Origin of the sequence: Stenotrophomonas sp. GD03877 (genome assembly GCF_029840555.1) — a bacterium.
Taxonomy (GTDB): Bacteria; Pseudomonadota; Gammaproteobacteria; order Xanthomonadales; family Xanthomonadaceae; genus Stenotrophomonas; species Stenotrophomonas geniculata.
On record NZ_JAOCCT010000010.1, the window covers coordinates 57,093 to 114,763 of the forward strand.

A 57,671-nucleotide genomic window follows, 5' to 3' on the forward strand; every position below is an offset into this window, starting at 1 on the left:
ATGCCGAACATGGACGGCATCGCGCTGATTCGCGAACTGCGCCAGCTGCCGGACTACAAGTTCACCCCGCTGCTGATGCTGACCACCGAATCGGCCGCCGACAAGAAGTCCGAAGGCAAGGCCGCCGGCGCCACCGGCTGGCTGGTCAAGCCGTTCAATCCCGAACAGCTGGTCGCCACCGTGCAGAAAGTGCTGGGCTGATCGCCCGCCACCGCTCCCCCTCTTCGCTTCCGGACCACCACTGCCATGAGCATGGACCTGCAACGCTTCCACGCCACCTTCTTCGAGGAGAGCCGCGAAGGCCTCGACGCGATGGAGGCTGGCCTGCTGGCCCTGGAATCGGGGCAGCAGGACGCGGAGATCATCAATTCGGTGTTCCGCGCCGCCCACTCGATCAAGGGCGGCGCCGGCACCTTCGGCTTCGATACGATCGCCGGCCTGACCCACGTGCTGGAAACGCTGCTCGATGAACTGCGTGCCGGCAAGCGGGCGCTGGAAGGCCACGCGGTCGACGCCATGCTGTCCTCGGTGGACGTGCTGCGCGCCCTGCTTCGCGAAGCCGAACACGGCCAGGCTGCCGATCCGGCTGCAGTCGCTGCGGTGAAGGCGCGCCTGGAAGCGGTCCTTTCCGGCCAGGCCGCACCGAGCGCCCCCGCTGCCGTCGCGGCCAAGGTGGACGATACGCCGGAAGCCTGGCAGATCGGCTTCACCCCGGCACCGTCGCTGTTCATGAGCGGCAACGACCCGCTGCGCATCATCCGCGAGCTGGAACACCTCGGCTCGCTGCAGGTGGCCGCGCGCATGGAACGCCTGCCGGGGTTCGCCCAGCTCGACCCGCTCGAGGCCCACCTGGCGTGGGACCTGGGTCTGGTCGGCAAGGTGCCGCGCAGCAAGATCGAAGACACCTTCGCCTGGGTGCTGGACGACTGCGAACTGGACATCCGTCCGGCCGCACCGCCGAGCCTGGCTACACAGGCGCCCGTTGCAACCGCCCCTTCCACACCGGCTGCCGCCGCACCAGCGGCGCCCGCTGCGCCCGCCACCAGCGGCGGCGCCAGCCAGGAAGCCGAAACCTCGATCCGAGTCAGCGTCGACAAGGTCGATGCGCTGATCAACCTGGTCGGCGAACTGGTCATCACCCAGGCTATGCTCAAGCAGGTCTCGCACGCACTGGACCCGGTCCACGCCGAGAGCCTGTTCGCCGGCCTGGACCAGCTGGAACGCAACACCCGCGACCTGCAGGAAGCCGTGATCGGCGTGCGCATGCTGCCGGTCGACGCGGTGTTCCGCCGCTTCCCGCGCCTGGTCCGCGACCTGTCCAGCCGCCTCGGCAAGCAGGTCCGCCTGCGCACCGTCGGCGAAGGCACGGAACTGGACAAGGGCCTGATCGAAAAGATCGCCGACCCGCTGGTACATCTGGTGCGCAACTCGATCGACCATGGCCTGGAAATGCCCGACGTGCGTCGTGGCGCAGGCAAGGACGAGACCGGCACGATCACCCTGGCCGCCTCGCATCAGGGCGGCCACATCGTCATCGAAGTCAGCGACGACGGTCGCGGCCTCGACCGCGCCAAGATCCTGGCCAAGGCCCACGAACGCGGCCTGGCCGTGCCGGACAACCCGACCGATTCGCAGGTCTGGGACCTGATCTTCCAGCCTGGCTTCTCCACCGCCGATGCAGTCACCGACCTGTCCGGCCGCGGCGTCGGCATGGACGTGGTCCGCCGCAACATCCAGGCGCTGGGTGGCGAGGTGCAGATCGAAAGCAGCCTTGGTGCTGGTACGCGCACGCTGATCCGCCTGCCGCTGACCCTGGCCATCCTCGATGGCATGACCGTGGCCGTGGCCGGCGAAACCCTGATCCTGCCGCTGGCCTATGTGCTGGAAGCATTGCAGCCGCAGCCCGAGGACATCCGCAGCATGGCCGGCGAAGGCCGCGTACTGCGCGTGCGTGGCGAGTACCTGCCGATCCTGTCGCTGAGCGAGTACTACGGCTACGGCAACCGTGCGCCTGGCAGTGAATCGCTGGTGGTGGTGGTCGAAGGCGATGGCCAGAAGATCGCATTGGAAGTGGACGAGCTGGTCGGTCAGCAACAGGTGGTGGTGAAGAACATCGAGAACAACTACCGCCGCATCGGCGGGGTGTCCGGTGCCACCATCCTCGGCGACGGCCGCGTGGCCCTGATCGTCGACATCGGCGGGCTGGTGCGCTCGCTGCGGATGCCGCAGGCCGCCTGATTCACACCGCATGCGTGTATTGGACCGCCGCCCTTCGGGGCGGCGGTTTTTGTTTGCGTGCTCCCTGCCAAGGGGTCAGATCCCTTTCCTGCGGACAGGGATCTGACCCCGACCCACTGCGCTCCGCATTCCGTGAACTCCGTCGACGCGATGGTTTCGGGCGCAGCCACGTCACCCAAGCGCAAGCCCCGCCACTGCAGCACTTTCGCGTCGTCTTCCCTACGCAACCGAATGTGATCTGCGTCCATAAAGTCCGCCCGCAGCACGCCGCTATCTCGCTTTGACGGCCGTCACCGAACCCCACCGGGCACCCCCGTTCGCTCTGCAACCACCCCCAGCCGACGCACCGACGTCGGCGCCCTGCCCACCTGGAGCACCCTGCATGAAGTGGTTCCAAGATCTGCCCATCGCCCGCAAGCTGGCCGTGGGGTTCACCCTCACCACGTTGATGACCCTGGTCCTCGGCGCCTTCGCCCTGGTCCGCCTGAGCGAGGCCAACAGTCAGTTGGGCGAGATGGCCAGCAACGATATTCCGTCGGTCCAGCATCTGGGCGAAGCACGCTCGCAGCTGGGCGAGTTCCGCACCTACGAACTGGCCCTGCTGAGCATGCTCGATCAGCCGGAGAAGGTCATCGACTACAACAAGCGCATGGACGACACCGCCAAGGCCGTGCATGACGAGCTGGCCGCGTACTCGGCGCTGCCGGCACTGGACAAGGAGCGCGAACTCTATCGCGCGGCCAACGTGCAGCTGGAACGCTATTTCGCCGCCAACAAGGCGATGCGCGAGGCCGTGGCCGCCGGCGATGGTGCCTTGGCACAACAGATCTCCGACGAACAGTCGCGCCCGGCCCGTCGTGACCTGTTCGCCGCGATGAAGACCCTCGGCAGCCACATCGCCGGCCTGATGGACGGCAAGATCGCCGCTGCCAATGCCACCCACCGCACCAGCATGATTGCCATCATCGGCTGCATCGTGCTGCTGTCGCTGGTGGCCGCTACGCTGGCCGTGGTCATCTCGCGCGCCGTCACTGGCCCGCTGGGCAAGGCCGTGCATGCCATCCAGGCGGTTGCCCGCGGCGACCTCAGCGTCAGCACCCAGGCCACCAGCAAGGACGAAGCCGGCAAGATGCTGGCCGCCACGGCCGAGATGACCGCGATGCTTCGCCGTTTCAGCGAACAGACCCAGCTGATGGCAGAGATGCACGCTGGCCCGGACATCAGCCACCGCATCCCGGAAGACTTCCCGGGCGTCTATGGCCAGCTGGCCGGCGGCATCAATACCGTGATCTTCGAGCACCTGGACGCAATCCGCGACGCCATCGACGTGCTCAACCAGTACGCCACAGGCAACCTCACCCCGGACGCACGCCGCCTGCCCGGCAGCCGCGCGATCCTGCACGAGTCGATGGATGCGGCCAAGGCCAGCCTGCTGGCCATCAACACGCAGATCCAGCAGCTGGCCTCGGCCGCCGCCGCCGGCGACTTCAGCCAGCGCGGGGATGCGCAGCGTTTCGATCACGACTTCCGCGTGATGATCGAGCAGCTCAACAGCATGATGCAGGTGGCCGACGGCAACCTCGGCCAGCTCTCGCAGCTGCTGCAGTCGATCGCCGCCGGCGACCTGACCGCACGCATGGACGGCCAGTTCAACGGCGTGTTCGCGCGCATGCGTGACGACGCCAACACCACCGTTGCACAGCTGACCCAGATCGTCGGCCAGATCCAGGCCAGTGCTTCCAGCATCACCCTGGCCGCCGGTGAGATTGCTTCGGGCAACAGCGACCTGTCGCGCCGTACCGAGCAGCAGGCCGCCAACCTGGAAGAAACCGCTGCCTCGATGGAGGAACTGACCTCCACCGTGCGCCAGAACGCCGAGCACGCCCGCCAGGCCAACCAGCTCGCGATCGGTGCGCATGGCGTCGCCTCGCAGGGTGGCGAGGTGGTCGGCCAGGTGGTCACCACCATGTCGGCCATCGAAGCCTCGTCGAAGAAGATCGCCGAGATCATCTCGGTCATCGACGGCATCGCCTTCCAGACCAACATCCTGGCATTGAACGCCGCCGTCGAAGCCGCCCGTGCCGGTGAGCAGGGCCGAGGCTTCGCCGTGGTCGCCAGCGAAGTGCGTACCCTCGCCCAGCGCTCGGCCGCCGCCGCCAAGGAGATCAAGGGCCTGATCGATGATTCGGTCGGCAAGGTCGCCGAAGGCTCCAGCCTTGTCCATCAGGCCGGCAGCACCATGGGCGAGATCGTCGCCTCGGTGCAGCGCGTGACCGACATCATGGCCGAGATCTCTGCGGCTTCGCAGGAGCAGTCGGCCGGCATCGAGCAGGTCAACCAGACCGTGGTGCAGATGGACGAGACGACCCAGCAGAACGCCGCACTGGTGGAGGAAGCCACCGCCGCCGCGCGCGCGATGGAAGACCAGGCCGTGCAGCTGGGTGAAGCCGTGGCCCGCTTCCGGTTGGCATCACAGGGCACGACGGCCATCCCGGCACGCCCGCTGGCGGCACCGGTACCGCGCCAGGTTGCAGCCGCCGCACCGGCCGCAAAGCCGGCCCCGGCGCGTACGCTGCGCACCGCGACAGCCCAGCCGGCGCTGGCCGCAGACGGCGACTGGCAGGAGTTCTGATGTACCTGGGGCCGGATCCCTTTCCTTCGGGAAGGGGATCCGACCCCGGACGCATGGAAAGTGATGCAATTCTCACTTCATAATCCGGCACAGTGGCCGATATCCCCATCGAGCCTCGCGCCAACGCGTGCTGGCGCCCGCCCCTGACCGTAGATTCCATGTCCGACGGCAACGACACTGCAGTGCATGATGTCCACGCGGCTGATGCCGCTGACGAACGTTTCCTGGTCCGTAATCCGCGCCAGCTGCGGCAGCTGCTGCGATCGCTGATCGACCAGCGATCACTGATCAATGCGCATATCGACGGCCGCGACCGCTCGTTCCCGACCGCGCTGCTTGAGCTCGACGAGGACGAAGACACCCTGCTGCTCGACGGCAGCCCGCAGGAGGCGTCCAACCGCGCCGCCGAACAGGCCGATCATCTGCTGTGCTTCGCCCAGCTCGAACGCGTGCTGGTGCGGTTCCGCCTGCAGGCACTGCAGCGTGTGGACAACGACGGCCACGTCGCCTTCCGCGCCCCGCTGCCGGACGAGCTGGTCCATCTGCAACGACGTGAGATGTACCGGCTGGAGACGCCCGTCACCGATTCGCCCCAGCTGCTGATCCCCGCCGGCGAGAGCCGCGCCGAAGCGCTGTCGATGCGGGTGGTGGACATCAGTGGTGGCGGCCTGGCGGTGGCCGTGCCTACCGACTGCGCGGTGTTCAGCCTGCAGAAGCGCTACCCGGCGGTGCTGTCGCTGCCCGACGGCCCGGACCTGGAGATCGAGCTGGTCGTCTGCAACCTGCTGCCGCAGCGCCAACCCAACGGCATCGAGATCAAGCGCGTGGGCATGCGCTTCGACATCCTGCCGCGTGGCGCCGACAGCGCCATCCAACGCTACATCTTCCGCATCGACCGCCAGCGCAAGGCGCGCCGCAACGGCGAGCTGTAAGGCCCGTCCAACCGGTAGTGCCGGCCGCTGGCCGGCAACCTCGCGACAACGCGGGGGCCCACACCTAAAGTCCCCCGACGAGGGGCCGATATCGAGCCTGACACCGGGACTTCCGGCAGAACCAGGACCCCTCGATGAACGACAAGACCAGCTCCACCGCCAGCGCCGGTGGCGAATTCCTCAGCTTCACCCTCGGTGCCGAGCACTACGGCGTGGACATCCTCAAGGTGCAGGAAATCCGCGGCTACGACGCCGTCACCCGCGTGCCGGATGCGCCGGACTACATCAAGGGCGTGATCAACCTGCGCGGCACCATCGTCCCGGTCATCGACCTGCGCCTGAAGCTGCGCCTGGACGATGCCCGCTACGACGCCTTCACCGTGATGATCGTGCTGAACGTCGACGACCGCGTGGTCGGCATCGTGGTCGACAGCGTCTCGGACGTGATCCCGCTGTCGGCAGAGCAGATCCGTCCGACCCCGGAATTCGGCGCCGCCGTCGATACCCGCTTCATCTCCGGCATCGGCACGCAGGACGACCGCATGCTGATCCTGCTCGACATCGAGACCCTGCTGGACAGCGCCGACATGGGCCAGGCCAACGTCGTTGAAGACGCCGCCGCCTGATCAAGCGGACCTGCTTCACGTTCTGGTCACACAACCCTTCAGTTCCCTCCGGCAGTGCCGATAGGGGGACAGAAGCCGGTCGCGCAGGAGCGCGCAGAACCGGAACGACCATCACCATCCCCGGAGATACACCTCGATGAAGTCCCTGCTTGCGTTCGTTTCGGCCGCTGTCCTGGCCACCACCGCTTCCGCCGCGTTCGCCCAGTCGGCCGACATGATCCCGCCGGAACTGGCCCCGCGCTCGGTCGGCAAGGACGGCATGGTCTGCGGCAAGGTTGAAAAGGCCCGCTACGCAGAAGGTTCCGAAGGCCAGCCGACCTTCCTGTACATGGGCGGCGCCTTCCCGCGCCACACCTTCTCGGCCCGCATCGCCGGCGAGAACCGCGGCAAGTTCTCCTTCCCGCTGGAAACCCTGGAAGGCAAGACCGTCTGCGTGATCGGCAAGATCCAGCGCGACGCCTCGCGCGCGGAAATCGAAGTCAGCTCGCCGGCCGGTCTGAAGCTGGCCAACATCAAGTAATCCGCTGTCCGTCGAACCACGCCGGACCTGGTACCGGCGTGGTTTCTGCTGCAACCGGGCCCGATGCCCGGACGCGTCTGCCTTAGGAGATCGCAACGCCCATGCCGTGGATCAACAACCTCAAACTGATGCCGAAGCTGCTGCTGACCTTCGGCGTCCTCCTGCTGGTGATGTTGCTGCAGGGCATCGTCGCCTATCGCGGCCTGCATTCGCTGAACAATGTCACCACCGAGCTGGCGGGTTCTCGCATGGAGAGCATCCGCATGGCCGGCGAGATGCGCGGCATGCTGGGTGAATACCGCAACGCCGCCTACCAGCAGCTGATCCGCGCCAGCGACGACGTCAAGGCGGATGCACGCAAGCAGACCGTCGAGCTGCGCGAGAGCATGGACAAGTCGATCAAGGGCTATCCGACCCTGGTCGACAACCCGCAGCAGAAGAAGCTGTTCGACACCTTCGCCAAGGAATGGAAGGACGCCCTGGCCTCCTATGACAGCGTCACCGAGATGCTGGAACTGGACCTGCCGGACGACGCCATCGATACCTTCGTCGGCGAGACCCGCACCAAGCACCGCAAGGCTGCCTCGGCGCTGGAAGCCCTCATCGCCGAAGACAACCGCCTCGCCCGCGCCTCGCGCGAAGAGGCTGAATCCACCTATTCCGCCTCGGCCGTGCTGACCGTGATCGCCCTGCTGGGCGGCGCTGCGCTCGGCCTGGTGCTGGTCTGGTTGTTCGCCCGCGCCCTGGTCGGCAGCGTGCGCGGCGCCGTGTCGGTTGCCAACGACGTGGCCGGCGGCAAGCTCGATGGCCACATCGACGTCAGCCGCCAGGATGAAGTGGGCGAACTGATGCAGGCCATGCAGCGCATGCAGCGCGACCTGCGCGAGCGCATCGAAACCGACCAGGCCGTGGCGCGCGAGAACCTGCGCATCCGCACGGCGCTGGATTACAGCTCGACCGGCGTGTACCTGACCGACACCAGCAACACCATCGTCTACAGCAACCGCGCCCTGCAGCAGACCCTGAGCCAGTACCAGGACGAAGTGCGCCGCGACCTGCCGGACTTCGACGCCCAGGCCTCGCTGATCGGCAAGCCGGTCACCGTGCTTGAACACCGCGGTGAAATGGACCAGACCCTGCTGGGTAACCTGAAGGCACACGGCGTCGCCCGTCGCCCGATGCAGTACGGCGATGCCCAGTTCGCCCAGGTGGTCTCGACCATCCGCAATGAAGGCGGCGACACCGTCGGCTACGTGGTGGAATGGCGCGACCGTACCCAGGAAGCGCAGGTGGAAGCCGAAGTGGCGCGCGTGATCGCCCAGGCAGCCGCCGGCGACCTGTCCGGCCGCATCGATTCCAGCGACAAGGAAGGCTTCTTCCTGCAGCTGGCCCAGCAGATCAACGGCCTGCTGGACGCCAATGCCGGCAGCATCGAACAGATCTCCGGCCTGCTCGCCGCGCTGTCGCAGGGTGACCTGACCGTGCGCATGCATGGCGACTACCAGGGCGTGTTCGCCCGCATGCGCGACGACGCCAACGCCACGGCCGCGCAGCTGAGCGAGATCGTCACCCGCATCAAGCAGTCCAGCCGTGCGATCAGCTCGGCCGCCGGCGAAATCGCCTCGGGCAACAGCGACCTGTCGCGCCGTACCGAACAGCAGGCTGCCAACCTGGAAGAAACCGCTGCCTCGATGGAGGAACTGACCTCCACCGTGCGCCAGAACGCCGAACACGCCCGCCAGGCCAACCAGCTCGCGATCGGCGCGCATGGCGTCGCCTCGCAGGGCGGTGAAGTGGTCGGCCAGGTGGTCACCACCATGTCGGCGATCGAAGCCTCGTCGAAGAAGATCGCCGAGATCATCTCGGTCATCGACGGCATCGCGTTCCAGACCAACATCCTGGCACTGAACGCCGCCGTGGAAGCCGCACGTGCCGGTGAACAGGGACGTGGTTTCGCCGTGGTCGCCAGCGAGGTGCGCACCCTCGCCCAGCGCTCGGCCGCTGCCGCCAAGGAGATCAAGGGCCTGATCGACGACTCCGTTGGCAAGGTCAACGACGGCTCGGCCCTGGTACACAAGGCCGGCGCCACCATGGGCGAGATCGTCGCCTCGGTACAGCGCGTGACCGACATCATGGCCGAGATCTCTGCGGCTTCGCAGGAACAGAGCGCCGGCATCGAGCAGGTCAACCAGACCGTGGTGCAGATGGACGAGACCACCCAGCAGAACGCCGCGCTGGTGGAGGAAGCCACCGCCGCCGCACGTGCAATGGAAGAACAGGCCGGCCATCTCAGCGAGGCTGTGTCGATCTTCGTGGTCGACGAAGCCGAGGTCGTCGCCGCCCCGCGCGTCGCCGCTGCCCCGGCCCCGCGCGCCACGGCGCCGGTCGCTCCGGCACCGACCGCACCGCCGGCCCGCCGCACGGCGGGTGGTCGCCCGATGGCCACCGAACTGGCCGACGGAGACTGGCAGGAATTCTGATGCCTGCCTGACCTGACGGACGAAGACGCCCCGGCCCTGCGCTGGGGCGTTTGCGTTTACGGGGTATCTGGATATCCAGCCAACGGCGAAGCCCCTCGTGGTGGTCGCGGAGAGTGCTTGGCTACTGAGGGCTGGCCGGGAGGGTGGGTTGCGCAGGGGGCGCCGTAAACCCGTCCCTGGGGGCTTGGCCGCGGCATCCATGCCGCGGACACCCCTGCGCAACCCACCCTCCCGGCCACAGACATTTTCCGTGCGCGTCCACCCCGGATTGAAGAAAGAAGAGCAAGAGCAACAGCCGTATTGCTTCCGGGGTCAGATCCGTTTTCCGCAGGAAAACGGATCTGACCCCTCTTTCCACCTGGAAACCCAACGCTCTTGCCGTCCGACACCGAAATGCCGGGAGGGCTGGGCCGGGGTGGGCAGGCAGGACCGTTGGCGCCATGGATGGCGCCATCGAGCCCCATGGACGGGTTTATGGCGTGTCCTGCCTGCCCACCCCGACCCGGCCAACCCGTAGCAACCCATCGCCATGACCTGCCGTTGCCGTTGCCGTTGCCGTTGCTTCAAAAGCCTGCCGCAGGCAGCGCCGCAGCCGCCGCTGCAAGGAAACCTGAATACGTTCGGACACTGCGCCTCAATCCCCCGCCCCATCGGCCGATAACGGGGTTGTCACGGCTTGTCCCGCCGCTGACCGGCTCGGCGCCGCCCGCCCGCTTCGACCTGGTCCTGCTCGATGAATCTCCTGCATCGCTGGCAACACTACTTCAGCAACCTCTCCGTCCGGCGCAAGCTCAACCTGCTGACGCTGCTCATCGCGCTCGGCGTGATCGCGCTCTCGGTGATCGCCGCCCGCATGCAGTACCTCGACCTGACCGAGACCCGCAAGACCGCGCTGAAGACCCAGGTCGAACTCAGCTACGGCATCCTTCAGCATTACCACCGGCTGGCCGGCACCGGCGAACTCAGCGAGGACGCCGCGAAGAGCGCCGCATTGCAGGCGCTGGAAGTGATGCGCGCCGATAACGATGCCTACTACTTCAACATCTACGACACCGGATACCGCCTGCTCATGCACCCGTTCCGCAAGGAGCTGGTGGGCAAGGACATGAAGGACTTCCGCACCGACGACGGCGTGCGGATCTACTACGACCAGGTCGAAGCAGCCAGGGCCGGTGGCGGCTTCGTCAACTACCGCTGGGCCAAGCCGGGCAGCAAGGGCGAGGTCGAGAAGGTGGCCTACGCCGGCCTGTTCGCGCCGTGGAACTGGGTGGTCAGCAGTGGCGTCTACATGGACGACGTGCAGAAGCAGGCGCTGGTGTTCACGGCCATCATGGCCGTCTCCGGTGGCGTGCTGGTGCTGATCGTGCTGGCCCTGAGCTGGCTCATCGGCAACCGCATCGCCGTGCCGCTGAAGCAGGCAACGGCCGTCGCCGAGGGTATCGCCCGCGGCAAGCTGGACAGCCACATTGGCCCGCAGCCGCATGACGAAACCGGCCGCCTGCTGGACGCCATGTCCGGCATGCAGCAGCAGCTGCACGCAGTAATCAGCGGACAGCGCGAAATGGCGCGCCGCCACGACGGCGGCGAACTGAGCTACCGCATCGACGCCAGTGCCTTCCCCGGCGAGTACGGGCTGATGGTGCAGGAAACCAACGCCCTGGTAGGCGGCCACGTGCAGACCCTGCACGACGTGCTGGACGTGGTGCAACAATACGCGGTCGGTGATCTCAGCCGCGACATCGCGCGCTACCCCGGCGAGAAGGCCGCAATGACCACCACCGTCGACACGGTCAAGGCCAACCTCGGCCGCATCAACGCCGAGATCAAGCAGCTGGCCAGTGCCGCCGCCGCCGGCGACTTCAGCCGCCGTGGCGACGCGCAGCGTTTCGATCACGATTTCCGCCTGATGCTGGAAAACCTCAACGCGATGATGGCGGTCAGCGATGACAACCTCGGCAAGCTCTCGCAGCTGCTGTCGGCCATCGCCGAAGGCGACCTGACCGCGCGCATGCACGGCGACTACCAGGGCGTGTTCGCACGCATGCGTGACGACGCCAACACCACCGTCGCCCAGCTGACCCAGATCGTCGGCCAGATCCAGGCCAGTGCTTCCAGCATCACCCTGGCCGCCGGTGAGATTGCATCGGGCAACAGCGATCTGTCGCGCCGTACCGAGCAGCAGGCTGCGAACCTGGAAGAAACCGCCGCGTCGATGGAGGAGCTGACCTCCACCGTGCGCCAGAACGCCGAACATGCCCGCCAGGCCAATCAGCTGGCGATCGGCGCGCAGGGTGTTGCCTCTCAAGGCGGCAGCGTGGTTGGCCAGGTGGTCAACACCATGTCGGCCATCGAAGCCTCGTCGAAGAAGATCGCCGAAATCATCTCGGTCATCGACGGCATCGCGTTCCAGACCAACATCCTGGCGCTGAACGCTGCAGTGGAAGCCGCGCGTGCCGGTGAACAGGGTCGTGGTTTCGCCGTGGTCGCCAGCGAAGTGCGCACCCTCGCCCAGCGCTCGGCCGCTGCCGCCAAGGAGATCAAGGGCCTGATCGACGACTCCGTCGGTAAGGTCAACGACGGCTCGGCACTGGTACACAAGGCCGGCGCGACCATGGGCGAGATCGTCGCCTCGGTGCAGCGCGTGACCGACATCATGGCCGAGATCTCCGCCGCCTCGCAGGAACAGAGTGCCGGCATCGAGCAGGTCAACCAGACCGTGGTGCAGATGGACGAGACGACCCAGCAGAACGCCGCGCTGGTGGAGGAAGCCACCGCTGCCGCACGCGCGATGGAAGAACAGGCTGGCCAGCTGGCCGACGCCGTGGCGATCTTCCGCCTGGACAACCAGGTTTCCGCCGCAATGAAGGCGGTGGCCGCGCGTGTCGAGCCGGTCCGTGTTGCCGCCGCCGTGGCGCGCCCGCAGCCGGTTCCAGCGCCGGCACCGGTCCGCCGCGCCGGCAGCAACGCCAGCACCTTCGTGGCCAGCGACAGCGACTGGCAGGAATTCTGAGACCCACCCGCGGCGGCTTCGGCCGCCGCCTCTGCCGATGGACACGTCCCCCGTGCAAAGTCCTACTCCCATCGTCACCGGCCCGCGCGAATTCGAGTTCGCCGACCGTGATTTCCGCCGCGTCTGCGACTTGATCTACCAGCGCGTGGGCATCGCCCTTGCCCCGGCAAAGCGCGACATGGTCTATGGCCGCCTGTCGCGCCGCTTGCGCACGCTGGGCATGCGCAGCTTCCAGCAGTACCTGGACCATCTGGAGCAGGAAGACGGCGACGAGTGGCAGGCGTTCACCAACGCGCTGACCACCAACCTGACCTCGTTCTTCCGTGAGCCGCACCACTTCGACAAGCTGCGCGAGGAACTTCAGCAGCGCTCCAGCCGCACGCCGCTGCTGCTGTGGTCATGCGCGGCGTCCACCGGTGAAGAACCCTATTCGATGGCGATCACCGCCTGTGAGGCCTTCGGTACGCTGAAGCCGCCGGTGCGCATCGTCGCGACCGATGTTGATACCCAGGTACTGGCCACCGCCGGCCGTGGCGTCTACAACATCGACCGGGTCACCAATCTCGACCCGGATCTGCGCCGGCGCTACTTCCAGCGCGGCAGCGGCCCCAACGAGGGCCAGTGCCGCGTGCTGCCGGCACTACGCGAGCTGATCGAGTTCCGCCCATTGAATCTGCTCGCCCCGCGCTACGACGTCGGCGGACCATTCGACGCGCTGTTCTGCCGCAATGTGATGATCTATTTCGACAAGCCGACCCAGCGCGCAATCCTCGGCCGCCTGGTGCAGCACCTGGCCGATGACGGCCTGCTTTACACCGGACACTCGGAGAACTACCTGCACGCCGCCGACCTGATCCAGCCCTGCGGCCGTACGCTGTATCGCCGTGCGGCAAAGGCCGGCGCATGAACGCCTCGCTGCGTACCGACGATGTGATGCGCTACCAGGATGCGCGCTTCCAGACCATCGCCGCCAAGCTGCTGCCGACCCAGTACCTGGTGGTGGACGACACCACCGCGCTGACCACCACGCTGGGTTCCTGCGTGGCCGCGTGCCTGCGCGACCCGGTACTGAAGATCGGCGGCATGAACCACTTCCTGCTGCCCGAGGGCAATGCCGGCGACGGTGCTCCCGCACGCTACGGCAGCTACGCGATGGAACTGCTGATCAACGACATGCTCAAGCGTGGCGCGCATCGCAAGCGCATCGAAGCGAAGGTGTTCGGCGGCGCCAACGTGCTCAAGGGCTTCACCAGCAACCCGGTCGGCACCCGCAACGCCGAGTTCGTACGCCAGTACCTGCAGGCCGAGCATATTCCGATCATCGCCGAGGACCTGTGCGGCATCCATCCGCGCAAGATCTGGTTCTTCGCCGATACAGGCCGCGTGGTGGTGCAGCGCCTGCCGCATGCCCACGAAGCCGAGGTGGCCGCGACCGAATCGGCGGTGCGTGCACGCCTGTCCAAGGCTCCGGTCACCGGCGGCGTGGAGCTGTTCGAATGACCTTGACCGGCAACGCCCCCTGCCGGGTCCTGATCGTCGACGACTCCGCCGTCGTGCGCCAGATGCTTACCGAAATCCTGTCCAGCGACCCGGCCATCGACGTGGTCGGTACCGCCGCCGACCCGCTGCTGGCGCGCGAGAAGATCAAGCGCCTGGCCCCGGACGTGATCACCCTGGACGTGGAAATGCCGCGCATGGACGGGCTGGCGTTCCTGGAAAACCTGATGCGCCTGCACCCGTTGCCGGTGGTGATGATCTCCTCGCTGACCGAACGCGGCGCCGACACCACGCTGCAGGCGCTGGCACTGGGCGCGGTGGACTTCGTCTCCAAGCCCAAACTGGACGTCGCACGCGGCCTGCAGGGCTACGCCGACGAGATCATCGCCAAGGTCAAGATGGCGGCGCGCTCGCGGGTGCGCCCGCTGGTACGCGCTGCCGCACCGAAGCTCCTGCTAGAAGCCGCGCCTGCGATGCGCCCCGCCGCGCCTCAGTTCCGCACCACCGACCGGTTGATCGCGATTGGTTCCTCCGCCGGTGGCACCGAAGCGCTGCGCGTGGTGCTGGAAGGCATGCCGGCGGACGCACCCGCCGTGGTGATGACCCAGCACCTGCCCGCCAGCTTCAGCAGCGCCTTCGCCGAACGCCTGGACCGGCACTCGGCGATGGCCGTGCGCGAGGCCAGCGACGGCGAAGCGGTGCTGCCCGGCCACGCCTACCTCCCGCCCGGCGGCAAGCACCTGCGCATCATCCGCGACGGTGCACGCTGGCGCTGCCGCGTCGACGATGGTCCGGCGGTGAACCGGCACAAGCCCGCGGTGGATGTACTGTTCCGCTCGGTCGCGCAGAACGCCGGTAGCAACGCCATCGGTGCCATCCTCACCGGCATGGGCGATGACGGAGCACGCGGCCTGCTGGAGATGCGCCAGGCCGGCGCCCCGACGCTGGTGCAGGACGAAGCCACCAGCGTGGTCTGGGGCATGCCTGGTGCCGCCTTCAAGCTCGGCGCCGCCGAGGAACAGGTACCGCTGGAACGCATTGCCGAACGCCTGCTCGCCCTCGCCCGCAACTGACACAAAGCAGATCCACGCCATGCGTGGATGCCCTCTGTAGAGTCGAGCCACGCTCGACTCATCGCGCATCGCGCGAACAGCAGCCAAGCACGGACTCGGCGCTACAGGCCATCAGGCAGCAAAAAAAGGCGCAGGCTTTCACCGGGGTTCTTCGTTTCAACGCGCTACCCGCATGTGTGCTTTGATAGCGGTATTGCACAAGGAATGCTGCACATGATCAAAGGCATATGGAAGGCCGCCCTGGCGGCCGTACTGCTTTCATTGCCACTGGCACCCGCCAGCGCCAGTGGCGATCTGTTCTACTTCGAGGCCAAGCAGGGTGATGTGTTCTTCATGCTGATGCTGGTAGGTCGCGAAGACCCCGGCGCGGTAAGCGTCAGCTGGAAAGGCGCGTCGATCCCGACGTACCCCAACGTGCATCGCCGCTACTACATCGAATTCAACCGTGCAAAGCGCCAGGCCTACGTGCGTCCACTTGACCGTGATGGACTGCCCTGGTTCGAGATGGATGTCTCCGGTAAGCGCGGCAACGTGCTGATCGGCGGCCGTCGGTTGCAGGGCAACGCAGACTGGACCGTGCAATAGCGGATGCAGCAGACAAAAACCCCCGGCTTTCACCGGGGGTTCTTCGTTTCAACGGGAGGCCGGCCAGCGGCCGGCACTACCGCATCAGGCAGCGACCGTCTTGGCCACGTCCTGGTATTCCTCGATCTGGTCGAAGTTCATGTAGCGGTAGATCTCCGCGCCGCTCTGGGCGATCACGCCCACATCGGCCATGTACTCTTCCTTGGTCGGAATGCGGCCCAGACGCGAGCAGATCGCGGCCAGTTCGGCCGAACCCAGGTACACGTTGGTGTTGCGGCCCAGGCGGTTCGGGAAGTTGCGGGTCGAGGTCGACATCGCGGTGGAGCCTTCGCGGATCTGCGCCTGGTTGCCCATGCACAGCGAGCAGCCCGGCATTTCCATGCGAGCGCCGGTAGCGCCGAAGGTGCCGTACACGCCTTCCTTGGTCAGCTCCGAGGCATCCATCTTGGTCGGCGGGGCCACCCACAGGCGGGTCGGCAGGTCACGCTTGCCTTCCAGCAGCTTGGCAGCGGCACGGAAGTGACCGATGTTGGTCATGCACGAACCGATGAACACTTCGTCGATCTTGGCACCGGCCACTTCGGACAGGGTCTTCACGTCGTCCGGGTCGTTCGGGCAGGCCACGATCGGCTCGTGGATGTCGGCCAGGTCGATCTCGATGACGGCGGCGTACTCGGCGTCGGCATCCGGCTCCAGCAGCTGCGGGTTGGCCAGCCACGCTTCCATCTTTTCGATACGACGCTGCAGCGAACGCGGATCCTGGTAGCCCTCGGCGATCATCCACTTCAGCAGCGTGATGTTGCTGGTGAGGTACTCGATGATCGGTTCCTTGTTCAGGCGCACCGAGCAACCGGCCGCCGAACGCTCGGCCGAGGCATCGGACAGTTCGAACGCCTGCTCGACCTTCAGCTCCGGCAGGCCTTCGATTTCCAGGATACGGCCGGAGAAGATGTTCTTCTTGCCAGCCTTGGCCACGGTCAGCAGGCCCGACTTGATCGCGTACAGCGGAATCGCGTTGACCAGGTCACGCAGGGTCACGCCCGGCTGCATCTTGCCCTTGAAGCGCACCAGCACCGACTCCGGCATATCCAGCGGCATCACGCCGGTGGCCGCGGCGAAGGCGACCAGGCCCGAACCGGCCGGGAACGAAATGCCCACCGGGAAACGGGTATGCGAGTCACCACCGGTACCGACGGTGTCCGGCAGCAGCATGCGGTTGAGCCAGCTGTGGATCACGCCGTCGCCCGGGCGCAGCGAGACGCCGCCACGGGTGGAGATGAACTCCGGCAGGGTGTGGTGGGTCTTCACGTCCACCGGCTTCGGATAGGCGGCGGTGTGGCAGAACGACTGCATCACCAGGTCGGCCGAGAAGCCCAGGCAGGCCAGGTCCTTCAGCTCGTCGCGGGTCATCGGGCCGGTGGTGTCCTGCGAGCCGACCGAGGTCATCTTCGGTTCGCAGTAGGTGCCCGGGCGCATGCCCTGGCCTTCCGGCAGGCCACAGGCGCGGCCGACCATCTTCTGCGCCAGCGAGAAGCCCTTGCCGGTGTCGACCGGCTGCACCGGCAGGCGGAACAGGTCGGTCGGAGCCAGGCCCAGCGCTTCGCGCGCCTTGCCGGTCAGGCCACGGCCGATGATCAGCGGAATGCGGCCACCGGCACGCACTTCGTCGAACAGCACGTCGGACTTGACCTGGAACTCGGCGATCACTTCACCGTTCTTCAGCGCCTTGCCTTCGTACGGACGCAGCTCGACCACATCGCCGTGCTCCATCTTCGACACATCCAGCTCGATCGGCAGTGCGCCGGCATCTTCCATGGTGTTGTAGAAGATCGGGGCGATCTTCGAACCCAGGCAGACGCCACCGGCACGCTTGTTCGGAATGAACGGAATGTCATCACCGGTCCACCACAGCACGCTGTTGGTGGCCGACTTGCGCGAGGAACCGGTGCCGACCACGTCGCCGACGTAGGCGACCAGGTGACCCTTGTCCTTCAGGTCCAGGATCTGCTGGATCGGGCCGCGCTTGCCGTCCTCTTCCGGGGTGAACGGCGCGTCGTCGCGCTTGTTCTTCAGCATCGCCAGGGCGTGCATCGGGATGTCCGGGCGGGTGGTCGCGTCCGGCGCCGGCGACAGGTCGTCGGTATTGGTTTCGCCCGGCACCTTGAACACGGTGACGGTCAGGCTCTGCGGCACTTCCGGGTTGCTGGTGAACCACTCAGCATCAGCCCAGCTCTGCAGCACGGCCTGGGCGTTGGCGTTGCCGGCCTTGGCCTTTTCCTGCACATCGTGGAAGGCGTCGAACACCAGCAGGGTCTTCTTCAGCGCGTCGGCGGCGATGGCACCGACGCTGGCATCGTCCAGCAGCTGCACCAGCGGGGCGACGTTGTAGCCGCCGAGCATGGTGCCCAGCAGTTCGGTGGCGCGCTCGCGGCTGATCAGCGGATTCTGCTCGCTGCCCAGCGCGATCGCGGCCAGGTACGAGGCCTTGACCTTGGCTGCGTCATCGACGCCGGCCGGAACGCGGTGGGTCAGCAGGTCGAGCAGGAACTCGGCCTCGCCCTGCGGCGGGTTCTTCAGCAGTTCGATGACATCGGCCGTCTGCTGCGCGCTCAGCGGCAGCGGCGGGATGCCAAGCGCAGCGCGCTCGGCGACGTGGTGGCGGTAGGCTTCCAACATGACAACTCCCGGGTAATGCGTAGGTTGAAATAACAAAGTGGGCTCAGGCTTGCGGCACGATCAGCTTCAGGCCCTTGAAGTAGTCGCGGTAAAACGTGTCGTTCCAGGTGATCAGGCCGTCGCACTGCAGCAGTGCGTGGGCGCCGACCATGAATTCGTCCAGGCTGCGGCGGCTGCCGCCGCGCTGGCGATGACGGCGGTGCATCTCGCCGGCGCGCAGTGCCGACTTGGCTTCCATCGGGTTGAAGTGCACGCCCATCTCTTCCAGTGCTTCCAGCACTTCGGCGCCGCCGCGCAGCGATGCGCAGACTTCGGCCAGGGTCGCGCCACAGACCACCACGCGGCCACCGACCAGGCTCTGCCTGAGGATGGCTTCCACCGCATCGGCCTGCGGACCATTGCTGAGCAGCTCGACCAGCACCGGCGAATCGACGGCGATCATCACGGCTTACTCCTCGTCACGCACCGCGCGTACGGCCGCGTCGGATGACTCGAAGCCGTCCAGCGCGAACTTGCCGCGCGCCCGTGAAATGGCATCGTCAACACTCTTGCGCAGGATGATGCGGCTGCCGTCCAGCTCGACCTTCAGCAGCGTGCCCTTGGTCAGGCCGAGGGCGTCACGCACCGCCTTGGGCAGGGTGATCTGTCCGCGTTCTGCAACAGTGGCTTCCATCGGTAGGCCCTCCAGAGTATGCACAAATTATACATACTTCCCCGGGCATACTTCCACCCTGAACAGGACCGGCGCCCCGCCAGCCCTTGCCTCGCAAAGGATCGGCCACAAACGTGACATACGCCATACACCTTCCCCTGTAGTCTGGAACCGATGCCGCAGGCCGGAACCCGGCCCGGATGAATCCATTCAGTCTGGGGTTCATACTGGGACCACCGGGGCCGCCAGGCCCACGGCGACCGCAAGCAGGTCCGCCCATGCGCGGGCCAGTGCAAGCCATCCGCAAGAAGGAGTTACCCCGCATGAGCGATTCGTTCTCCACCCGCAGCCAGCTGAACGTCGGCGGCAAGACCTACGACTACTTCAGCCTGCCCACGCTGGGCCAGCGCTTCGATATCTCCCACCTGCCCTACTCGATGAAGATCCTGCTGGAGAACCTGCTCCGGCACGAGGATGGCGGCATCACCGTCGGCAAGGACCACATCGAAGCCGTGGCCCGCTGGAATCCGGCGGCCGAACCGGACACCGAAATCGCCTTCATGCCGGCGCGCGTGGTCCTGCAGGACTTCACCGGCGTGCCCTGCGTGGTCGACCTGGCCGCGATGCGCGACGCGGTGGTCAAGCTCGGCGGCTCGCCGGAGCAGATCAACCCGCAGATCCCCTCCGAACTGGTCATCGACCACTCGGTGCAGGTCGATGTGTTCGGCAAGCCCGACGCGCTGGACCTCAACGGCAAGATCGAATTCCAGCGCAACCAGGAGCGTTACGGCTTCCTGCGCTGGGGCCAGAAGGCCTTCGACAACTTCAAGGTGGTGCCGCCGAACACCGGCATCGTCCACCAGGTGAACCTGGAGAACCTGGCCCGCGTGGTGATGACCGCGGACAAGGACGGCAAGGCGGTGGCCTACCCGGACACCGTGTTCGGCACCGACAGCCACACCACGATGATCAACGGCATCGGCGTGCTCGGCTGGGGCGTGGGCGGCATCGAGGCCGAGGCAGCCATGCTCGGCCAGCCCTCGTCGATGCTGATCCCGCAGGTGGTCGGCTTCAAGCTGACCGGCAAGCTGCCCGAAGGCGCCACCGCCACCGACCTGGTGCTGACCGTCACCCAGATGCTGCGCAAGCTGGGCGTGGTCGGCAAGTTCGTCGAGTTCTACGGCGACGGCCTGCAGCACCTGCCGCTGGCCGACCGCGCCACCATCGGCAACATGGCCCCGGAATACGGCGCCACCTGCGGCATCTTCCCGATCGACAACGAATCGCTGACCTACCTGCGCCTGTCCGGCCGTAGCGAAGAGCAGATCGCACTGGTCGAAGCCTATGCCAAGGCGCAGGGCCTGTGGCACGACGTCAACAGCCCGCATGCGCAGTACAGCACCACGCTGGAACTGGACATGGGCACGGTCAAGCCCTCGCTGGCCGGTCCGAAGCGCCCGCAGGACCGCGTGCTGCTGGAAGACGTGCAGAAGAACTACCGCGAAGCGCTGGTCGGCATGACCGCCAACCGCGACAAGCGCAGCGACGACGTGTCCTCGTTCGTCAACGAAGGCGGCGGCGCCGCAGTGGGCAACGAGCAACTGGCCAAGGGCTTCGCCGACATCGAGATCGAAGGCCGCAAGGTCCGGCTGAAGGATGGTGCGGTGGTCATCGCTGCCATCACCTCCTGCACCAATACCTCCAACCCGGCGGTGATGATCGGTGCCGGCCTGCTCGCGCGCAACGCGGCCGCCAAGGGCCTGAACCGCCAGCCGTGGGTCAAGACCTCGCTCGGCCCAGGCTCGCGCGTGGTCACCGACTACCTGGAAAAGGCCGGCGTACTGAAGGAGCTGGAGAAGATCGGCTTCTACGTGGTCGGCTACGGCTGCACCACCTGCATCGGCAACTCCGGCCCACTGCCGACCGAAGTCAGCGCCGGCATCGCCACCGGCGACCTGGTCGTCACCTCGGTGCTGTCGGGCAACCGCAACTTCGAGGGCCGCGTGCACCCCGAAGTGAAGATGAACTACCTGGCCAGCCCGCCGCTGGTGGTGGCCTACGCCATCGCCGGCACCACCGACATCGACCTGACCACCCAGCCGCTGGGGACCGGCAGCGATGGCCAGCCGGTATACCTGCGCGACATCTGGCCGAGCAACAAGGAAATCGGCGATGTCATCGCAGCGACCGTCGGCCCGGAAATGTTCAAGCAGAACTACGCCGACGTGTTCAAGGGCGATACCCGCTGGAACACCATCGCCTCGCCGGACGGCAACCTGTACGAGTGGAGCGATGCCTCCACCTACATCAAGAATCCGCCGTACTTCGATGGCATGACCATGCAGACCGGCAGCATCGACGACGTGCATGGTGCACGCGTGATGGGCCTGTTCGGCGATTCGATCACCACCGACCACATCTCCCCGGCCGGCAACATCAAGAAGGACTCACCGGCAGGCCGCTTCCTGCAGGAACGCGGCGTGCAGCCGGCCGACTTCAACAGCTACGGCAGCCGCCGCGGCAACGATGACGTGATGGTCCGCGGCACCTTCGCCAACATCCGCATCAAGAACCTGATGTTCGGTGGCGAGGAAGGCGGCAACACCCTGTACTACCCGGCCGGCGGCGGCCAGCCGGAGAAGCTGGCGATCTACGATGCGGCCATGAAGTACAAGGCCGACAAGGTGCCGCTGGTGGTGCTGGCCGGCAAGGAGTACGGCACCGGCTCGTCGCGCGACTGGGCGGCCAAGGGCACCCTGCTGCTGGGGGTTAAGGCGGTCATCGCCGAAAGCTTCGAGCGCATCCACCGTTCCAACCTGGTCGGCATGGGCGTGCTGCCGCTGCAGTTCCGCAACGGCGAGAACGCACAGAGCCTGGGCCTGGACGGCTCGGAGGTGATCGACATCACCGGCCTGCAGGACGGCGCCAGCAAGCGCGCCACGGTCACCGCGACCAAGGCCGATGGCACGAAGAAGACCTTCGAGGTGTCGGTGATGCTGCTGACCCCAAAGGAAGTCGAGTACTTCCGCCACGGCGGCCTGCTGCAGTACGTGCTGCGCCAGCTGGCCAGCAAGTAATGCATCACCTGTAGAGCCGAGCCTGCGCTCGGCTACATCGCCACAGCATCAGCCGAGCATGGGCTCGGCTCTACAAGAAGAAGGGCCGGATCCTCGCGGATCCGGCCCTTTCTGCTTCACCGCAGCCAGGCATGGCCTGGCTCTACTGCATCAACGGCGGCATCGGAATAGCCACCGGATACCCGCTCACCGCCGTGGCGCATCCGGATCGGTGCGCAGTGCCTTCAGCAGGCCCCACATGTAGAACGCCAGGGTGAACGAGAACGGCAGGCCGCACAGCACCACCGCCGTCTGCATCGCGCTGAAGTTGCCGGCCAGCAGCAGGCCGACGCTGGCCACGGTGATGCCGGCCGCCCAGAACACGCGCAGCCAGATCGGCGCGTCGTGGCCGTCCTCCACGCCGTCATCGACACGACGGGTGCACAGGTTGGCGATCATCAGCGTGCCCGAATCAACCGGGGTCAGGAACAGCACGAAACCGATCGCCACCGCGGCACCGGCTACGTACGGCGCGGCGGGCAGGTATTCCAGCAGCTTGAACAGCGTCATCGCCGCATCGTGCTGGGCGACGTCGCCCAGGATCGCCTGGCCGTGGTTGAGCACCAGGTCGATGGCGGTGTTGCCGAAGATCGACAGCCAGGCCAGGGTGAAGCCGAGCGGGATCAGCAGCACGCCCATGATCACTTCGCGGATGGTGCGGCCACGCGAGATGCGCGCCACGAAAAGGCCGACAAACGGCGCCCAGGCGATCCACCAGGCCCAGTAGAACAGCGTCCACGAGCCCATCCACTCACGGCCCTTGGGGTCGTTGAGGTACATGTCGAAGCTCTTGCGCACGAACGCGCCGAGGTAATCGCCGGTGTTCTGGATCAGGCCGTCGAACAGGTGCAGGGTCGGGCCGGTGACCAGCACGAACAGCAGCAGGCCGCACAGCAGGCGCACGTTGAGGTTGGACAGCCAGGCAATGCCCTTTTCCACGCCAGCAACCACGCCGATGGTGGCCACCACCATCATCACCAGCACGATCGCCACAAGCACCTGCGGCGTATCCGGGATGTGGAACAGGTAGACCAGGCCGGACTGCACCACCAGCGCGCCGATGCCGAGGTTGGTCACCATCGAGATCAGCGTGGCGAGGATGCCGAAGCCATCCACCATGTCGCCGATGCGGCCATGGATGCGCTCACCGAAGATCGGGTACAGCGCCGAGCGCAACGCCAGCGGCAGGTCGCGGCGGTAGGCGAAGTAGCCCAGCGCCACGCCGACCAGCGCGTACAGCGCCCAGCCGTGCAGGCCCCAGTGCAGGAAGGTCAGCACCATCGCCTCGCGGCCGGCGGCCACGGTACCGCCGGGCTGCCCGGGCGGATGCAGGAAATGGTCCAGCGGCTCGTAGGCACCGTAGTACAGCAGCGCAATGCCGATGCCGGCCGAGAACAGCATCGACACCCAGGCGACGTAGCCAAAGGCCGGTGATTCCTCGTTGTGGCCCAGGCGGATGCGGCCATACGGCGAGAACGCCAGCCACAGCACGAACCCCAGGCACAGCACGATCAGCAGCATGTACCACCAGCCGAACGCCGCCGAGACCTCGGCCTGCGCCCATTGCAGCCAGTGCTCGCTGCCTTCGGGATAGAGAACGGTGAGCAGCCCGAGGATGCCGATCGACACCGAGGAACTGAAGAACACAAAACGGTTCAAGCGCAGGGGCGAACGCTTGGGATGAGCCAGGGAAGACATGGGGTCGTCTCATCAAGTCCGAGGGAGCACATGGGCGGGGCCGGACCGGTAAACCGGGCCCATGGCGTGGGGCGCGAGCGCATCCTAGGGTTTATTGATTGAACGTTCAATCAATAAAAAGCATAATGGCGGGCAGCCCGATCCTTCGGGTCGCAATCCGTGGAGAGACAATGCCGAAGAAAGGCGTGGAACCGGTACGGCGCGAGCAGCTGATCCGGGCCACTTTCCAGACCATCGACGAGATCGGCATGGCCGATGCGACCGTCGCCACCATCGCGAAGAAGGCCGGGCTGTCCAGCGGCATCGTCGCCCACTACTTCGGCGACAAGGACGGCCTGCTCAATGCTGCAATGCGGCAGATCCTGCGCGAACTGAAGGACGCGGTCGCCCGTTACCGTGCCGAGGTTGGCGACGACCCGCGCGACCAGCTGCGCGCCATCGTCGATGGCAACTTCGACGACAGCCAGATCAACGGCACCGCGATGCGCGTCTGGCTCACCTTCTGGGCCGCCAGCATGCACCAGCCGGAACTGGCCCGGCTGCAGCGCGCCAACGACCAGCGCCTGTTCTCGAACCTGTGCCACCAGTTCAACCGCCTGCTGCCCCACCCGCAGGCCCGCCTGGCCGCCCGCGGCCTGGCCGCGATGATTGACGGCCTGTGGCTGCGCGGCAGCCTGGTCGGCGGCCAGTTCAATGCCGAGAAGTCCCGGCGCATCGCTTACGGCTATATCGACTTCCAGTTGCAGGCTGTCGCGCTATAAGCGCTTCAGCACCCGCCCCCTTCCAAGGAGTACGCCCCATGACCACCCTGCCCGTCCAACAGCTCTACATCCACGGCCAGCACGTCGATGCCACCAGCGGCAAGACCTTCAAGACCATCAACCCGGCCACCGGCGAGGTGATCGCTGAAGTGCAGGTCGCCAGCCAGGCCGACGTCGAACGCGCCGTGCAGAGCGCGGCCGACGGCCAGAAGGTGTGGGCCGCGATGACCGCCATGGAGCGTTCGCGCATCCTGCGCCGCGCCGTCGAAATCCTGCGCGAGCGCAACGACGAGCTGGCCCACCTGGAAACCCTGGATACCGGCAAGGCACTGGCCGAGACCACCACCGTGGACATCGTCACCGGTGCCGACGTGGTCGAGTACTACGCCGGCCTGGCCACCGCCATCGAAGGCATCCAGCTGCCGCTGCGCGAATCGAGCTTCTTCTACACCCGCCGCGAGCCGCTGGGCGTGGTCGCCGGCATCGGCGCCTGGAACTACCCGATCCAGATCGCCATGTGGAAGTCGGCCCCGGCCCTGGCCGCTGGCAACGCGATGGTGTTCAAGCCGTCCGAAGTGACCCCGCTGACCGCGATCCGGCTGGCCGAGATCTACACCGAAGCCGGCGTGCCGGCCGGCGTGTTCAACGTGGTGCAGGGCCCGGGCCGCGAGATCGGCCAGTGGCTGACCGAGCACCCGGTGATCGAGAAGATCTCCTTCACCGGCGGCGTCGCCACCGGCAAGAAGGTCATGGCCAGCGCCGCCTCCTCGTCGCTGAAGGAAGTGACCATGGAGCTGGGCGGGAAGTCGCCGCTGGTGATCTGCGATGACGCCGATCTGGACCGTGCCGCCGACATCGCGGTGATGGCCAACTTCTTCAGCTCCGGCCAGGTCTGCACCAACGGTACCCGCGTGTTCGTGCCGCGCAGCATGCTGGCCGCGTTCGAGGCCGCCGTTGTCGAGCGCGTCAAGCGCATCCGCATCGGCGACCCGATGGCCGCCGAGACCAACTTCGGCCCGCTGACCAGCTTCCCGCACATGGAAAACGTGCTGCGCTACATCGAAAGCGGCAAGGCCGAAGGCGCCCGCCTGCTGACCGGCGGCGGGCGTGCCACCGAAGGCGCGCTGGCCAATGGCGCCTACGTGCTGCCGACCGTGTTCTCCGACTGCCGCGATGACATGACCATCGTCAAGGAAGAGATCTTCGGGCCGGTGATGAGCATCCTCGCCTACGACGACGAAGACGAAGTGGTGCGTCGTGCCAACGACACCACCTTCGGCCTGGCCGCCGGCGTGGTCAGCAAGGACGTCAGCCGCGCCCACCGCATCATCCACCGCCTGGAAGCCGGCATCTGCTGGATCAACACCTGGGGCGAATCGCCGGCCGAAATGCCGGTTGGCGGCTACAAGGAATCCGGCGTCGGCCGCGAGAACGGCATCTCCACCCTCGGCCACTACACCCGCATCAAGTCGGTGCAGGTCGAGCTGGGCGACTACGCCAGCGTGTTCTGACCGGCGCGCCCCGAGCACGCCCCCTCGTCCGGCCACCGCGCCGATCCGACATTCCGTCGGGACGCCTGCATGCAGCGCGCCCCGGCCTGCAGGAGACATCCATGAGCACCCATAACGAGTACGACTACATCATCATCGGCGCCGGTTCGGCCGGCAACGTGCTGGCCACCCGCCTCACCGAAGATGCCGATGTCAGCGTGCTGCTGCTGGAAGCCGGTGGCCCGGACTACCGGCTCGACTTCCGTACCCAGATGCCGGCGGCACTGGCCTTCCCGCTGCAGGGCAAGCGCTACAACTGGGCGTACAAGACCGATCCCGAGCCCTTCATGAACAACCGCCGCATGGACTGCGGCCGCGGCAAGGGCCTGGGCGGCTCGTCGCTGATCAACGGCATGTGCTACATCCGCGGCAACGCGATGGACTACGACAACTGGGCCAGTATGCCGGGCCTGGAAGACTGGACCTACCTGGACTGCCTGCCGTACTTCCGCAAGGCGGAAACCCGCGACATCGGCCCCAACGACTACCACGGTGGTGAGGGCCCGCTGCGCGTGACCACGCCGAAGGCCGGCAACAACGAGCTGTTCGCTGCGATGGTCGAAGCCGGCGTGCAGGCTGGCTACCCGCGCACCGACGATCTCAACGGCTACCAGCAGGAAGGCTTCGGCCCGATGGACCGCACGGTGACCCCGAAGGGCCGTCGCTCCAGCACTGCCCGCGGCTACCTGGACCTGGCCAAGCCGCGCCCGAACCTGACCATCGTCACCCACGCGCTGACCGACCGCATCCTGTTCTCGGGCAAGCGTGCGGTGGGCGTGCAGTGGCTGCACAACGACCAGCCGCAGCGTGCCACCGCGCGCCGCGAAGTGCTGCTGTGTGGCGGCGCCATCGCCTCGCCGCAGATCCTGCAGCGCTCCGGCGTCGGCCCGGCCGATCTGCTGCGCAGCCTGGACATCGACCTGGTACACCACCTGCCCGGCGTCGGCGCCAACCTGCAGGATCACCTGGAGATGTACCTGCAGTACGAGTGCAAGAAGCCGGTCTCGCTGGCGCCGGCACTGAAGCTGTACAACCAGCCGGCCATCGGTGCTGAGTGGCTGTTCCTGGGCACCGGCATCGGCGCCAGCAACCAGTTCGAGGCCGGTGGCTTCATCCGCAGCGACGCCGAGTTCGACTGGCCGAACCTGCAGTACCACTTCCTGCCGGTGGCGATCAATTACAACGGCTCCAACCCGATCAAGGCGCACAGCTTCCAGATGCACGTCGGTTCGATGCGCTCGCCCAGCCGCGGCCGCATCCATGTACGTTCGAAGGATCCGCGCGAACATCCGAGCATCCTGTTCAACTACATGTCGCACGATCAGGACTGGCGCGAGTTCCGCGCGGCGATCCGCATCACCCGCGAGATCTTCGCGCAGCCGGCGCTGGCACCGTACAGCGGCCGCGAGATCTCCCCGGGCAGCGCGCTGCAGACCGATGCGCAGATCGATGCGTTCGTCCGCGAACATGCCGAGACCGCCTACCACCCGTCGTGCTCGAACAAGATGGGCCACGCCGATGACCCGATGGCGGTGGTCGACGGTCAGGGCCGCGTGCACGGGCTGGAAGGCCTGCGCATCGTCGATGCTTCGATCATGCCGCAGGTGGTGACCGGCAACCTCAACGCGCCGACCATCATGATGGCCGAGAAGCTGGCCGACGTGATCCGCGGCCGCACCCCGCTGGCCCGCAGCACCGCGCCGTACTACAAGGCCAACGGCGCACCGGTGCGCAAGCAGGGCTGACGCAAGCGGCCCGATCGAGCGCAGATGCCGGCCAGCGGCCGGCACTACCCAGCAAAGAGGCCCTTCGGGGCCTCTTCGCGTTTTCCCTACGGCGGGGTATGCTGCAATGAACGGCCATTGTCGCTACGCTCAGGGCCGAACCTAATACATCACGATTCCTGGAGGGGGAATATGAGTCTGGATCGTCCCTGGCTGCAGAGCTATCCGAAAGGCGTTCCCGCCGAAATCGACGTCAACGAATTCCATTCGGTCGCCTCGGTCTTCGACGCTTCCGTCGCGAAATTCCGCGACCGTCCCGCCTACTCCAGCTTCGGCAAGGTCCTCACCTATGGTGAGACGGACGCGCTGGTCACCCAGTTCGCCGCCTACCTGCTGGGTGAGCTCAAGCTCAAGAAGGGTGACCGCGTCGCCCTGATGATGCCCAACTGCCTGCAGTACCCGGTGGCCACCTTCGGCGTGCTGCGCGCCGGACTGACCGTGGTCAACGTCAACCCGCTGTACACCGCGCGCGAACTCAAGCACCAGCTGGTCGACGCCGGCGTCAGTGCGCTGGTGGTGGTCGACAACTTCGGCGACACCGTCGAGCAGGTCATCGCCGATACGCCGGTCAGGCACGTGGTCACCACCGGCCTGGGCGACCTGCTCGGCGCCAAGGGCGCGATCGTCAACTTCGTGCTGAAGTACGTCAAGAAGATGGTGCCCAACTACCACATCAAGGGCGCCGTCCGCTTCAAGCAGGCGCTCAAGCTGGGCAGCCGCCACGCGCTTCCGCCGGTCGAGATCGACCACGACGACATCGCCTTCCTGCAGTACACCGGCGGCACCACCGGCGTGGCCAAGGGTGCGATGCTGACCAACCGCAACCTGATCGCCAACATGCAGCAGGCGTCGGCGTGGCTGTCCACCTCGGGCATCGAGCCGGGCAAGGAAGTGATCATCACTGCCCTGCCGCTCTACCACATCTTCGCGCTGACCGCTAATGGCCTGGTCTTCATGAAGTTCGGTGGCTGCAATCACCTGATCACCAACCCGCGCGACATGAAGGGCTTCGTCAAGGAGCTCAAGGGCACCCGCTTCACTGCCATCACCGGCGTCAACACGCTGTTCAACGGCCTGCTCAACACCCCGGGCTTCGACGAGATCGACTTCTCTTCGGTCAAGTTCACTCTGGGCGGCGGCATGGCGGTGCAACGTGCCGTGGCCGAACGCTGGAAGAAGGTCACCGGCGTGACCCTGGTCGAAGCCTACGGCCTGACCGAGACCTCGCCGGCAGCCTGCATCAACCCGCTCACCCTGCCCGAGTACAACGGCGCCATTGGCCTGCCGATCCCGTCCACCGATGCCTGCATCAAGGACGACAACGGCAATATCCTGGCGCTGGGCGAAGTGGGCGAGCTGTGCATCAAGGGCCCGCAGGTAATGAAGGGCTACTGGCAGCGGCCGGAAGAAACCGCCACCGCCATCGACGCCGACGGCTGGCTGCACACCGGCGACATGGCGAAGATGGACGAAAAGGGCTTCTTCTACATCGTGGACCGCAAGAAGGACATGATCCTGGTGTCCGGCTTCAACGTGTACCCGAATGAGGTCGAAGACGTCATCGCGATGATGCCGGGCGTGCTGGAAGTCGCCGCCGTCGGTGTCCCGGACGAGAAGTCCGGCGAAGTGGTCAAGGTCGTGATCGTGAAGAAGGACCCGAACCTGACCGCGGAAATGGTCAAGGAACATGCGCGGGCAAACCTGACCGGTTACAAGCACCCCAGAATCGTAGAATTCCGAAAAGAGCTGCCGAAGACCAATGTCGGCAAGATTCTCCGTCGCGAGCTGCGTGATACGCCCGCCCAGTAAGGGTTTCCGGGCAACGGGACAATACAGGGCCCCCGCCGGAGACGGCGGGGTCTTTTTATTGCCGGAACATGGCCGGTACAGCGCTTGCGGGCGGTTCACGACGGGTGCATAGAATCAGTCGCCGCCGCACGTTCAGCCCGCCCCCTCACTCCTCTCCGTCCGCTCTGCGGTTGGCCGGACGGTCACACGGAGAACTCCCATGTCCGCAGTACGCCCCATCATCACCCGCCCCTCGCAGCACCCTACCCTGCGTATCACCGAGGAGCCCGAGCGGGATGTCTACTGGATCCACATGCACGCCAACCTGGTCAACCAGCCGGGCCGGCCGTGCTTCGCCTCGCGCCTGGTCGATGACATCGTCGACTACCAGCGCGACCTGGGCGACCGCCTCAGCGCCTCGCACGCCCTGTCACCCCATGTCGTCCTTGCCTCGGACAGCGACGTGTTCAACCTGGGGGGCGACCTCGAACTGTTCTGCCGCCTGATCCGCGAAGGCGACCGCGCCCGCCTGCTCGACTACGCCCAGCGCTGCGTGCGCGGCGTGCATGCCTTCCATGCCGGCCTGGGCACCCGTGCCCACAGCATCGCCCTGGTCCAGGGCAATGCACTGGGTGGCGGCTTCGAGGCCGCACTCAGCTGCCATACCATCGTCGCCGAGGAAGGCGTGCTGATGGGCCTGCCCGAGGTGCTGTTCGACCTGTTCCCGGGCATGGGCGCCTACTCCTTCCTGTGCCAGCGGATCAGCCCGCGCCACGCCGAGAAGATCATGCTGGAAGGCAACCTCTACACCGCCAGCCAGCTGAAGGAGATGGGCCTGGTCGACATCGTGGTGCCGGTGGGCGAAGGCGTTGCCGCAGTCGAACAGGTGATCAAGGAAAGCCGACGCATTCCGCACGCATGGGCAGCGATGCGTGAGGTCAACGAGATCGCCACCATGGTGCCGCTGCATGAAATGATGCGGATCACCGAGATCTGGGTGGACACCGCCATGCAGCTCGGCGAGAAGTCCCTGCGCACCATGGATCGGCTGGTACGGGCGCAGGCCCGGCGCAATGGCGACCCGGCCTGAGCGTCTGGCGGGTCAGGACGGGCTGCGCTCGCTGTCGTCGCGGTGCGGTGCCCCCGCGCTACGGGCAGCCAACGCATTCCTGCCGTTGCGCAGGGCGGTCGCCAGGCTGCCGAGGCGGGCGCTCCATTCACCCTTCAGCTGCCAGTCCGCCATGCGCATGATTTCGCCACTGGAGGCGGCAACCTGGACAAGCCCCAGGTTGCTCGCCACACCGCGCAGCGCGTGTGCATGCTCGCGGAAATCCTCCCAGGCCTGGCGCTCGCCGCAGCCCTGCAGCTGGCCCATGCTCGCGTCGACGTCCGCCAGGCATTGGTCGATGAACTTGCGTTCGAAGCCATCGCCCATGCCCAGCGACGCCAGCTCGTCCAGTACTGCGGTATCGAGCACGCCATCGCCGACCGGCAATGCCGGCACCGACTGGATGCCGGACTCGGCGCGGGTGTTGGCGGCGACATCGGCCAGCACTTCAAGCAGGCGGGTGGCCACCACGGGCTTGGCAAGGAAGGCGCGGGCACCGGCCTGCTCGCAACGCAGGATGGACTCGGGGGTGACGTCCGCGCTCAGCACCATGACGGGAACGTAAGGCATGCCACTGGCCTGCATCACCCGCAACTGCTTGAGCAGGTCCAGTCCGCTCATGCCGGGCATGTGCAGGTCGACGATCGCTGCGTCGTAACTGGCCTGCTCCAACGCATCCAGCACTTCGGCGCCGCCATTGACGCAGGTGACCTTGTGGCCGGCCTTCTCCAGCAACCGCTGCAGCACCATGCGGTTGGCTTCGTGGTCGTCGGCTACCAGAACCCGCAGGCTGCGCACCCGTGCACGATGGCGCAGGAAGGGATTGGAAAACGCGATGACATTCCCAGCTTCAGCCACCTCGGACGGAACCGCCGGGGCTGATGAGGTGTCTGCGACGTCCAGCGTGATCTCGACCCAGAACACGCTGCCGCGCGGGCTGTTCGGCGCATAGCCGACCTGCCCGCCCATCGACTCGACCAGGCCCTTGGCAATGGCCGTGCCCAGACCGGTGCCTTCATGGCGACGGGCCAGGCCGACATCGCCCTGCTCGAAGGCATTGAACAGGCGCCCGCGCAACGCCATCGGCACGCCGATGCCGGTATCGACGATCTCGAATCGCAGGCGCATCCGCTCGCTGCCCAGCGCATCGGGGCTGGACACGCGCAGATGCACGTAGCCGCTGTCGGTGAACTTGACCGCGTTGCCCATCAGGTTCAGCAGAATCTGCTGCAGATGCCCGGCATCACCCAGCAGGCGCGGCGGCACGTTGTCGTCCACCTGCACGCGATAGTCCAGCGATTTGGAGCGGGTCTGCGGGGTCAGGATCAGGTTGATCGCCTGCAGCACATCGGCCAGCGCGAACTCGTGCCACTCCACGCGCACCTTGCCGGCTTCGATCGCGGAGATGTCCAGCACCTCTTCCACCAGCGCCAGCAGGCTGCGGGTCGAGGCCTGTATGGTGTTCAGGCACTCGCGCTGTTCATCGTCCAGGCGGGTGGTGGCCAGCACCTCGGTCATGCCGGCCAGCCCGTTCAACGGCGTGCGGAATTCATGGCTCATGTTGGCCAGGAAGCGGCTCTTGGCCTCATTGGCCTGGCGCGCCTCGGCCACCGCCCGGGTCAAGGCATGCAGCAACGAATCGAAGTACAGCGGAATCGCGCCCAGGCCCAGCAGCAGGCCCCAGCCCAGATAGTCGTGGCCGCGCCAGTATGGCGACAGCATCACCGTGCACAGGAAGGCCAGGCAGCCCATGGCAGTAGCCACGCGCAGGTAGGTGCTGCCGTAGCGCATGCCGTTGCCGATCGTGACCCACAGCATCACCGCATACAGCGGTGCCGCCGGCTCGCCCTGGATCGTCATGATCCAGGCCATGCAGGTGTAGTCGGTCAGCATGCCGATCACCCGGCGCACATGCGACACGCCCGGATTGACCAGGATCGCGGTCAGCAGGCCGGCGGAAATGGTCAGCTCGAAGGCGAGGATCAGCCACGTCGTCGTCAGCGCTTCACCGCCACCGCTCAGCGAACGCCAGCCGAGATAGCTGATGAACAGCGCCGTGATGATGATGCGGATCAGGTTCTGCGCGTGCTCGCTGTCCTCGCGCCCGGACAGGCGCTGCTTGAAGCGGGCCAGCAGCGAGCGCTTGTCGGAGCCAGCGGCGGGCGTCGTATCCATGGTAGGATGTCGCATCCTTCGGCGCAGCAGGGAGGAGCAGCACAACGGTACTGCCAGCAACCCCAACCACAGGGAAATGGCCAGGCCCAGGTTGGCCTGCCAGTAAGGGGTCAACAGCACGGTGGTGCCGAAACTGACCATCGCCAGCACGATGGCAGCGGCCAGGTAGCGCGGCCCGAAGCGCAGGCCGTTGCCCACCGTGACCCACATCACCACCGCATACACCCACGCCAGCGGCTCGCCCATCTGGATCATGCCGACCGCGATCAGGCCGTAATCGGCCAGCATCCCGGCCACGCGCCGCGGGTCCGAGCGCTCAGGCTTCCACAGCAGCCAACCGCACAGCAGCAACGACAGGCCCAGCCCGGTCAGCACCGTTGCCAGCACGCCCTGGTACTGGTCCAGCCGGTGCAGGCGGGCACCGGACAACAGTACATAGAGCAGGATCAGCGAGATCAGCACCACCCGCACGATCGCCTGGCCATGTTCCGAATCCGGACGCTGCGCCAGCCGACGCCTCACGCGTGCGAACAGGTCCTGCATGTCACCCACCCGGTCGCGTCGATGCCGTCGAGTGCTGGGCGCAGATATCCATCAACTGCTGGTGACCGCGCATCAGCGCATCCACGCAGCGCGGGTCGAACAGTCGGCCACGCTGGGCGTACAGATAAGCCAGTGTGGCTTCCATGGTCCATGCTTCCTTGTACGGACGGGGTGAGATGAGTGCGTCAAAGACATCGGCCACGGCGACGATGCGCGCTTCCAGCGGAATCGCCTCACCGACCAGCCCATCCGGGTAGCCGCTGCCGTCGTAACGTTCGTGGTGGCGCAGCGCGATCAATGCGCCGACCTGGATGAAGCGGTTCTGGCTGCCGCTGAGCAGTTCATGGCCGATGCGCGGGTGACGGCGCATGATCGCCAGCTCCTCGTCGTTGAGCTTGCCCTGCTTGAGCAGCACGGCATCGGGAATGGCGATCTTGCCCATGTCATGCAGCGGCGCCGCCATCTCGATCAGGCGCACGTCGTCTTCGGGCAGGCCCAGCTGCTCGGCGATCAGCCCTGCCACGCGCGCCATGCGCTCGAGGTAGGCACTGGTGCCGGCATCACGGAACTCGATCGCCCGCGCCAATCGCGACAGGGTCTCGCGTTCGCGTTCCTCCACCTCGTGCATGCTTGCCAGCAAGCGCTGCTCCAGCGACAACGCGCGTTGCTTCACGTTCTCGGTCTGCTGGCGCAGTTGCAGCAGGTTGTAGCAGCGCGCGCGCAGTTCGCGCGGGCGGATCGGCTTGACCAGGAAGTCGATGACCCCCGCTTCCAGCGCCGCCTGACGAATCGGCTCGTCACCGACCACGGTGATCAGGATCACCGGAATGTCGCGATGCTTGGGCAGGCGGCGGAAACGGCGGGCGAACTCCAGCCCGTCCATCTCTGGCATGCGGTAATCGAGCAGCAGCAGGTCGACCGGATGCGCCTCGCACCAGGCCAATGCGGTCAGCGGATCACCGAAGTCATACACGCTCAGTTCGGGCGCGATGTCCTCGATGACGTGACGCAGCATCGTCCGGGCGGACGTCTGGTCGTCAACAATGACGATGTTCAACGCGTACTCTGCCTGGTTTCTCGACCATGCTGGATCATCAGCAGGCGAGGATACCCTGCCGCTGCGAACGCTCGCACCCTGCATCGGCCTGACTCCCGTGTCATGCGTCCCGGTTCATGATCGTCATCACATTGTGAAGCGGACTCTCCACAATGCGCACTCCCCCTGGCGCCGATCAAGCCATAACAGACGTCAAGGTAGTGCATTAACGATACGCCGAGTGCGGGAGGCGTCAATCGCGCCGTCTCATTTCGCGACGGCGCGCACAAACAGGAGTCAAAAAGACGACTTACTGCTCCGGACGCATGTACGGGAACAGCAGCACGTCGCGGATCGAGCTGCTGCCGGTCAGCAGCATCACCAGGCGATCGACGCCGATGCCGAGGCCGCCGGTCGGGGCCATGCCGTACTCCAGCGCACGGATGTAGTCGGCGTCGTAGTGCATGGCCTCGTCGTCGCCACCCTCCTTCGCCGCTACCTGGGCCTGAAAGCGCTGGGCCTGGTCTTCCGGGTCGTTCAACTCGGAGAAGCCGTTGGCCAGCTCCTTGCCGTTGACGAACAGCTCGAAGCGGTCGGTGTAGCCCGGATCGTTATCGTTGGCGCGGGCCAGCGGCGAGACTTCCACCGGGTGGTCGGTGATGAAGGTCGGCTGGATCAGGGTGTGCTCGACAGTGGCCTCGAAGATCTCCAGCAGCAGCTTGCCCCAGCCGTAGGACGGCTTGACTCGGATCTTCAAGCGCTCGCAATGGCGCAGCAGCGCGTCGCGGTCGGTGCAGTCGGCCGCAGAGATTTCCGGGTTGTGGTGACGCACCGCCTCGTCCATGCGCCAGCGGCGGAACGCCGGGCCCAGGTCGATCTTCGCACCGTCCCACTCCACCTCGGTGCCGCCGTTGACCGCCTGGGCCACGTCACGGATCACGCCTTCGGTCAGGTCCATGATCTCGTTGTACGTGGCATAGGCCTCGTACAGCTCCATCATGGTGAATTCCGGATTGTGGCGGGTGCTGACGCCTTCGTTGCGGAAGTTGCGGTTGATCTCGTACACGCGCTCCAGGCCACCCACGGTCAGGCGCTTGAGGTACAGCTCCGGCGCCACGCGCAGGTACAGGTCCAGGTCCAGCGCGTTGTGGTGGGTGGTGAACGGCTTGGCCGCCGCGCCGCCGGGGATGTAATGCATCATCGGCGTCTCGACTTCCAGGAAGTCGCGGTTGTCCAGCCACGCGCGCATGGCGCGGATGGTCTTCGAGCGCTTGATGAACACCGCGCGCGATTCCGGGGTCACGATCAGGTCGACGTAGCGCTGGCGATAGCGCTGCTCGACGTCGGCCAGGCCATGCCACTTGTCCGGCAGCGGTCGCAGCGACTTGGTCAGCAGGCGGATCGATTCGGCCTTGACCGACAGCTCGCCGGTCTTGGTCCGGGTCAGGCCGCCTTCGACGGCGATGATGTCGCCCACGTCCCAGCCCTTGAAGGCGGTATAGGCATCGCCCAGCACCGTGCCCTGCAGGAACAGCTGGATGCGACCGGACTCGTCCTGGATCTGCGCGAAACTGGCCTTGCCCATGATGCGCTTGGCCATCAGGCGGCCCGCCATCTTCACCTGGCGGCCGTTGCCTTCCAGGGCCTCGGCGGTCCACTGTTCGGCATCGGCGAACTCTTCCTGCAGGCGGCCGGCGAAGTCCTCGCGACGGAAGTCGTTCGGGTACGCGATGCCCTGCCCACGCAGCGTTTTGAGTTTCTCGCGGCGCTCGGCGATCAACTTGTTTTCGTCAACGGGGGGGGTATCGGTAGCTTCGCTCATGGATCTGCGGGAATCGTGTAGTGAGGGGGGATGTTGCACCCGGCACAGCCGGTTGCCCAGCATACCAAAACCGCCCCGCCCCGGCCCCGGCAGCGCCCGGCAGCGCCCGGTAGCGCCTGGCCATGCCCGGCGGTCGGTCGGCGCACGAATCCGCCGGGCGTGGCCCGGCGCTACCTCAGCCGTTCCCCGGGAAGGCCTGCCGCAGCTCGTCCACCAGCACCCGCTGGTTTTCCGAGTAATCCACCGGCACCGATACCAGGTGCACCCCGCCCTCGTTGAACGCCGCCTCCAGGGTCGGAATGAACTGCTCGATGGCGGTCACCTCATGACCCTTGCAGCCATAGGCCTGCGCGTACTTCACGAAATCGGGGTTGCTGAAGGTCATGCCGTAGTCGGTGAAGCCATCCACCGCCTGCTTCCAGCGGATCATGCCGTAGGCCCCATCGTTGAGGATCAGCACCACCAGGTTCAGGCCCAGCCGTCGGGCGGTCTCCAGCTCCTGGCTGTTCATCATGAAGCCGCCATCGCCACATACCGCCAGCACCCGGCGCTGCGGATACAGGATCGAAGCCATGATCGCCGACGGCAGACCCGCACCCATGGTCGCCAGCGCGTTGTCCAGCAGCAGCGTGTTGGCCACCTGGGTGCGGTAGTTACGCGCAAACCAGATCTTGTACATGCCGTTGTCCAGCGCCACGATGCCGTCCGGCGGCATCACCTGGCGCACGTCATGCACCAGCCGCTGAGGCGTGAAGCCGTCCTCCTCGGCACGGGCGGCCAGGTGCTCCAGGATGGTCGCGCGCAACGGCAGCAGCGCATCGGCGTTCGGCACCGCGCCTTCGATGCGGTCGGCCACCTGGGTCAGCGAGCGGCCGATATCGCCGATCACTTCCACCTGCGGGAAGTACACCTGCTCCACCGCCGCCTGCGAATAGCCGATATGGATCACGGTCGGCCCACCCGGACGCATCACGAACGGCGGCTTCTCGGTCACCTCGTGGCCGATGGTCACGATCACATCGGCCTGGTCGATGGCCATGTGCACGTAGTCGCGCTCGGTCAGCGCGGCCGTGCCCATGTACAGGCCCGAGCCGCCGGCCACCGCGCCCTTGCCCATCTGCGTGGTGAAGAACGGAATACCGGCACGCAGCACGAACGCCGACAGCGCTTCGCTGGACTGCGGCCGCGACGCCGCAGAAGCGATCATCAGCAACGGTCGCTTGGCGTTGCGGATGATCTCCGCCGCGCGGTCCAGCGCCTCCGGACTGGCAATCGGACGATCCACCGCGTGCGGCGGAATCAGCGCCACGTCCCCGACCTCATCGGCCGCGATGTCTTCGGGCAGCTCCAGCAGCACCGGGCCCGGGCGCTCTTCCAGCGCGGTGCGGAATGCCTCGCGCACGATCGTCGGGATGGTGCGCGCCGAGACGATCTGCCGCGCCTGCTTGGTCAGTGGCTTCATCGTGCTGACGATGTCGACGATCTGGAAGCGTGCCTGCTTGCTGGCCACGATGCCCTTCTGGCCAGTGATCATGATGACCGGCCACGCACCGAGCAGCGCGTAGGCGGCGCCGGTGGTGAAGTTCAGCGCGCCCGGCCCCAGCGTGGCCAGGCACACCCCGGGCTTGCCGGTCAGGCGGCCATAGGTGGCCGCCATGAATACCGCTGCCTGCTCGTGGCGGGTGATGACCAGCTCGATGCTGGAATGGCGCAGCGACTCGACCACGTCGAGATTCTCTTCGCCGGGGATGCCGAAAATACGCTCGACGCCTTCGTTCTCAAGCGCGGCGACAAGCAGATCTGAACCCTTGGACATTGGAATGCCGTCCTTTTCGCTGGACTGATGATGGATCGTTGCAGGAAGGATGGAAGCTGCGCGTCAACGCTTGTCGAACCAGACCGTCTGCGCGTTGACGAACTCGCGGATGCCGAAGTGCGAGAGTTCGCGGCCGAAGCCGCTCTTCTTCACGCCCCCGATCGGCACGCGCGGGTCCGAAGCAGAGAATCCGTTGACGAACACGCCGCCGGTCTGCAGCCGGCGCGCCAGCTGCATCGCACGGGCGCGGTCGCCGCTCCACAGGTTGCCGCTGAGGCCGAACTCGCTCTGGTTGGCCAGCTCCACCGCATGGTCGGCATCACGGGCGCGGCTGATCGAGGCCACCGGCCCGAAGGTCTCGGTATCGAAGGCCTGCATGCCCGGCTCCACGTCGGCCAGCACGGTGGGTGCGTAGAACGCACCCGGGCGATCCAGCTGATGGCCACCGACCAGCAGCTTTGCGCCCGCGTCCACCGAGGCGCGCACCTGCGCATCCAGCTGTTCCAACAGGTCCTGGCGTGCCATCGGACCAATGCGATTACCCGCTTCACGGCCATCACCGATGGTCAGCGCCTGCACCTTCTGGCAGAACTGCGCCACGAAACGGTCGTATACCGCGTCTTCAACGATGATGCGCTTGCCGGCGATGCAGACCTGCCCGGTGTTCTGGAAGCGTGAGGCCACCGCCGCATCGACGGCAGCGTCCAGATCGGCGTCGGCCAGCACGATGAACGGATCCGAGCCGCCCAGCTCCAGCACCACTTTCTTCAGCGCCTGCCCGGCCTGGGCGGCGATGCTGCGGCCGGCCGCCACGCTGCCAGTCAGAGTCACCGCCGCGATGCGGTCATCGGCAATTGCACGGCTGGTGCCGTCGCGGCTGATGTTGGCGGCGATGAAGGTGCCTTCCGGCAGCCCAGCATCACGCCACGCCGTGTCGAGCAGCTGCGCGGTACCGACGATGTTCTCGGCCGGCTTCAGCAGGAAGCCGTTGCCGCCCATCAGGATCGGCACCGCTGCGCGCATCACCTGCCAGTACGGAAAGTTCCACGGCATGATACCCAGCACCACGCCCAGCGGCAGGTAGGACACGTAGGCCTTGTCGTCGGGCACTTGGGTCGGTTCGTCGCGCAGGAACTGCGCACCGTTGTCTGCGTACCAGTCGCACAGCACGGCGCATTTCTCGATCTCGGCCAGGGATTCGGCCTGGACCTTGCCCATTTCGGCGGTAGCCAGCGCAGCCAGCTTTTCACGGTCGCGGCGCAGTACCGCGGCCATCGCACGCAGTACATCCGCGCGCTGTTCGAGGCTCTTGGCGCTCCAGGCCGCGAAGCCGACCTGACCGCGATCGAGGATGGCTTCCAGTTCGGCGTCGGTAGCGAAGGGGTGGCTGGCGATCTGCTGGCCGGTGGCCGGATCGCGGGAAATGGCGGTGGTGGGGGCAGCGGACATGCAGGGCTCCTGTTGTCTCGGCAACGGGCAGCGGCCCGTCTTCTGCCCTGGAATGTGGACCCGATTGGCGGAGGCAACAAGGCGTCTGCTTATCCTGTGACCTGCACTTACCTGTCTGAATGGGGATAGGTGCCGGCAGGGCTGCGCCCTGCACCCGCAGAGGCCAGGGCAACGTCAAGGTCAAAGGCCTGCATTCCGTGGGATGGCGGGGTGGGTCCGGTTGCGGGGGACGGCGTGAATACGTCCATGTAGCCTCGGTCGCGCCATCCATGGCGCTCACGCCCCCGCAACCGGACCCACCCCGCCTTCGACAGTTTTCCGCGATCTGTCGGAAATACTCTTGGGGTCAGATCCGTTTTCCTATGGAAAACGGATCTGACCCCGAAATTTCTTTCGATATCTGACAGATGTGTCGACCAAGGTAGGCACCTACCAACAGCCGCGCGAAATCTGTCAGAGGTGGGGCGGTGTGGGTTGGCAGGACCGTTGGCGCCATGGATGGCGCCATCGAGCCCCCATGGATGGGTTTACGGCGTGTCCTGCCAACCCACGCCGCCCCGCCATCCCACGGAATGCCCGCCTTTGCTGTTGCCGTTGCTTCGGCCTCTGCGGGTGCAGGGCGCAGCCCTGCCGACCAACCTACCTACGCGGCAGGTAAGTAACCAGGGAAAGGTCGTGCCGGCTCTCCGGCACCAGCGCCACGTACTGCAGGTCCAGCAACCCGCGCGTGGGATGGTTCAACTTCTTCGCACCTTCATCGAACCGCCGCACGTCGTGCTCCGGCCACCACTGACGGAATTCCTCGCTATGCGCGGCAATGTCCTCCACCAGCGCCAGGAACGGCGCCTTGTCCGGCGCCTGCGCCATCGCCGCACGGAAACCTGCCAGCAGGCCGCGGGTCATTTCTTCCCAGTTGAGGATCAGCGTGCGGTACGGCGGGTACAGGAACATCAGTCGCAGCGTGTTGCGCTCATGCGGCGCCAGCTGGCTGTAGTCCACGAACAGCTCGGCGATGGCCGGGTTCCAGGCCAGGATGTCGAAGCGGGTATTGCGCACATACGCAGGGATCGGCTGCATCGCTTCCACCAGCTGACGCAGGCCGTCGGTCACGCTCTCGTCCGGTGACTCCAGCGGCACGCCATAGCCGGACAACGCGAACGCATAGGCGCGTTCGTCGTCGCTCATGCGCAGCACCTGCGCCAGGCGCTCAAGCACCTCGGGCGAGGCACGCACTTCGCGGCCCTGCTCGATCCAGGTGTACCAGCTGACGCTTACGCCGATGGCCAGCGCCACTTCCTCGCGCTTCAGGCCCGGGGTGCGCCGGCGCCCGGCCGGAAGGCCGAGCGTGGCGGGATCGACACGGGCGCGGCAGGCCTTGAGGAAGCCACCCAGTTCCTTGCGTTCACTTTCGCTGCGCATCATCGCTACCGCCGTGCCCGTTGTAGCGTCGAGCCATGCTCGACGCATCTGCTACCCCGCGAAAAGCAGCTGAGCATGGCTCAGCTCTACAGGACGCGTGATCGACCACCCTCGGCGTTGCGCACGAGGGTGACGATATCCGCGCAGGCGCGCCGATCAGGCATCGACGCGCTTGGAGCCCACAGCCAGGCCGGCCTTCAGGCTGGCCTCGACGAACTCGTCCAGGTCGCCATCCAGCACCTTCTGCGTATCTGAACGCTCGATGCCGGTGCGCAGGTCCTTGATGCGGCTCTGGTCCAGCACGTAGTTGCGGATCTGGCTACCCCAGCCGATGTCGGACTTGGTGGCTTCCACCGCGTCCTTCTCGGCGTTGCGCTTCTGGATCTCCAGCTCGTACAGCTTGGCGGCCAGCATCTTCATCGCGTTGTCGCGGTTCTGGTGCTGGCTGCGGCCGGTCTGGCAGGCCACAACGATGTTGGTCGGGATGTGGGTGATACGCACCGCCGACTCGGTCTTGTTCACGTGCTGGCCACCGGCACCGGACGAACGGTACACGTCGGTACGCAGGTCGGCCGGGTTGATGGTGATGTCGATGTTGTCATCGATTTCCGGCGACACGAACACCGAGGTGAAGCTGGTGTGGCGGCGGTTGTCCGAGTCGAACGGCGACTTGCGCACCAGGCGGTGCACGCCGGTCTCGGTCTTCAGCCAGCCATAGGCATAGTCGCCTTCCACGCGCAGCGTGGCCGACTTGATGCCGGCGACGTCGCCACCGGAGACTTCCATCAGCTCGGTCTTCCAGCCGCGCGATTCACACCAGCGCAGGTACATGCGCAGCAGGATCTCGGCCCAATCCTGGGCTTCGGTGCCACCAGCACCGGCCTGGATGTCGACGAATGCGGCAGCATTGTCCATCTCGCCGGAGAACATGCGCTGGAATTCCAGCTTCTCGACGTGCGACTGGTGCTTGTCCAGGTCGGCGACCACGGCCAGCGCGGTGTCCTCGTCCTGCTCGGACTCGGCCAGCTCCAGCAGTTCGGTCGCGTCGGTGAGGCCGTCCAGCACCGAGGCGATGCCGCCCACGGTCTTTTCCAGGCTGGAGCGCTCGCGGCCCAGGTTCTGGGCGTACTCGGCGTTGTTCCAGACGTCGGGGCTTTCCAGCTCCCGCGTTACTTCTTCAAGACGCTCTTTCTTGGCGTCGTAGTCAAAGATACCCCCGAAGCGACAGCACGCGATCAGTCAGATCGGTGATGCGCTGGCGGACAGGATTCAGTTCGATCATGTCGGCGGTTATGCATTCAAAAGATGACTGGTAATGATACCGCAGGCAGGGGATGCCCGGAATGAGGGCCTTACCCTGCCCCCAGCGCCTGCCGCAGCAACGGCAGCTGGCGCCGGCTGCAGGGCACCTTCGCCCCGTCGGCCATGTGCAGAAGGGCCTCGCCCCCCTCCAGCGGCTCGATCGAGCGCAGCTGGCCCCGGTTGATCAGCCAGCTGCGGTGCGGGCGCAGGAACTCACCCGGGTCCAGCCGCTGCTCCAGCACCGCCATGGTGATCCGCAGCGGGTAGTCGTGGCCGCGTACCCGCAGGTTCACGTAGTTCCCCGCGGCCTGGGCGTACTCCACGTCGGCCGTGGCAACCAGGAACTCCTTGCCCAGCTTGCGCACCAGGAAGTGCTGGGGACGCTCGACCGGCTCCACCGGCGGGCCGACATCGGGCTCGGCCAGCAGGCTCGCCTCACCCTGCCTGCGCCGCCCGAACCAGCTGGCGAAATGCTCCAGTGCCACGAACATCGCGAAGGTGCGGATATCCTTCAGGTATTCGTAGGCAAAACGCTCCAGCCATCCCGCATCGTCCTGGTAGCGGTAGCCCATCGACGCATAGGCCAAGTGCCGCAGCACCATCATCCCCACCACGTGCAGCAACGACCAGCCCACGCTGGCCAGCAGGTACAGTGGCAACCGCCGCTTCCAGGTATCGGCATGCAGCGGCCAGCGCTCACAGCCCCACCACAGCAGCGGCAGGGTCAACAGGATCAGGGCGAGGCTGCTGAACTCCCAGATCATCGGTTCCCACAGGCCGAGATCGGCGCCGCGGCGACTGGCGTCCATCACTTCCACCAGCGCATTGGTCACTGCTGAAGCCGACAGGATCGCTGCCCAGACCAGCAGCCGGGTGGTGGTGCGCCAGCGCGGTGGTCGGCCCTGGGTCATTGCTGCATCCATGTCGTTGCGGTGCTCCAGCCTGCCTCAATGGCCAAAGGGTAGCGGCTCCATTGGTCCCGCCACCCCCGCCATTGGTCACTGCGCGGGTTCCGGCAGCCCCTTGGCAGTCGCTGCACGGACCGGGCGGCGTCACCTTGGGTCGACTCTCCGGCACACCACCACCATGACCCGACGCCACGACATCGACGCCCTGCGCGTGTTCGCCTTCGCGCTGCTGATCCTCTACCACACCGCCATGGCCTACGTGGATGACTGGGGTTTCCACCTCAAGAGCCTGCATACCGCCGAATGGCTGCAGTGGCCGATGGTGTTCGTCAATCGCTGGAGGATGTCACTGCTGTTCCTGATCTCGGGCATCGCCATTGCACTGATGCGGCCCGAAGGCAGGTTGCTGCGCTTCGCCGGCCTGCGCACGTGGCGGCTGCTGCTGCCCCTGCTGTTCGGCATGTTCGTGATCGTACCGATCCAACCGTACTGCGAAGGCGTGGCCAACAGCCATGTGGTGCCGGGCTTCGGCCACTTCCTGTTGCGCTACTGGCAGGTGCGGCCATGGCCGGAAGGCAGCTTCGCCGGCTGGCAGTACGGCATCACCTGGAACCACCTGTGGTACCTGGCCTATCTGTGGAACTACACGCTGGCCCTGGCCCTGCTGATGCCATTCCTGGGAACGGCCGTGGTGCGCCGTGCGATCGCGTTCTGCGCCGCCTCGCCGATACTGCTGATCGGAATTCCGTCTGCGCTGCTGCTGGCCTGGGTGATCTGGCTGGAGCCGATCTATCCGTCCACCAATGCCCTGCTTGGCGACTGGTACCAGCACGCGAAGTACGCGACAGTGTTCCTGGCCGGCTACCTGCTCGGTCGTGAGCCGGTGTTCTGGCAGAGTGTGGTCTCACTGCGCCGCACCACGCTGTGGCTGGCGCTGGCGGCGGTCGGCTGGTATCTGGGGTTGCGCATCCTCGGCCAGGTGCTGCCGGCTGACTCCCCCCTGCGGCAATGGCCCGAACCGTTCTGGGACCTGCAGGTCCGGACCAGCCAGTCGCTTTACGTATGGACCGCGCTGCTGGCCATCCTCGGCTGGGGAAAGGTCTTCCTCGATCGCCCGTTCCGCTGGCTGCCGTACTGCACCGAAGCCATCTATCCCTGGTACATGCTGCACCAGAGCCTGATCATCGCCCTGCTGTTCTGGCTCAAGCCGATGCAGCTGGGCCCTTGGCTGGAGCCAGCGCTGCTGCTGGGCGGCACCGTCGGCGGCTGCCTGCTGATCCACGAGTTGCTGATCCGGCGCACGCGCTGGCTGCGGCCCCTGTTCGGCCTGCGCGCCAATCCGCCAGCATCGCCGGTTGCACACGCTGCGCAGTTGTAGAGCCGAGCCAACGCTCGGCTGCCTCTGACATGAGCCGAGCGCAGGCTCGGCTCTACATTGAGGCAGTCGAGCAAGCTCGACTCTACACTGGCGTCCGAGCAGTCATTTCACCTCGAACTCGCCCACCAGCACGGTCTCGGCGCGGTCCTTCAATCGCATCGTCACCATCTGGTCTTTCTGCTTGGCCGTGCCCCAGTGGGTGGTCAGGCGCAGCATCAGGGTCGTGGCACCGGTCACCAGCTGCTGGCGGCTGCCGAAGTAATTCGCTTCCACCTTGTACTTGCCGGGCTTGGCGTTGCGCAGCGAGAACTGCTCGGGGCCATAGCCGCCGGTGAAATCCTGCGACATCTGCCCGCCCTGGTAGGTCAGGCGGTTGCCGTAGTACGCGCGCTCGCCGTTCGGGTCGGTCACCCACAGGTCCATGTCGCTGTTGTCGGCATCCCACGACAGCACCACGCGCAGGTCCAGCGGCATCGCCTGCAGCAGGCGCGGGTCGATGCTGGTGGTGTCCAGCCGGGGCGTGCTGCGGGCCACCAGGTTGGTCAGCTCATCCAGTGCGATCAGGGCGATGCCGTCGAAGCGGCTGTCCCATGGCCGCACCACCACCTGGTACAGCGGCGCCAGTGCCTGCTGCGGCTTGCCGGCCGCTGCCAGTGCCAGGCCCAGGTCGCGGAAGCTCTGCGGTTCTTCCTGGCCCATCGCCAGCACCTGCTCGAACACCGGCACCGCCAGTGCGGGGGCATCAGCCTGCATCAGTCGATAACCGAGCACGCGCAGCAGGTGCCGGTTGTCCAGATCCATCTCGGCCAGGTTCGACAGCACACGCAGCGCGAGGTCGCGCTGCCCCTGCTCCAGCAGCAGATCGGCCACGTCGAGGAAGAATGCGCTGCTGTCGGTGTGGGCATCGCGTTCGGCCAGGTAGCGGTCATACAGTTGCGACGGCGGGCCCTGGCGCAGGCGCCTGGCGATGGCCGAGTCCGGCTGCCAGGCCGCCAGCTGGATGCCGAGCTCGCCCTCGTTGGCCGCAACGGGCGCAGCGACACGGCCCCCCGTGACCGTGATTGAATCCAGGGCCTTGTTCGATGCAGGCGCTGAGCGACGTGCACGCGCGCTACTGGCTTCCATGCGCTGCTCGGCGGCGGCCATCGGTGCCGGGGCGGGCGGTGCCGCAGGGGCCGGCGCGGCGAGCATCGCCACCGGCGCCGACTCCATCGCGTAGTCCGCGGAGGCGACTTCGAGTGCCCCGCCCTTCGCCTGCGGCGGCATTCCCTTTGGCCAGCTGCGGTTCCACCACTGCTGGCGCTCCTTCCAGCGTGCCGCCACTTCATCCAGGCGCTGGCGATCAGCAGCGGCGCGATCACTTACCTGCACTGCAAACCTGGCGTCGTACTCGGCGCGCAGGGTGCCCGAAGGGCGGATCGCATAGCGCAGGTAGTCCTCCAACGTCTCCAGCACGATCAGCGAGGTATCCGGCCCGACCAGGCCAAACTGCTGCGACAGGCGCTGCATCGCCTCGCGGTTGCCACGGCGGTCGGCGGCCAGCTGCTGCAGACGCGCCTGCGCCCAAAGGCCGGCCAGCAGTTCTCCGTCGTTGCTCTTCTGCGTGGCGGGCAGCGCCTGCCATTCGCCCCCACCCACGCGCACCCGCATCGGCACACCGTCGGCCGCCAGTCGTGCATGCAGCCACAACCAGCCTTGGGCTTCACTGCGTCGATCGATCACCACGTCCTGCACGCCGCGCCCTGCATCAACCTGCACATCCAGCGGCGACGACAGCAGCTCACCGGCGGCCAATTCGACATCCTTCCCCAGCGCGACGAAACGGCCACCATGCGCTTCGCTCCAACCACGCAGTCGCACGGCATCGGTGCGCGCGCCGGCGCTGCTGATCGCAAACAGGCGTTGATCCGCCGCCATCGCCGGCAGCTGTTCCGGCCCATAGGTCAGCAGGCCATCGCTGACCAGCAGATATTCCTTCACGCTTGGCTGTGGCTGCCACTGCGCCAGCGCGCTGGCACCGTCCGGGCGTACGGCCTGCAGTGCCGCACGCAGCTCACTCCAGTTGCCGGCGCGGATGCGGAAGCGCCTTACCGGCTCGGCGCGATCGCGCAGCACGGTCAAGGCCACGGTGCCGTCGCCCATCGCGGCGAAGTAGCGATCCAGCAGTGCGAACTCGCGCGTGCGATCGCGCTGCCCCGCCGAACCGGAGCCGTCCCACAGCAGGCCGATCTCGCTGGGCAATGCGCGGGGCGTGCTGCTGGCCGCCACCGGCAGCTGCGCCAGCAGGTAATGGCCATCCTCCCAAGGCGCCACCTGCACCTGTGCCTGGCGGGCTGCCGGCAGGCTCCACTGCAGCTGCTTCGGCAGCTGAGGGCCCCTGCCCTGCCACTGCAGTTGACCCGCGCTGATGCGGAATGGCGCCGTACCTGCGCTCGCCGCGCCGGGGGCCTGCAGCTTCAGTTCAACCGAGGCTGCACCGGCGGCGAACTGCAGCGGCAGCGTCCACTGCCAACCGTGGCCGGTGAAGGCCAACGGCTCACGAATCACCAGCTGCACGCGCCGACTGCCACCGGCCGGCAGCGGGTAGATGCGCAGGCGGAACTGGTTGCCAGCGGTCTGTTCCAGCAGGCCCGGATCGACGCCCCGACGGGCGATCTCCTCGAACACCTGGCGGCCGCGGTTCTTGGGCACCGGCACCGCGTCACGCATCTCGCCGTTGATATCCAGCGCGAAGCCGCTGATCTGCTGACCGTCGGCCAGCGGCAACTGCAGCTCGCCCTCCAGCACGCGCCGGTTCGGATTGTGGAATTCCAATGTGATCCGGGTCTGGGCAACGCCTGCCTGCACGTCGCCTTCAATGCGTGCGCGCTGCAGCTGCACCGGTTGTTCGGCGGCCGGCGCGATCAGCAGCGGCGTGGCGGCCTGCGGCCGGGAGATCGGCGGCGACTGCGCGCCAGCGGGCCAGGCCACAAGGGCCAGCAACAACACAGTGCAGCATCGGGCGAAGACCATGACCGGACTCCAGTGGGATCGTAGACCGTTGAACGCACGAGCTGCCAGAACGGGGTTGGCGGGGTCCCAAAAAAGGGGACGGAGGGGATCAAGTCGCAATTGGCAAACAAGGCAAAAACGACTTAATCCCCTCCGTCCCCTTTTCTTCAAGCGGGGAGGCTGTGCTCCACAATCAGCTGGATGGCGCTGCCGCCGCGATAGTCGTCGCAGGCGAGCCGGTAGGCGAGATGCACGTGGCGGCCAGGCGCATTGCCGTGCCAGCCACCGAAATGGATCGCGTTGATCGTGCCGGGCACGCCCGGCAGGCGCAGCTCCAGCTTGAGGTGGCGCTCCTTCAGCACGCGCCAGTTGGCCACTTCAAAGTAGCCGTCGAACAGCGGCTCGGGGAAGCCCTGGCCCCACGGGCCCGCCAGACGCAGCGCATCGGCATGGCGATGGTCCAGTTCGTCCGCGGCCAGTTCGCCATCGCTGAGGACCTGCTGCTGCAGTGCCGCCGGGTCGAGCATTTCCAGCACCACGGCGACGAAGGCGGCCTTGAAGTCATCGACGTGATCCAGCCGCATGCTCAGTCCAGCCGCCATGGCATGCCCACCGAATCGTTCGATCAGGCCCGGATGGCGCGCATCGACCAGCGCCAGTGCGTCACGGATGTGCAGGCCGGGGATCGAGCGCGCCGAGCCTCGCAGGGTGTCGGCGCCCGGCTCGGCCGGCGCGAAGGCAATTACCGGGCGATGCAGGCGATCCTTCATCTTCGACGCAACCAGGCCAACCACGCCCGGGTGCCAATCGGCATCGAACAGGCAGGCCGCCACCGGGCGCTGACCGGCCATGTCCAGCACTACGCGGGTCAATGCCTGCTCGGCGTCGTCGGTCATCGACTGCTGCACCGCGCGCCGTTCCGAATTGATCTGCTCCAGCGTCTGCGCGATCTCGCGCGCCTGGCGTGGGTCTTCGGTCAGCAGCAGCGCGATGCCCAGCGCCATGTCTTCCAGCCGGCCCGCCGCGTTCAGGCGCGGGCCGAGCGCGAAGCCGATGTCAGTGGCGGTCAGTCGCGTGGCGTCACGGCCGCTGGCTTCGATCAGCGCACGCAGGCCGACACAGCCCTGCCCTGCGCGCAGACGGCGCAGGCCCGCGCTCACCAATGCACGGTTGTTCGGGTCCAGCGCTACCAGATCGGCGACGGTGCCGACCGCCACCAGGTCCAGCAGCGTGGTCAGGTCCGGTCCCTTGCCATCGGCAAAGACACCGGCTTCGCGCATCTGTCGGCGCAGCGCCATCAGCACGTAGAAGATCACGCCGACACCGGCCAGCGATTTACTGGGGAAGGCGTCGCCGTCCAGATTCGGATCGACAATGACGTCGGCCGGCGGCAGCTGCGGGCCCGGCAGATGGTGGTCGGTGACCAGTACCTGCCAGCCACGCGCCTTGGCCGCAGTCACGCCGGCATGGCAGGCAATACCGTGGTCGACCGTGACCAGCAGGTCCGGCTGCAGCTCGGCCAGTTCTTCCACCAGCGACGGCGACAGGCCGTAGCCGTGCACCATGCGGTTCGGCACCGCGTGGAAGACATGCTGCGCGCCGAGCATGCGCAGGCCACGCACGCCGACCGCACAGGCGGTGGCGCCATCGCAGTCGAAATCGCCGACCACCAGGATGCGCTTGTCATTGGCGATGGCCTCGACCAGCAGGCCCACCGCATCGTCGATGCCGGTCAGCAGTTCGGGGGCGTGCAGATTGCCCAGCTTCGGCTGCGCCAGCTCCGGTGTGCCCGCGCCCCGGCTGGCATAGAGACGCGCCAGCAGTGGCAGCGTGCCGTCCGGCCAGCTGCCGGGTGCGACCGCATCACGGCGGCGGATCATCGGCGTATCAGAGGACGGCTGCACAGCATCGGCGGCAAGGGACATCGGCATCGCCGGGTGACGGAAGACCCGGGCATGATACCCCGCCCGGCTTGCCGGGCTCTTCCCGGGCTTGGCGCAGAGGTGGCGATCGCCCATGCTTGTTCGCTTCTGAAACGGAATTCGCCATGTATCGCCCGTTGTCCGCACTGATTGTCGGCCTGTTGCTGCCGCTCGCCAGCCATGCCGCAAACACGCCGGTCACAGCCGGTATCGAGTTCGTGCACCACGACTGGTTCCTGGCCTGCGACAACACCGGTACCTGCCGTGCCGCGGGTTATGGCCCCGAGAACGCAGACAGCCTGCTGGGCCTGATGTTGGAACGTGCCGGCGGTCCCGGTACGGCAGTAAAGGCGCGGCTGCGGGTGGGCGAGGATGGCGAAAGCGCAATGCCTGAGGGAGCGATGCGCCTGCAGGTGAACGGCCGTGATCTGGGCCCGGTGCAGGACACCGGTGCCGACGAGGTCGTGACGCTGCGGCCCGCGCAGGTGGAAGCCCTGCTGGCGGCCCTGCCCGGCCAGGCCCGCATCGAGGTCATCGACAACAACGGCACCCGCTGGCCGATTTCCGACCGTGGGGCTGCCGCCGTACTGCTGAAAATGGACGAGGCACAAGGGCGGATCGGAACACCCGGCGCCCTGGTGCGGCGTGGCACGCATGCCGAAACGAGCGTGCCGGCTGCGCACGCCAAGCCGGTGATCGTGAGCGCGGCACTGGTGGCCCCACACCCTGGAGACAGCGAACTGGGAAGCAGCGAAGCGCTGCGCGACGCGCTGATCGCCACGCTCGGCGACAGTGACGACTGTCCGCGCATGATCGAGTACACGGGCACCCCGGAAATGGTGATCGAGCGGCTGGACGAGCACCACGTACTGGTGCAGGCGCTGTGCCAGATGGGCGCGTACAACTACAGCAATGGCTTCTGGATCGCGCGCGACCAGCCCCCGTTCGCCCCGCAGACGGTCACGATGGAAGCAGAGGGCTTCTCGCGCGGCGAACGCACGCTCTACGCGCGCTACAAGGGCCGCGGTATCGGCGACTGCGTTTCCGGTTCGGACTGGGTATGGGATGGCCACAGATTCCAGCCCAGCAGTGCGTTCAGTACCGGCCTGTGCCGTGGCATGCCGGGCGGGCACTGGATGCTGCCAACCCTGCTCAGCGAGGTGCGTTGAATGCATGCTTCTTCACTGTTATGCACGCCGCTGCTGCTGGCGTCGCTGACGATGGCCTCGGTTGCCCCGGCTGCCGAACCGGCGGGCATTTCGTTGGCGAAGGGCGACGGCGTGATGGCCTGCGACAACACCCGCACCTGCCGGCTGGCAGCCTACGGTCCACTGGCGCCGTTGATGCTGAGCGCGCTGATCGAACGCAGTGGCGGGCCGCGCACGGCGGTCACCGCCCGGCTGTCAATGGCCGAGGGCGGCGAGGACGCGCCTGCGACCCCTGCGCCGGTGGCCCCCGAAGGAACGTTGCGACTACACGTGGACGGAAAGGACCTCGGTGCCATCGGCCACAGCGAAGCGCTCGACTCTGGTCTGGAGCTGCCCACCCGCTACGTGACCGCCATGATTGAAGCACTGCTGGCGGGCAAGCGCGTCGAGATGAGCGACGCCTCAGGTCACGCGTGGCCGCTGTCTGACCGCGGCATCCGCACGCTGCTGCTGAAGATGGACGAAGCACAAGGTCGGCTGGATACTCCGGGCGCGCTGGTGCGCAAGGGCTCACAGCCGGAGTCGAAGGTCCCGGCTGCGGTTGCCGCGCCGCCCCTGAAGGCACCGCCGCTTCTGGCTGAAGCACAGGAAAGCGATGCGCAGCTGGCCGAGCGGGCGGATCTGCTGCAGCAGCTGCAACCAGTGGCCGCTGCGGGAAACGCGTGCGACCGGATGTCGTCACGCCAACTCCGCATCGAACGGGTGGATGCCAGCCATGTCCTGGCGCTGTTGAACTGCACAACCGACCGCTACATCGTGCCGGCGGGGACCTGGCTGATCCGCGATCGTCCACCGTTTTCGCCCACGCTGATCGCCCCAAGCACGCTGTTTCCGCTCTACCCGCATGCCGTATTTCTTGAAGAAGGCGTTGTGACCGATACCAATGCGTGCGGCACGAACCGGCATTGGGCGTGGGACGGCTCGCGCCTGGTCCTGAGCGCGACGTATCTGGGTGATTCCTGCTCAACCCGGAGCCGCAGGCACTGGGCGTTGCCGACCTACGTTACGGACGTCCAGTAGTGATGAAGCCGAGCATGGGCTCGGCTCTACAGGGCAATCAGCAGCACACGCGCCTGTGCGGCAGCGTGCAGCGTCGGCTTCACTCGTGAAGCTGGCGCGGCTTCTTCCAGAACTGCCAGCGCTGTCCGCGATCCAGCTGGAACTGCAGGCCGTCCTCGAAATCCAGCACCAGCCGCTGCAGTTCGCCACGCTTGAGCGCGGCCAGCAGCGGACGGATCGCATCATTGCCCAGCTGCTGCAAAGAGCGCAGCTGGCGCAGATCCACCAATGCATCCACCGACTGCTCGCCATCCGCGGCAACGCCCGCAGCCAGGGCCAGACCCTGCAGCAGCGCATCGCGGCTGCGCACCTGTGCGTGCGGCGTGCCGACCGACACCGGCATCACGCCACCGCCCCAGAACCACAGTGAATTGATCGGCTGTTGTCCCTGCGCGGCGCGCTGCTGGTTCCAGGAATGGTTGTGCAGCAGCACCTGCGCCTCGGTCATCAGCGCCCGCCAACGACGGCCGCCCTCGCCTGCCGGCAGGTGCGAGAACAGGTCATCGCCGAGCACCTCATCCGGGCTGTCGAAGTCAGGCAACGCCAGGTCGATCGGAAGCCGCAGGTACCAGCGCGAAGGATCCGGTGCGTCGAGCACGAATCCGGCATCGGCAAACAGCGGCTGCAGCACCGGCAACAGGGCCAGGCAGTCCGCCAAGGTCGGCCGCAGCGTCTCGCCGTAGGCCATCATCCGCGCGCCGTGCATGTCCGGCACCATGCAGGCCGGGTCGGCACGCAGCCAGCACGCGCCGGCCGCATCGCCGACGTCACGCTGGCGGCTCAGTGCGGCCACAGGCCAGTGCGGCGCGGCGACGGTGAAATGGCGCTGCAGCTGTGCCCGCTCGCCGGCTTCAAACTGCGAGACGTTGGCGCGGCCCAGGGCACGCGCCACGTCATCAGGCAGCGCAGCCGCGGCAAAGCGGCTGCGTGCCGGCAACAGCAGGGTCGCCGTTGCCACCGGGTCAGTCCACGTAGCTGACGCTGACGATCTCGTACTCGCGCTGGCCGGCCGGGGCGTCGATCACGATCGAATCGCCTTCCAGCTTGCCGATCATCGCGCGCGCCACCGGCGAGGAAATCGCGATCAGGCCCAGCTTGATGTCCGCTTCCAAGTCACCAACGATCTGGTACTTCTTCTCTTCGTCGGTTTCCACGTCGGCCAGGGTCACGCTGGCGCCGAACACCACCTTGGAGCCGGCATTGAGCTTGCTCACGTCGATGATCTCGGCGTGCGACAGCTCACCTTCCAGCTGCTTGATGCGGCCTTCGATGAAGCCCTGTTCCTCGCGCGCAGCGTGGTACTCGGCGTTCTCCTTCAGGTCGCCGTGCTCACGCGCTTCGGCGATCGCGGCGATCACCTTCGGGCGCTTGACCGACTTCAGGTGATCCAGTTCATCGCGCAGACGCTGCGCGCCCTTCATCGTGATGGGGGCTCTCATGCATTCAACTCCTTGTGCAGCTCCTGCAGCGACCAGACGGGGCCGGTGCCGCGGAATTCCAGTGAATCCACCAGCGCCTTGGCGCCGGCAATGGTGGTCGAGTAGGTGACGCGATGCTGCAGCGCCTCGCGACGGATCGAGAACGAGTCATTGATCGCCGAACGACCTTCGGTCGTGTTGACGATGTAGACGATCTCGCCGTTCTTGATCGAGTCGACGATGTGCGGACGGCCTTCGACCACCTTGTTGATGATCTCGCAGTCCATGCCGTGCTGCTGCAGCCATGCGGCGGTGCCACGGGTCGCGACCAGGCTGTAACCACGCGCCAGCAGGGCCTTGGCCACCGGCAGCACGCGCTTCTTGTCCGGATCGCGCACCGACACGAAGGCCTTGCCGACCGGCGGTGCCTTGATACCGCCAGCTTCCTGCGCACGCGCGAAGGCAGCGTTGAAGGTACGGCCGACGCCCATCACCTCACCGGTGGAGCGCATCTCCGGCCCGAGGATCGGATCGACGCCCTGGAACTTGGCGAACGGGAAGATCGCTTCCTTTACCGAGTAGTAGTCCGGCACGATTTCCTTGGTCGCGCCCTGCTCGGCCAGGCTCTTGCCAGCCATGCAACGGGCGGCGATCTTCGCCAACGGCATGCCGGTGGCCTTGGACACGAACGGCACGGTGCGCGAGGCACGCGGGTTCACTTCCAGCAGGTAGATGGTGTCGGCACCTTCGTCGCTGGTCTGGATCGCGAACTGGGTGTTCATCAGGCCGACCACGTTCAGGGCCTTGGCCAGCTCCACCACCTGGCGGCGCAGCTCGGCCTGGGTTTCCGCCGACAGCGAGTACGGCGGCAGCGAGCACGAGGAATCGCCCGAGTGCACGCCGGCTTCTTCGATGTGCTCCATCACGCCACCGATCAGGACGTTGCCATCCTTGTCGGCGATGATGTCGACGTCGCACTCGACGGCGTTGTCGAGGAAGCGGTCCAGCAGCACCGGCGAATCGTTGGACACCTTCACCGCGTCGCGCACGTAGCGGGCCAGGTCGGCTTCGCCGTAGACGATTTCCATGGCGCGGCCACCCAGCACGTAGCTCGGGCGCACCACCAGCGGGTAGCCGATCTCGCGCGCCAGCAGCAGGGCTTCCTGGTCGTTGCGGGCGATGCGGTTCGGCGGCTGCTTCAGGCCCAGCTTGTCGACCAGCTGCTGGAAGCGCTCACGGTCTTCGGCCAGGTCGATGGAGTCCGGGCTGGTGCCGATCACCGGCACGCCGTTGGCCTCCAGCGCGCGCGCCAGCTTCAGCGGGGTCTGGCCGCCGTACTGCACGATCACGCCCTTCGGCTGTTCCAGTTCGACGATTTCCAGCACGTCTTCCAGGGTCAGCGGCTCAAAGTACAGGCGGTCGGAGGTGTCGTAGTCGGTCGACACGGTTTCGGGGTTGCAGTTGACCATGATGGTTTCATAGCCATCCTCGCGCAGCGCCAGTGCCGCGTGCACGCAGCAGTAGTCGAACTCGATGCCCTGGCCGATGCGGTTCGGGCCACCGCCCAGGATCATGATCTTGTCGCGGTTGCTCGGCGCGGCCTCGCACTCGTCCTCGTAGGTCGAGTACAGGTAGGCAGTGCCGGTGGAGAACTCACCGGCGCAGGAGTCCACGCGCTTGTAGACCGGGCGCACCTTGTGCGCACGGCGCAGCGCGCGGATGGCCGCCTCATTGGTGCCGGTCAACTGCGCCAGGCGGGCGTCGGAGAAACCGGCACGCTTCAGCTTGCGCAGGCGCGCAGCGTCCAGCGCGTCGATGCCATCGACGGCGACGGCGGCCTCCGCGGCAATGATTTCCTCGATCTGGTCCAGGAACCAATGATCGATGAACGACAGTGCGTAGATCTCTTCAACGCTCATGCCAGCACGGAACGCATCGGCGACGAAGAACAGGCGCTCCGGGCCCGGCGCCTTCAGCTCGCGACGCAGGGTCTGCAGGTCTTCTTCGTTGGCCAGGTCCAGGCCGGTGGGGTCGAAGCCAACCTTGCCGGTTTCCAAGCCACGCAGGGCCTTCTGCACCGATTCCTGGAAGGTACGGCCCATCGCCATCACCTCGCCCACCGACTTCATCTGGGTGGTCAGGCGAGCGTCGGCGGCCGGGAACTTCTCGAAGGCGAAGCGCGGGATCTTGGTGACGACGTAGTCGATGGACGGCTCGAACGAGGCCGGGGTCAGGCCACCGGTGATTTCGTTCTTCAGTTCGTCCAGGGTGTAGCCCACGGCCAGTTTCGCAGCAACCTTGGCGATCGGGAAGCCGGTGGCCTTGGAGGCCAGCGCCGACGAACGAGAGACGCGCGGGTTCATCTCGATGACGACCACGCGGCCGGTCTTCGGGTTGATGCCGAACTGCACGTTCGAGCCACCGGTGTCGACGCCGATCTTGCGCAGCACTGCGATGGAGGCATCGCGCAGGCGCTGGTATTCCTTGTCGGTCAGGGTCTGTGCCGGCGCCACGGTGATCGAGTCACCCGTGTGCACGCCCATCGGGTCCAGGTTTTCGATCGAGCAGACAATGATGCAGTTGTCCGCGGTGTCGCGGACCACTTCCATCTCGAACTCCTTCCAACCCAGCACCGACTCTTCCACCAGCACTTCGGTGGTCGGCGACAGTTCCAGGCCGCGGCTGACGATCTCGACCAGCTCTTCGCGGTTGTAGGCGATGCCGCCACCGCTGCCGCCCAGGGTGAAGCTGGGGCGGATGATGGTCGGGTAGCCGACGCGGGTCTGGATCTCCAGCGCTTCGTCCAGGGTGTGGGCGACGGCGGCGGTCGGGCATTCCAGGCCGATCTCACCCATGGCGACGCGGAACAGCTCGCGGTCTTCGGCCATGCGGATCGCTTCGCGCTTGGCGCCGATCAGTTCGACGTTGTACTTCTCCAGCACGCCGTGGTCGGCCAGGTCCAGCGCGCAGTTCAGCGCGGTCTGGCCACCCATGGTCGGCAGCAGCGCATCGGGCTTTTCCTTGGCGATGATCTTCTCGACCGTCTGCCAGTTGATCGGCTCGATGTAGACGGCGTCGGCCATCTCCGGGTCGGTCATGATCGTGGCCGGATTGCTGTTGACCAGCACCACGCGGTAACCCTCGTCACGCAGGGCCTTGCAGGCCTGGGCGCCGGAGTAGTCGAACTCGCAGGCCTGGCCGATGACGATCGGGCCAGCACCGATGATGAGGATGGTCTTGAGGTCAGTGCGCTTGGGCATTTTCTTCTCTAAGTCAGTACAGCGTGACAAGGGGGAGTGATCGCACGCTGTCGATCAGGAATCTTGATCCGCAGCGCCGCGCCAGGGGCAGCAGCGATGCGGCGGTTTACGGTCCATCGCGACGCCACCGGGGGCCGGCGGCGTACTGATCACGCCTTGGCCTGCTCCATCAGCACCACGAAGCGGTCGAACAGCGGACCGACGTCGGTCGGGCCCGGCGACGCTTCCGGGTGGCCCTGGAACGAGAACGCCGGCACGTCGGTGCGGGCGACGCCCTGGTTGGTGCCGTCGAACAGCGAACGGTGGGTCACGCGCAGGGTGGCCGGCAGGGTCGCTTCATCGATCGCGAAACCGTGGTTCTGCGAGGTGATCATCACCCGGCCGTTGTCCAGGTCCTGCACCGGGTGGTTGGCACCGTGGTGGCCGTGGCCCATCTTCATGGTCTTCGCGCCCGAGGCCAGGCCCAGCAGCTGGTGGCCCAGGCAGATGCCGAAGGTCGGGATCTTCACATCGATGAAGGTCTTGATCGCTTCGATGGCGTAGTCGCACGGTTCCGGGTCACCCGGGCCGTTGGACAGGAACACGCCATCCGGCTTCAGTGCCAGCACTTCGGCGGCCGGGGTCTGGGCCGGCACCACGGTCACTTCGCAGCCGCGCTCGGCGAGCATGCGCAGGATGTTGGTCTTCACGCCGAAGTCGTAGGCCACGACCTTGAACCTGGCCGGCACGCTGACGAACGCGTTGGCGTCCAGGTCCAGCTGGCCTTCGGTCCAGGTGTAGGTCTTATCGGTAGTGACGACCTTGGCCAGATCCATGCCCTTCAGCCCCGGGAACTTGCGGGCGGCTTCCAATGCCTTTTCCACGTCGATGTCGCCGGCCATCAGCGCACCGTTCTGCGCGCCCTTCTCGCGCAGGATGCGGGTCAGCTTGCGGGTGTCGATGCCGGCGATGGCGACTACGCCACGCTGGATCAGCCAGTCCTGCAGCGACACCTGGCTGCGCCAGTTGCTGGGACGGCGCGGCACGTCGCGCACGATCAGGCCGGCCGACCACACCTTGGACGCTTCATTGTCCTGGTCGGTCATGCCGGTGTTGCCGATATGCGGATAGGTCAGCGTGACCATCTGCCGGGCGTAGGACGGGTCGGTCAGCACTTCCTGGTAACCGGTCATGGCGGTGTTGAACACCACCTCACCGACGGACAGGACGGGCGCGCCTACGGATTCGCCCTCGAATACG

The 57,671-nt window shown here is 66.5% G+C and carries 39 protein-coding genes (2 of these 39 cut by a window edge); 21 read left to right on the top strand and 18 right to left on the bottom strand.

Features of this window, described 5'->3' with window-relative positions; genetic code table 11:
• From N5D20_RS09875 to N5D20_RS09930, 12 genes are all read left to right on the top strand, one after another.
• Positions 1 to 201 carry the 3' portion of a response regulator gene (locus N5D20_RS09875; protein WP_005409521.1) on the top strand. 165 nt of this gene lie to the left of the window's left edge, so only the last 201 of its 366 coding nucleotides appear in the window; its start codon lies beyond the left edge, outside the window; the stop codon is at positions 199 to 201.
• Positions 202 to 246: 45 nt separating this feature from the next.
• On the top strand, positions 247 to 2,238 hold the full coding sequence (locus N5D20_RS09880; protein ID WP_197579427.1) for a chemotaxis protein CheA: 1,992 nt from the start codon (positions 247 to 249) through the stop codon (positions 2,236 to 2,238).
• Between the two features lie 382 nt (positions 2,239 to 2,620).
• Positions 2,621 to 4,870 carry a methyl-accepting chemotaxis protein gene (locus N5D20_RS09885; RefSeq protein WP_197579426.1) on the top strand — a complete coding sequence of 750 codons (2,250 nt, stop codon included), beginning with the start codon at positions 2,621 to 2,623 and terminating at the stop codon, positions 4,868 to 4,870.
• 158 nt (positions 4,871 to 5,028) lie between these two features.
• Positions 5,029 to 5,802 (top strand): flagellar brake protein, encoded by a 774-nt coding sequence (locus N5D20_RS09890; protein ID WP_049437805.1) that lies wholly within the window; start codon positions 5,029 to 5,031, stop codon positions 5,800 to 5,802.
• Between the two features lie 134 nt (positions 5,803 to 5,936).
• Positions 5,937 to 6,428 (top strand): chemotaxis protein CheW, encoded by a 492-nt coding sequence (locus N5D20_RS09895; protein WP_010482468.1) that lies wholly within the window; start codon positions 5,937 to 5,939, stop codon positions 6,426 to 6,428.
• A 136-nt stretch (positions 6,429 to 6,564) separates the two neighbouring features.
• Complete coding sequence (locus N5D20_RS09900) at positions 6,565 to 6,948, top strand: hypothetical protein (RefSeq protein WP_010482470.1); 384 nt, start codon at positions 6,565 to 6,567, stop codon at positions 6,946 to 6,948.
• Between the two features lie 101 nt (positions 6,949 to 7,049).
• The gene (locus tag N5D20_RS09905) at positions 7,050 to 9,428 is read left to right on the top strand and encodes a methyl-accepting chemotaxis protein (protein WP_197579425.1); all 2,379 of its coding nucleotides are present in this window, start codon (positions 7,050 to 7,052) and stop codon (positions 9,426 to 9,428) included.
• Positions 9,429 to 10,161: 733 nt separating this feature from the next.
• Positions 10,162 to 12,438, top strand: coding sequence for a methyl-accepting chemotaxis protein (locus N5D20_RS09910; RefSeq protein ID WP_197579974.1), 2,277 nt, complete (start codon positions 10,162 to 10,164; stop codon positions 12,436 to 12,438).
• A gap of 37 nt (positions 12,439 to 12,475) precedes the next feature.
• A complete protein-coding gene (locus N5D20_RS09915) occupies positions 12,476 to 13,345 on the top strand; it encodes a CheR family methyltransferase (RefSeq protein ID WP_019338555.1) in 870 nt (289 codons plus the stop codon).
• Entirely contained in the window at positions 13,342 to 13,938 is a 597-nt protein-coding gene (cheD, locus tag N5D20_RS09920) for a chemoreceptor glutamine deamidase CheD (RefSeq protein ID WP_014037083.1), read from the top strand. Before N5D20_RS09915 ends, cheD begins: the two co-directional genes overlap by 4 nt.
• Complete coding sequence (locus tag N5D20_RS09925) at positions 13,935 to 15,008, top strand: chemotaxis response regulator protein-glutamate methylesterase (RefSeq protein WP_197579976.1); 1,074 nt, start codon at positions 13,935 to 13,937, stop codon at positions 15,006 to 15,008. The genes cheD and N5D20_RS09925 overlap by 4 nt, the downstream gene beginning before the upstream one ends.
• Positions 15,009 to 15,221: 213 nt before the next feature.
• The gene (locus N5D20_RS09930) at positions 15,222 to 15,593 is read left to right on the top strand and encodes a hypothetical protein (protein ID WP_197579978.1); all 372 of its coding nucleotides are present in this window, start codon (positions 15,222 to 15,224) and stop codon (positions 15,591 to 15,593) included.
• An 84-nt stretch (positions 15,594 to 15,677) separates the two neighbouring features.
• Here N5D20_RS09930 and acnB read toward each other — a convergent pair whose 3' ends face one another.
• From acnB to N5D20_RS09945, 3 genes are read right to left on the bottom strand one after another with little or no spacing between them, the layout of a single operon-like run.
• On the bottom strand, positions 15,678 to 18,269 hold the full coding sequence (gene acnB, locus N5D20_RS09935; protein WP_054171685.1) for a bifunctional aconitate hydratase 2/2-methylisocitrate dehydratase: 2,592 nt from the start codon (positions 18,267 to 18,269) through the stop codon (positions 15,678 to 15,680).
• Positions 18,270 to 18,312: 43 nt separating this feature from the next.
• Positions 18,313 to 18,711: a type II toxin-antitoxin system VapC family toxin gene (locus N5D20_RS09940; RefSeq protein WP_005409506.1), complete on the bottom strand. Its 399-nt coding sequence runs from the start codon at positions 18,709 to 18,711 to the stop codon at positions 18,313 to 18,315.
• Between the two features lie 6 nt (positions 18,712 to 18,717).
• A complete protein-coding gene (locus N5D20_RS09945) occupies positions 18,718 to 18,942 on the bottom strand; it encodes an AbrB/MazE/SpoVT family DNA-binding domain-containing protein (RefSeq protein WP_005409505.1) in 225 nt (74 codons plus the stop codon).
• A gap of 302 nt (positions 18,943 to 19,244) precedes the next feature.
• Here N5D20_RS09945 and acnA point away from each other — a divergent pair, with 302 nt between their 5' ends.
• Positions 19,245 to 21,998, top strand: a complete 2,754-nt coding sequence (acnA, locus tag N5D20_RS09950) for an aconitate hydratase AcnA (protein WP_197579980.1) — start codon at positions 19,245 to 19,247, stop codon at positions 21,996 to 21,998.
• 186 nt (positions 21,999 to 22,184) lie between these two features.
• Here the strand turns inward: acnA and N5D20_RS09955 are convergent, their stop codons facing one another.
• Positions 22,185 to 23,735, bottom strand: coding sequence for a BCCT family transporter (locus N5D20_RS09955; protein WP_197579518.1), 1,551 nt, complete (start codon positions 23,733 to 23,735; stop codon positions 22,185 to 22,187).
• 170 nt (positions 23,736 to 23,905) lie between these two features.
• Here N5D20_RS09955 and betI point away from each other — a divergent pair, with 170 nt between their 5' ends.
• The 5 genes from betI (at position 23,906) to N5D20_RS09980 (ending at position 30,708) form a co-directional block, all read left to right on the top strand.
• On the top strand, positions 23,906 to 24,496 hold the full coding sequence (gene betI / locus N5D20_RS09960) for a transcriptional regulator BetI (protein WP_014037076.1): 591 nt from the start codon (positions 23,906 to 23,908) through the stop codon (positions 24,494 to 24,496).
• Positions 24,497 to 24,534: 38 nt separating this feature from the next.
• The gene (gene betB, locus N5D20_RS09965; RefSeq protein WP_197579519.1) at positions 24,535 to 26,007 is read left to right on the top strand and encodes a betaine-aldehyde dehydrogenase; all 1,473 of its coding nucleotides are present in this window, start codon (positions 24,535 to 24,537) and stop codon (positions 26,005 to 26,007) included.
• Between the two features lie 101 nt (positions 26,008 to 26,108).
• A complete protein-coding gene (betA, locus tag N5D20_RS09970; protein WP_014037074.1) occupies positions 26,109 to 27,791 on the top strand; it encodes a choline dehydrogenase in 1,683 nt (560 codons plus the stop codon).
• Positions 27,792 to 27,962: 171 nt separating this feature from the next.
• The gene (locus tag N5D20_RS09975) at positions 27,963 to 29,639 is read left to right on the top strand and encodes a long-chain fatty acid--CoA ligase (protein WP_010482498.1); all 1,677 of its coding nucleotides are present in this window, start codon (positions 27,963 to 27,965) and stop codon (positions 29,637 to 29,639) included.
• A gap of 199 nt (positions 29,640 to 29,838) precedes the next feature.
• Positions 29,839 to 30,708 (top strand): crotonase/enoyl-CoA hydratase family protein, encoded by an 870-nt coding sequence (locus tag N5D20_RS09980; RefSeq protein WP_010482500.1) that lies wholly within the window; start codon positions 29,839 to 29,841, stop codon positions 30,706 to 30,708.
• A 12-nt stretch (positions 30,709 to 30,720) separates the two neighbouring features.
• On the opposite strand, the gene N5D20_RS09985 is transcribed toward N5D20_RS09980, so the two are convergent.
• The 8 genes from N5D20_RS09985 to N5D20_RS10020 all read right to left on the bottom strand — a co-directional run bounded on the left by N5D20_RS09985 (position 30,721) and on the right by N5D20_RS10020 (position 43,199).
• A complete protein-coding gene (locus N5D20_RS09985) occupies positions 30,721 to 33,444 on the bottom strand; it encodes a response regulator (RefSeq protein WP_279915157.1) in 2,724 nt (907 codons plus the stop codon).
• Between the two features lies 1 nt (position 33,445).
• A complete protein-coding gene (locus tag N5D20_RS09990; protein WP_006364528.1) occupies positions 33,446 to 34,585 on the bottom strand; it encodes a two-component system response regulator in 1,140 nt (379 codons plus the stop codon).
• Positions 34,586 to 34,790: 205 nt separating this feature from the next.
• Positions 34,791 to 36,302 carry a lysine--tRNA ligase gene (gene lysS / locus N5D20_RS09995; RefSeq protein WP_279915158.1) on the bottom strand — a complete coding sequence of 504 codons (1,512 nt, stop codon included), beginning with the start codon at positions 36,300 to 36,302 and terminating at the stop codon, positions 34,791 to 34,793.
• Between the two features lie 175 nt (positions 36,303 to 36,477).
• A complete protein-coding gene (locus tag N5D20_RS10000; protein ID WP_197579520.1) occupies positions 36,478 to 38,118 on the bottom strand; it encodes an acetolactate synthase large subunit in 1,641 nt (546 codons plus the stop codon).
• A 63-nt stretch (positions 38,119 to 38,181) separates the two neighbouring features.
• Complete coding sequence (locus N5D20_RS10005; protein ID WP_197579521.1) at positions 38,182 to 39,567, bottom strand: NAD-dependent succinate-semialdehyde dehydrogenase; 1,386 nt, start codon at positions 39,565 to 39,567, stop codon at positions 38,182 to 38,184.
• A 639-nt stretch (positions 39,568 to 40,206) separates the two neighbouring features.
• Positions 40,207 to 40,989, bottom strand: coding sequence for a helix-turn-helix transcriptional regulator (locus N5D20_RS10010; RefSeq protein WP_024958346.1), 783 nt, complete (start codon positions 40,987 to 40,989; stop codon positions 40,207 to 40,209).
• Positions 40,990 to 41,142: 153 nt separating this feature from the next.
• A protein-coding gene (gene prfB, locus N5D20_RS10015; RefSeq protein WP_197579407.1) for a peptide chain release factor 2 occupies positions 41,143 to 42,268 on the bottom strand; the annotation gives its coding sequence in 2 pieces (ribosomal slippage) (positions 41,143 to 42,192 and positions 42,194 to 42,268; 1,125 coding nt in all).
• 70 nt (positions 42,269 to 42,338) lie between these two features.
• Entirely contained in the window at positions 42,339 to 43,199 is an 861-nt protein-coding gene (locus N5D20_RS10020; protein ID WP_197579406.1) for a LytTR family DNA-binding domain-containing protein, read from the bottom strand.
• A gap of 175 nt (positions 43,200 to 43,374) precedes the next feature.
• Between N5D20_RS10020 and N5D20_RS10025 the strand changes: the two genes are divergently transcribed.
• A complete protein-coding gene (locus N5D20_RS10025) occupies positions 43,375 to 44,574 on the top strand; it encodes an acyltransferase family protein (protein ID WP_197579405.1) in 1,200 nt (399 codons plus the stop codon).
• A 102-nt stretch (positions 44,575 to 44,676) separates the two neighbouring features.
• Here N5D20_RS10025 and N5D20_RS10030 read toward each other — a convergent pair whose 3' ends face one another.
• A complete protein-coding gene (locus tag N5D20_RS10030) occupies positions 44,677 to 47,586 on the bottom strand; it encodes a VIT domain-containing protein (protein ID WP_197579404.1) in 2,910 nt (969 codons plus the stop codon).
• Positions 47,587 to 47,732: 146 nt separating this feature from the next.
• Complete coding sequence (gene recJ, locus N5D20_RS10035) at positions 47,733 to 49,490, bottom strand: single-stranded-DNA-specific exonuclease RecJ (RefSeq protein ID WP_197579403.1); 1,758 nt, start codon at positions 49,488 to 49,490, stop codon at positions 47,733 to 47,735.
• Between the two features lie 122 nt (positions 49,491 to 49,612).
• Here recJ and N5D20_RS10040 point away from each other — a divergent pair, with 122 nt between their 5' ends.
• Together N5D20_RS10040 and N5D20_RS10045 are read left to right on the top strand one after the other, a co-directional pair.
• Positions 49,613 to 50,656, top strand: coding sequence for a DUF1176 domain-containing protein (locus N5D20_RS10040; protein WP_197579402.1), 1,044 nt, complete (start codon positions 49,613 to 49,615; stop codon positions 50,654 to 50,656).
• 51 nt (positions 50,657 to 50,707) lie between these two features.
• Positions 50,708 to 51,715 carry a DUF1176 domain-containing protein gene (locus N5D20_RS10045; protein WP_279925076.1) on the top strand — a complete coding sequence of 336 codons (1,008 nt, stop codon included), beginning with the start codon at positions 50,708 to 50,710 and terminating at the stop codon, positions 51,713 to 51,715.
• 79 nt (positions 51,716 to 51,794) lie between these two features.
• Here the strand turns inward: N5D20_RS10045 and N5D20_RS10050 are convergent, their stop codons facing one another.
• From N5D20_RS10050 to carA, 4 genes are all read right to left on the bottom strand, one after another.
• A complete protein-coding gene (locus tag N5D20_RS10050) occupies positions 51,795 to 52,712 on the bottom strand; it encodes a phosphoglycerate mutase (RefSeq protein ID WP_197579400.1) in 918 nt (305 codons plus the stop codon).
• Between the two features lie 4 nt (positions 52,713 to 52,716).
• A complete protein-coding gene (greA, locus tag N5D20_RS10055; RefSeq protein ID WP_170272484.1) occupies positions 52,717 to 53,181 on the bottom strand; it encodes a transcription elongation factor GreA in 465 nt (154 codons plus the stop codon).
• 8 nt (positions 53,182 to 53,189) lie between these two features.
• A complete protein-coding gene (carB, locus tag N5D20_RS10060; protein WP_197579399.1) occupies positions 53,190 to 56,432 on the bottom strand; it encodes a carbamoyl-phosphate synthase large subunit in 3,243 nt (1,080 codons plus the stop codon).
• Between the two features lie 149 nt (positions 56,433 to 56,581).
• Positions 56,582 to 57,671 carry the 3' portion of a glutamine-hydrolyzing carbamoyl-phosphate synthase small subunit gene (gene carA / locus N5D20_RS10065; protein WP_197579398.1) on the bottom strand. Its footprint extends 38 nt past the window's final position, so the window shows 1,090 of its 1,128 coding nt (coding positions 39-1,128); its start codon lies off the right edge, out of view — the gene reads right to left on this strand; the stop codon is at positions 56,582 to 56,584.

Bases quoted from the DNA above. Each gene is read 5' to 3' on its own strand.
- lysS (WP_279915158.1), bottom strand. From the start codon at position 36,302: ATGAGCGAAGCTACCGATACCCCCCCCGTTGACGAAAACAAGTTGATC.
- betI (WP_014037076.1), top strand. From the start codon at position 23,906: ATGCCGAAGAAAGGCGTGGAACCGGTACGGCGCGAGCAGCTGATCCGG.
- N5D20_RS09880 (WP_197579427.1), top strand. From the start codon at position 247: ATGAGCATGGACCTGCAACGCTTCCACGCCACCTTCTTCGAGGAGAGC.
- N5D20_RS09980 (WP_010482500.1), top strand. From the start codon at position 29,839: ATGTCCGCAGTACGCCCCATCATCACCCGCCCCTCGCAGCACCCTACC.
- N5D20_RS09940 (WP_005409506.1), bottom strand. From the start codon at position 18,711: ATGATCGCCGTCGATTCGCCGGTGCTGGTCGAGCTGCTCAGCAATGGT.
- recJ (WP_197579403.1), bottom strand. From the start codon at position 49,490: ATGTCCCTTGCCGCCGATGCTGTGCAGCCGTCCTCTGATACGCCGATG.
- N5D20_RS09955 (WP_197579518.1), bottom strand. From the start codon at position 23,735: ATGTCTTCCCTGGCTCATCCCAAGCGTTCGCCCCTGCGCTTGAACCGT.
- carB (WP_197579399.1), bottom strand. From the start codon at position 56,432: ATGCCCAAGCGCACTGACCTCAAGACCATCCTCATCATCGGTGCTGGC.
- N5D20_RS10030 (WP_197579404.1), bottom strand. From the start codon at position 47,586: ATGGTCTTCGCCCGATGCTGCACTGTGTTGTTGCTGGCCCTTGTGGCC.
- N5D20_RS10005 (WP_197579521.1), bottom strand. From the start codon at position 39,567: ATGTCCGCTGCCCCCACCACCGCCATTTCCCGCGATCCGGCCACCGGC.
- N5D20_RS09895 (WP_010482468.1), top strand. From the start codon at position 5,937: ATGAACGACAAGACCAGCTCCACCGCCAGCGCCGGTGGCGAATTCCTC.
- betA (WP_014037074.1), top strand. From the start codon at position 26,109: ATGAGCACCCATAACGAGTACGACTACATCATCATCGGCGCCGGTTCG.
- cheD (WP_014037083.1), top strand. From the start codon at position 13,342: ATGAACGCCTCGCTGCGTACCGACGATGTGATGCGCTACCAGGATGCG.
- N5D20_RS09885 (WP_197579426.1), top strand. From the start codon at position 2,621: ATGAAGTGGTTCCAAGATCTGCCCATCGCCCGCAAGCTGGCCGTGGGG.
- N5D20_RS10000 (WP_197579520.1), bottom strand. From the start codon at position 38,118: ATGTCCAAGGGTTCAGATCTGCTTGTCGCCGCGCTTGAGAACGAAGGC.
- N5D20_RS10045 (WP_279925076.1), top strand. From the start codon at position 50,708: ATGGCCTCGGTTGCCCCGGCTGCCGAACCGGCGGGCATTTCGTTGGCG.
- N5D20_RS09905 (WP_197579425.1), top strand. From the start codon at position 7,050: ATGCCGTGGATCAACAACCTCAAACTGATGCCGAAGCTGCTGCTGACC.
- N5D20_RS09930 (WP_197579978.1), top strand. From the start codon at position 15,222: ATGATCAAAGGCATATGGAAGGCCGCCCTGGCGGCCGTACTGCTTTCA.
- acnA (WP_197579980.1), top strand. From the start codon at position 19,245: ATGAGCGATTCGTTCTCCACCCGCAGCCAGCTGAACGTCGGCGGCAAG.
- N5D20_RS10020 (WP_197579406.1), bottom strand. From the start codon at position 43,199: ATGACCCAGGGCCGACCACCGCGCTGGCGCACCACCACCCGGCTGCTG.
- betB (WP_197579519.1), top strand. From the start codon at position 24,535: ATGACCACCCTGCCCGTCCAACAGCTCTACATCCACGGCCAGCACGTC.
- N5D20_RS09900 (WP_010482470.1), top strand. From the start codon at position 6,565: ATGAAGTCCCTGCTTGCGTTCGTTTCGGCCGCTGTCCTGGCCACCACC.
- N5D20_RS10010 (WP_024958346.1), bottom strand. From the start codon at position 40,989: ATGATGCGCAGCGAAAGTGAACGCAAGGAACTGGGTGGCTTCCTCAAG.
- N5D20_RS09975 (WP_010482498.1), top strand. From the start codon at position 27,963: ATGAGTCTGGATCGTCCCTGGCTGCAGAGCTATCCGAAAGGCGTTCCC.
- N5D20_RS10025 (WP_197579405.1), top strand. From the start codon at position 43,375: ATGACCCGACGCCACGACATCGACGCCCTGCGCGTGTTCGCCTTCGCG.
- N5D20_RS09910 (WP_197579974.1), top strand. From the start codon at position 10,162: ATGAATCTCCTGCATCGCTGGCAACACTACTTCAGCAACCTCTCCGTC.
- N5D20_RS09915 (WP_019338555.1), top strand. From the start codon at position 12,476: ATGGACACGTCCCCCGTGCAAAGTCCTACTCCCATCGTCACCGGCCCG.
- N5D20_RS10040 (WP_197579402.1), top strand. From the start codon at position 49,613: ATGTATCGCCCGTTGTCCGCACTGATTGTCGGCCTGTTGCTGCCGCTC.
- acnB (WP_054171685.1), bottom strand. From the start codon at position 18,269: ATGTTGGAAGCCTACCGCCACCACGTCGCCGAGCGCGCTGCGCTTGGC.
- N5D20_RS09890 (WP_049437805.1), top strand. From the start codon at position 5,029: ATGTCCGACGGCAACGACACTGCAGTGCATGATGTCCACGCGGCTGAT.
- N5D20_RS09925 (WP_197579976.1), top strand. From the start codon at position 13,935: ATGACCTTGACCGGCAACGCCCCCTGCCGGGTCCTGATCGTCGACGAC.
- N5D20_RS09985 (WP_279915157.1), bottom strand. From the start codon at position 33,444: ATGCAGGACCTGTTCGCACGCGTGAGGCGTCGGCTGGCGCAGCGTCCG.
- N5D20_RS09945 (WP_005409505.1), bottom strand. From the start codon at position 18,942: ATGGAAGCCACTGTTGCAGAACGCGGACAGATCACCCTGCCCAAGGCG.
- N5D20_RS09990 (WP_006364528.1), bottom strand. From the start codon at position 34,585: ATGCAGGGTGCGAGCGTTCGCAGCGGCAGGGTATCCTCGCCTGCTGAT.